This is a genomic window from Prevotella herbatica, from assembly GCF_017347605.1.
Lineage (GTDB): Bacteria > Bacteroidota > Bacteroidia > Bacteroidales > Bacteroidaceae > Prevotella > Prevotella herbatica.
On sequence record NZ_AP024484.1, the window covers coordinates 1,841,888 to 1,899,558 of the forward strand.

Annotated in this window: 35 protein-coding genes and 1 tRNA gene (1 of these 36 cut by a window edge); 28 read left to right on the forward strand and 8 right to left on the reverse strand. The window is 37.0% G+C overall.

Annotated features, from left to right (window positions below; all coding sequences use genetic code 11):
• The first annotated feature begins 30 nt into the window (after positions 1-30).
• A complete protein-coding gene (nudC, locus tag prwr041_RS06805; RefSeq protein WP_207153085.1) occupies positions 31-864 on the forward strand; it encodes an NAD(+) diphosphatase in 834 nt (277 codons plus the stop codon).
• The gene (locus prwr041_RS06810) at positions 854-1,468 is read left to right on the forward strand and encodes a type 1 glutamine amidotransferase family protein (RefSeq protein WP_207153086.1); all 615 of its coding nucleotides are present in this window, start codon (positions 854-856) and stop codon (positions 1,466-1,468) included. The genes nudC and prwr041_RS06810 overlap by 11 nt, the downstream gene beginning before the upstream one ends.
• Before the next feature lie 1,882 nt (positions 1,469-3,350).
• Here the strand turns inward: prwr041_RS06810 and prwr041_RS06815 are convergent.
• Both prwr041_RS06815 and prwr041_RS06820 read right to left on the reverse strand, forming a co-directional pair.
• Positions 3,351-3,695, reverse strand: coding sequence for a DsrE family protein (locus tag prwr041_RS06815; RefSeq protein ID WP_207153087.1), 345 nt, complete (start codon positions 3,693-3,695; stop codon positions 3,351-3,353).
• A gap of 310 nt (positions 3,696-4,005) precedes the next feature.
• Positions 4,006-4,079: transfer RNA gene (locus prwr041_RS06820), tRNA-Asn, on the reverse strand.
• A gap of 159 nt (positions 4,080-4,238) precedes the next feature.
• Here prwr041_RS06820 and prwr041_RS06825 point away from each other — a divergent pair.
• The 8 genes from prwr041_RS06825 to prwr041_RS06860 all read left to right on the forward strand — a co-directional run bounded on the left by prwr041_RS06825 (position 4,239) and on the right by prwr041_RS06860 (position 15,922).
• On the forward strand, positions 4,239-5,894 hold the full coding sequence (locus prwr041_RS06825) for a S41 family peptidase (protein WP_207153088.1): 1,656 nt from the start codon (positions 4,239-4,241) through the stop codon (positions 5,892-5,894).
• Between the two features lie 110 nt (positions 5,895-6,004).
• Positions 6,005-6,472: a ribosome assembly cofactor RimP gene (gene rimP / locus prwr041_RS06830; RefSeq protein ID WP_207153089.1), complete on the forward strand. Its 468-nt coding sequence runs from the start codon at positions 6,005-6,007 to the stop codon at positions 6,470-6,472.
• Between the two features lie 3 nt (positions 6,473-6,475).
• The gene (gene nusA / locus prwr041_RS06835; RefSeq protein WP_207153090.1) at positions 6,476-7,741 is read left to right on the forward strand and encodes a transcription termination factor NusA; all 1,266 of its coding nucleotides are present in this window, start codon (positions 6,476-6,478) and stop codon (positions 7,739-7,741) included.
• Positions 7,742-7,861: 120 nt separating this feature from the next.
• Positions 7,862-10,747 (forward strand): translation initiation factor IF-2, encoded by a 2,886-nt coding sequence (gene infB, locus prwr041_RS06840; protein ID WP_207153091.1) that lies wholly within the window; start codon positions 7,862-7,864, stop codon positions 10,745-10,747.
• A 174-nt stretch (positions 10,748-10,921) separates the two neighbouring features.
• Positions 10,922-12,367: a Fe-S cluster assembly protein SufB gene (gene sufB / locus prwr041_RS06845; RefSeq protein ID WP_207153092.1), complete on the forward strand. Its 1,446-nt coding sequence runs from the start codon at positions 10,922-10,924 to the stop codon at positions 12,365-12,367.
• 30 nt (positions 12,368-12,397) lie between these two features.
• Entirely contained in the window at positions 12,398-13,165 is a 768-nt protein-coding gene (gene sufC, locus prwr041_RS06850) for a Fe-S cluster assembly ATPase SufC (RefSeq protein WP_207153093.1), read from the forward strand.
• Positions 13,166-13,214: 49 nt separating this feature from the next.
• Complete coding sequence (sufD, locus tag prwr041_RS06855; RefSeq protein WP_237072169.1) at positions 13,215-14,612, forward strand: Fe-S cluster assembly protein SufD; 1,398 nt, start codon at positions 13,215-13,217, stop codon at positions 14,610-14,612.
• A gap of 35 nt (positions 14,613-14,647) precedes the next feature.
• The gene (locus prwr041_RS06860; RefSeq protein ID WP_207153094.1) at positions 14,648-15,922 is read left to right on the forward strand and encodes an aminotransferase class V-fold PLP-dependent enzyme; all 1,275 of its coding nucleotides are present in this window, start codon (positions 14,648-14,650) and stop codon (positions 15,920-15,922) included.
• Here prwr041_RS06860 and prwr041_RS06865 read toward each other — a convergent pair.
• Positions 15,888-16,172 (reverse strand): ATP-binding protein, encoded by a 285-nt coding sequence (locus prwr041_RS06865; RefSeq protein WP_207153095.1) that lies wholly within the window; start codon positions 16,170-16,172, stop codon positions 15,888-15,890. The two genes, prwr041_RS06860 and prwr041_RS06865, sit on opposite strands and share 35 nt — an antisense overlap.
• Positions 16,173-16,297: 125 nt before the next feature.
• Between prwr041_RS06865 and prwr041_RS06870 the strand changes: the two genes are divergently transcribed.
• Both prwr041_RS06870 and prwr041_RS06875 read left to right on the forward strand, forming a co-directional pair.
• Positions 16,298-16,927 carry a ribonuclease HII gene (locus tag prwr041_RS06870; protein ID WP_207153096.1) on the forward strand — a complete coding sequence of 210 codons (630 nt, stop codon included), beginning with the start codon at positions 16,298-16,300 and terminating at the stop codon, positions 16,925-16,927.
• A 4-nt stretch (positions 16,928-16,931) separates the two neighbouring features.
• Complete coding sequence (locus prwr041_RS06875) at positions 16,932-17,822, forward strand: helix-turn-helix transcriptional regulator (RefSeq protein WP_207153097.1); 891 nt, start codon at positions 16,932-16,934, stop codon at positions 17,820-17,822.
• Between the two features lie 34 nt (positions 17,823-17,856).
• Here the strand turns inward: prwr041_RS06875 and prwr041_RS06880 are convergent, their stop codons facing one another.
• The gene (locus prwr041_RS06880; RefSeq protein WP_207153098.1) at positions 17,857-19,536 is read right to left on the reverse strand and encodes a C10 family peptidase; all 1,680 of its coding nucleotides are present in this window, start codon (positions 19,534-19,536) and stop codon (positions 17,857-17,859) included.
• A 625-nt stretch (positions 19,537-20,161) separates the two neighbouring features.
• Here prwr041_RS06880 and prwr041_RS06885 point away from each other — a divergent pair.
• From prwr041_RS06885 to prwr041_RS06930, 10 genes are all read left to right on the forward strand, one after another.
• Positions 20,162-23,200: a SusC/RagA family TonB-linked outer membrane protein gene (locus tag prwr041_RS06885; protein ID WP_207153099.1), complete on the forward strand. Its 3,039-nt coding sequence runs from the start codon at positions 20,162-20,164 to the stop codon at positions 23,198-23,200.
• 17 nt (positions 23,201-23,217) lie between these two features.
• The gene (locus tag prwr041_RS06890; protein WP_207153100.1) at positions 23,218-24,747 is read left to right on the forward strand and encodes a RagB/SusD family nutrient uptake outer membrane protein; all 1,530 of its coding nucleotides are present in this window, start codon (positions 23,218-23,220) and stop codon (positions 24,745-24,747) included.
• A gap of 1,330 nt (positions 24,748-26,077) precedes the next feature.
• Entirely contained in the window at positions 26,078-29,398 is a 3,321-nt protein-coding gene (locus prwr041_RS06895) for a SusC/RagA family TonB-linked outer membrane protein (RefSeq protein ID WP_207153101.1), read from the forward strand.
• A gap of 10 nt (positions 29,399-29,408) precedes the next feature.
• Positions 29,409-30,998, forward strand: coding sequence for a RagB/SusD family nutrient uptake outer membrane protein (locus tag prwr041_RS06900; RefSeq protein ID WP_207153102.1), 1,590 nt, complete (start codon positions 29,409-29,411; stop codon positions 30,996-30,998).
• An 18-nt stretch (positions 30,999-31,016) separates the two neighbouring features.
• Positions 31,017-31,940 (forward strand): zinc-binding metallopeptidase, encoded by a 924-nt coding sequence (locus prwr041_RS06905; protein ID WP_207153103.1) that lies wholly within the window; start codon positions 31,017-31,019, stop codon positions 31,938-31,940.
• 15 nt (positions 31,941-31,955) lie between these two features.
• Positions 31,956-33,266 carry a DUF4302 domain-containing protein gene (locus prwr041_RS06910; protein ID WP_207153104.1) on the forward strand — a complete coding sequence of 437 codons (1,311 nt, stop codon included), beginning with the start codon at positions 31,956-31,958 and terminating at the stop codon, positions 33,264-33,266.
• A 6-nt stretch (positions 33,267-33,272) separates the two neighbouring features.
• Positions 33,273-34,376, forward strand: a complete 1,104-nt coding sequence (locus tag prwr041_RS06915) for a BACON domain-containing protein (protein ID WP_207153105.1) — start codon at positions 33,273-33,275, stop codon at positions 34,374-34,376.
• A 512-nt stretch (positions 34,377-34,888) separates the two neighbouring features.
• Positions 34,889-38,110: a SusC/RagA family TonB-linked outer membrane protein gene (locus tag prwr041_RS06920; RefSeq protein WP_207153106.1), complete on the forward strand. Its 3,222-nt coding sequence runs from the start codon at positions 34,889-34,891 to the stop codon at positions 38,108-38,110.
• 20 nt (positions 38,111-38,130) lie between these two features.
• Positions 38,131-39,711: a SusD/RagB family nutrient-binding outer membrane lipoprotein gene (locus tag prwr041_RS06925; protein ID WP_207153107.1), complete on the forward strand. Its 1,581-nt coding sequence runs from the start codon at positions 38,131-38,133 to the stop codon at positions 39,709-39,711.
• Between the two features lie 201 nt (positions 39,712-39,912).
• Positions 39,913-41,112: a GDSL-type esterase/lipase family protein gene (locus prwr041_RS06930; RefSeq protein WP_207153108.1), complete on the forward strand. Its 1,200-nt coding sequence runs from the start codon at positions 39,913-39,915 to the stop codon at positions 41,110-41,112.
• Positions 41,113-41,117: 5 nt separating this feature from the next.
• On the opposite strand, the gene prwr041_RS06935 is transcribed toward prwr041_RS06930, so the two are convergent.
• From prwr041_RS06935 to prwr041_RS06945, 3 genes are read right to left on the reverse strand one after another with little or no spacing between them, the layout of a single operon-like run.
• Entirely contained in the window at positions 41,118-42,695 is a 1,578-nt protein-coding gene (locus prwr041_RS06935; protein WP_207153109.1) for a DUF5597 domain-containing protein, read from the reverse strand.
• 7 nt (positions 42,696-42,702) lie between these two features.
• Positions 42,703-44,643, reverse strand: coding sequence for an alpha-glucuronidase (locus prwr041_RS06940; RefSeq protein ID WP_207153110.1), 1,941 nt, complete (start codon positions 44,641-44,643; stop codon positions 42,703-42,705).
• A 48-nt stretch (positions 44,644-44,691) separates the two neighbouring features.
• Positions 44,692-48,573: a hybrid sensor histidine kinase/response regulator transcription factor gene (locus tag prwr041_RS06945; RefSeq protein ID WP_207153111.1), complete on the reverse strand. Its 3,882-nt coding sequence runs from the start codon at positions 48,571-48,573 to the stop codon at positions 44,692-44,694.
• Between the two features lie 179 nt (positions 48,574-48,752).
• On the opposite strand from prwr041_RS06945, the gene prwr041_RS06950 reads away from it, so the two are divergent.
• From prwr041_RS06950 to prwr041_RS06975, 6 genes are all read left to right on the forward strand, one after another.
• Positions 48,753-49,940, forward strand: coding sequence for an SGNH/GDSL hydrolase family protein (locus prwr041_RS06950; RefSeq protein WP_207153112.1), 1,188 nt, complete (start codon positions 48,753-48,755; stop codon positions 49,938-49,940).
• A gap of 12 nt (positions 49,941-49,952) precedes the next feature.
• On the forward strand, positions 49,953-51,368 hold the full coding sequence (locus prwr041_RS06955) for an MFS transporter (protein WP_207153113.1): 1,416 nt from the start codon (positions 49,953-49,955) through the stop codon (positions 51,366-51,368).
• A gap of 5 nt (positions 51,369-51,373) precedes the next feature.
• Positions 51,374-52,471, forward strand: coding sequence for an endo-1,4-beta-xylanase (locus prwr041_RS06960; RefSeq protein WP_207153114.1), 1,098 nt, complete (start codon positions 51,374-51,376; stop codon positions 52,469-52,471).
• Entirely contained in the window at positions 52,471-53,436 is a 966-nt protein-coding gene (locus prwr041_RS06965) for a glycoside hydrolase family 43 protein (RefSeq protein WP_207153115.1), read from the forward strand. Before prwr041_RS06960 ends, prwr041_RS06965 begins: the two co-directional genes overlap by 1 nt.
• Before the next feature lie 105 nt (positions 53,437-53,541).
• Positions 53,542-54,933 carry a DUF5687 family protein gene (locus prwr041_RS06970; protein WP_207153116.1) on the forward strand — a complete coding sequence of 464 codons (1,392 nt, stop codon included), beginning with the start codon at positions 53,542-53,544 and terminating at the stop codon, positions 54,931-54,933.
• 26 nt (positions 54,934-54,959) lie between these two features.
• On the forward strand, positions 54,960-55,661 hold the full coding sequence (locus tag prwr041_RS06975; protein ID WP_207153117.1) for an ABC transporter ATP-binding protein: 702 nt from the start codon (positions 54,960-54,962) through the stop codon (positions 55,659-55,661).
• Positions 55,662-55,686: 25 nt separating this feature from the next.
• Here prwr041_RS06975 and prwr041_RS06980 read toward each other — a convergent pair whose 3' ends face one another.
• Positions 55,687-57,671, reverse strand: the 3' portion of a protein-coding gene (locus tag prwr041_RS06980; protein WP_207153118.1) for a glycoside hydrolase family 3 C-terminal domain-containing protein. The gene runs 355 nt beyond the window's last position; only the last 1,985 of its 2,340 coding nucleotides appear in the window; its start codon lies beyond the right edge, outside the window; the stop codon is at positions 55,687-55,689.

Below are 57,671 nucleotides of genomic sequence, written 5' to 3' on the forward strand. Positions count from 1 at the left end.
AAGTATAATTAGCAAATAAACTGTAAATATATGTTTCAAGAAATAGACCCACATAAAATTTCGTTCAACGAAACTCGAGAACCTGCTAGCAACGATTATGTCGTTTCTGTTAAGTATGGTAAAGTCCTATTTAAAAAGACAAATGATGAAATTGATATACCATTGATTTCTGATTTTGAAGGTATAGATCTTAAGGACTTGAAGTATATTATGACTGTAGAGAAATCTAACTTCTATATATCTGTAGAGCATATATCTTTACCGGATATGGAATATGGCAAACTCCTTGGCTTACTTCATCTTGACAGCATTCCACAGGAAATAAGATTTGCTGCATCTACATGTGCCCATTTGGCAACTTGGTATGAAGACAATAAGCTATGTGGAAGGTGTGGAACTTTAACTCAGTATGGCAAGGAAAGAAATGAATTGGTATGCCCCAATTGTGGCAGACATATCTTTCCAACAATAGCCCCTGTGGTAATTGTCGGAATTACTAATGGTGATAAACTAATGCTGACTCGTTATGCTGCAAAGGGGGCATATGCTCATCATTCGCTGGTAGCAGGATTTGTTGAAGTAGGCGAGACCTTGGAAGACGCTATACGCCGTGAAGCCTGCGAAGAAACAGGATTGAAAGTAAAGAATATCAGATATTTTGCTAGTCAGCCATGGGCTTTCTCTTCGGCATTGCTTATGGGCTTTTGGGCAGAAGCAGATGGCACCGAAGTTCATATCAATGCCGATGGTAAAGGAGAACTTGCCACAGCTGAGTGGATTTCTAGAGATGATATAAAAATGGAGAGTGATGAAAGTTCTCTCACTTGGACAATGATTAAAAGATTTAAAGATAATGAAAAATGAAGTTTTATTCGTTCTGTTGAACGATTATGCAGATTATGAACCTGCTTATATTTCTGGTTCTATCAATTGTGATAAGTTTGGAATGAAACAAAATCCAAAATATGCAACAAAGGTTGTTGCACCAACGATGGATCTAGTCCGTTCTTGTGGCGGCTTTCATACGATGCCAGACTATTCTTTCGATAACATGCCTGAAGATTATGCAGCCCTTATTCTTATAGGAGGATTTAGTTGGATGACGGATGAGGCAAAGCAAGTTGCACCTATTGTGAAAGACGCTATTTCAAAAGGCATAATAGTAGGTGGTATCTGCAATGGTGCTTCATTCTTGGCACAGAATGGTTTCCTTAACAATGTCAAGCATACAGGAAATGGACCTGACGAATTGAAACGTTGGGGTGGTGATAACTATACAAACGCTGCTGGATATCAGAATGTTCAGGCTGTAAGTGATAACGGTATTGTTACTGCTAATGGAACAGCATCACTGGAGTTTGCTGTTGAGTTAATGAAGATATTGGAAATCGATACAGAAGAAAATATTGCTGCATATTACCAGTTTATGCATCTAGGCTTTTGCGACTTCATGAAGACGCTGGCATAAACTATCCAAATTCAATGGCATAAAAAATAAATTCAAGTAACATAATGAAAGAATAATTTTTGTGTCATTGAATATTACTATCTAATCATGCTTTTTTGTGTTATTTAGCTACGAAGCTACGGTATCTCTCACAAAGCCTATAAACAGAGGGGTTGACCAAACGTAGCTCGGAGGATTTAGCTACGATAAGCTACGTTCTAGCTACGTAAACTTGTGTCTTTTTAGGATCGAAAGTTATTCTATGAGTGAATTTGTCAAAGAACCGTTGACTGTATCTGAGGAATAGATTTAGTAAACGAGAGCAGAATTTTTCAAGCTTGTTTAAATGTTCTGCCGAATTCCACTGAATTCTCGGCAAAGATACTGCAAAAATTTTGTCCATGCAATTGGATTTAGGTTAGCCTGTTAGCCAAAGTTTTAATTACTGGATGCTACACATCGTAATACACGTGCGTGCGCATGCGCACACTCTGAGTTTTTCGTAAAAACAAATGTCGAAGTGTCTATTTGTTGAGCATCAAATAGTTATGAAACTTTTCATGTGGCATTAAGTGTCGGTTATTTGTCGGTAAAATCTGGGAGATATTTTTCTTCATTTCGCATTGCGTTTTACGAAGAATTACGATGCGTTTTACGATGTTTTGCAATCCGTTTTACGAAGAAATGCATTGCGTTTTACGATGCTTTAGGAGGTAAAACATCGTAGAAACGTTTCCGTTTCTATATGAAAACAGTTGCATTTCTATATGGAAACGCATGGAAAACTCAATATTTTACCGTCAATTCACCGTCACTTTATGACATCTCGTTTGTCGATAAAATACTGATATTCATTAAGTTGACACTTCGACACTTATATTTTGCAAAACCCTAAGTGCGCGTGCCTGCACGTACATTATATAAGCAAAAATAGATAACGTAGCTAAAACGTAGCTTACCGAAGCTAAATAGACCTAGCTATGTGTCGTCAACCCCTCTGTTTATAGGCTTTGCGAGAGGTACCGTAGCTTCGTAGCTAAAAAACGCGAAAAATGCAGGGAAGATAGTCTAAATGTACAAAAATCAAATTGTCACTGAGAAATCTAGGCTCCAAACAGTTAATTTATCGTTATCAATGGCCCCTTTTTCAACTGTTATTTACACATTTTATGCGGTACTAGTTTCAACGAAAATGTAGAATATTAATATTTTAGTTATATCTAGCAATAATAAAGTATCTATATTTTGCTATCCCACTTAAATTAACGAAGAACCATTTGTTTTAAAAAATATAATTACTATATTTGTGGCAATAAATCCTATGTCATAAATATTAAAAAGGAGGATTTCGCTTTTTTACTATAAATGACAGATTCAGGAGAATTACAAATGATATAATAGTTTAATTAAAATAAGACAACATGAAAAAATCATTGCTAGTGTTTATTTTTCTGTCAATGGCTATTTTTGCTATTGCTCAGACTGTTTATATCACTAAAACAGGTTCAAAGTACCATTCTGATGGTTGCCGTTATTTAAGTCGTAGTTGTATTCCAATAAATCTTTCTGAAGCTAAATTCGAAGGGTATGACCCATGCAGTGTATGTGATCCTCCAACATATGTATACAAGAGGCATGTGACTCACAGCAAGAAGCGGCATGAAGTTTATAAGAGACATCACCATAAATCAGTTAAAAAGAAGTTTTAACTGATTTGTTTTTACACGTAAATAGGGCAAAAGTGAAGATGTGACAATTATTTTATCAAAAAAACATTTTTCTGATAGATTTGTTTTGCTACGCCTGTTTTTATTTCCTTAAATGTTTGTACAGATATAATCATTGTAATACATTGTATGATTATTTTCTGCCTGATTTGAGGGAAGGATACAAATTTCTTAGATTAAATAGAGAGAACTTTTTCTCCATTCTTTAAATATTCAGTAAATGGCTCTCCCATGTACTTAACATCAATCCCTAATTTTTCTATAATAGGTGTTACGCCAAAGTTTTCACAACAATTCTTACAAGCTTCAACGGAAACGTTTGAATGTATCATTTCTAATATTTCAGTCTGAACTTGTGTGTCCTCTGCTACTAATTTCACAGATGCGCCCCAAAGAATAAGATTCACTTGTTTCCACCAACTACGTTTCATAGATGTTATTGCATACATAGACAACATGTTGAAAAAGGTATCTTTGTTGTTCGTTGTCCACAAAATGTTTAATTTTTCATTTGTATCCATATTTATAGTATTTAAAATCCTTGCTTTCTAAAATGTTGCAATTTTATTGTAAGCATCCCTCTTTTTGGTGAGTACAAAGTTACACAATAAATTCTTTTTTATTTCTTTTTTTCGAGTTTTTAAAAAAAATATTAGGAGTGTGTGTTTCAAGAGGTAAATGCCTTTATTATCATTATAATTACCCCAACTTTATAAACAGCCCCCATTCTGCCTATATAAATCCCCAAAATATTAGCTGACCATCAAATATCGGTTTAAGATAATAAAAACAAAAAGGAGTTACATTTCTGTAACTCCTTGTAAACTAATGCGCTTCAAGATGGGCTTGAACCAACGACCCCCTGATTAACAGTCAGGTGCTCTAACCAACTGAGCTATTGAAGCATTGCATTATCATTTCTGATTTGCGGTTGCAAAGGTAAAACGTTTTTTTTAAACCGCCAAACTTTTTTGAGAAAAAAATCACATTAAAGCTATTTTTTTGAAATTTATCACTTGTTGTGTTGCTTTTTACATCTTTATATATTACTTTTGTCAATCAATATGAGAAAGATAATAATATACATCCTAGCTCTGTTGGCTGTGCCTGCCGCAGCCCAGACCGGAAAAGATCATAATTTTGAAGTAGCTAAGAATCTTGAAGTATTTAATTCAATATACAAGAATCTAGACTTGCTTTATGTTGATACACTGTCTGCTGACACTGTTGTAGGTAATGCTATTGACGCAATGTTGGGATCTCTTGACCCTTACACTGAGTATTTTCCTGACGCAAAAGTAAAGGACTTGAAAACTATGCTTACTGGTAAGTATGCTGGTGTGGGTTCACTTATACGCTTTAGCCAGAAATATAATAATTCGTTTATCGATGAACCTTATGAAAATATGCCAGCAGCAGAAGCTGGACTGAAAAAGGGTGATCTTATTTTGGCAGTAGATGACTTGTCGATGGTTGGTAAGAGTAGTCAATATGTTAGCGATCATTTGCGTGGTGATGCTGGAACGACTTTTATGATAAAGGTGAAGCGTCTTTCAACAGGAAAGATTTTAAAGATGAAAATTACACGACGTGCTATAAAGATGCCGTCAGTGCCATATTATGGATTACAGCCTAATAACACTGGATATATAGATCTTAATCAGTTTACTGAAGATTGTTCAAAAGATTTTCGTCGCGCTTTTCTTGAAATGAAAAAACAGGGTATGAAGAGCCTTGTTATTGATCTTCGTGGAAATGGTGGTGGTCTTGAAAGTGAAGCTGTAAACATCGTGAATATGTTTGTTCCAAAAGATGTGCTCGTTGTTTCAAATCGCGGAAAGTTAAAACGTATGAATCATGATTACAAAACAACTGTTGAACCGATTGATACTGTTATGCCGATTGTCGTGCTTGTTAACGGCGGAACAGCCAGCGCAAGTGAAATCACAAGTGGTGCTTTGCAGGACTTTGACCGTGCTGTTGTAATGGGTACACGTACGTATGGCAAAGGACTTGTGCAGATGACGGTAGATCTTCCATATAATGGAAATCTGAAACTAACTACAAATAAATATTACATTCCAAGTGGTCGCTGCATTCAGGCTATAAATTATAAACATGGACGTGGAGGATACATTGAGCATGTGCCGGATTCTCTTACAAAAGTGTTCCGTACATTGCATGGACGTGAAGTTCGTGATGGTGGTGGAATAAAACCGGATGTGGAAATTAAACCGGATACGGCTTCAAACATACAAACCTATCTTACGAGTATTATAGATTCGACTGAGACAGTACTTGATTATGTTGTTGATTATGTGGCTAAGCATCCTACCATCGCATCTCCAGATAAGTTTGAACTTTCGGATGCTGATTTCGAGGACTTTAAACAGCACGTTATAAAAAGCGGTTTTAAGTATGATGGCGTAAGTGAGAAAATCTTACAGGAACTAGTCAAGTCTGCAAAGTTTGAAGGCTATTATAATGATGCCAAAAATGAGTTTGCAGCTATTGAAAAAAAGCTTAAACATAATATCGGAAAGGATCTTGACTACAACAAGGAAGATATAAGGGAAGCCCTCGCAAGTGACATAATATCAGTATATTACTATCAACAAGGCAGTATCGAATATAGTCTTAAACATGACCGTCAGATGGCTGAAGCTATTAAACTTTTGTCAAAACCGGTTGAATATAAGAAGATTCTATTGCCAAAATGAGAAAATATTGCAAAATATTTGCATGCTAACGAAATTATTCGTAATTTTGCAGCATTCAGTGGAATGGGGGGCTCCGAGAGAGTTCCTCATTTTATTTTAATATAGCATATATGATTGACAAAAACGTCGTAAAAAAACTAGTAGATGAGTGGTTGAAAGATAAGGAATATTTCCTTGTTGGTATTGATATCAGCCAAAACGACAAGATTGTAGTTGAGATTGATCACGCTGATGGCGTTTGGATCGAGGATTGTGTTGAATTAAGTAAGTATATAGAGGATCATCTCAGTAGAGATGAAGAAGACTATGAACTTGAAGTTGGTTCGGCAGGTCTTGGACAACCATTCAAGGTTGCTCAGCAATACGTAAACTTCATTGATAAAGAAGTTGAAGTCCTTGATGCGGATGGTAAAAAGTATCAGGGTGTTTTGAAAAGCGTTGACGGTGACAGTTTTGTGGTTACAGTTAACGAAAAAGTTATGGTTGAAGGTAAAAAACGTCCTCAGAAAATGGATGTCGACCATACTTTTGATATGAATAATGTAAAATATACTAAATATTTAATAAGTTTCAAATAAGCTATGGCAGCAAAAAAGAATGATGAAGAGCAGATCAGTATGATCGACACATTCCGTGAATTTAAGGATACGAAGAATATCGATCGTACAACTCTGGTAAGTGTATTGGAGGAAAGTTTCCGTAATGTGCTTGCTAAAATCTTTGGTAGCGATGAGAATTTCGATGTTATTGTAAACCCTGATAAAGGAGATTTCGAAATTTATCGTAACCGTGTTGTAGTTGCAAACGGTGAGGTTGAGGACGAAAATAAGCAGATCGCACTTAAGGATGCACTTAAAATAGAACCAGACTACGAAGTTGGTGAGGATGTTTCTGAACCTGTTAACTTCGCTAAGTTCGGTCGTCGCGCGATATTGAACCTGCGCCAAACTCTTGCTTCTAAAATTCTTGAGCTGGAGCATGACTCTTTATATAATAAGTATAAGGATAGAGTAGGACAGATTATCTCTGGTGAAGTATATCAGATTTGGAAACGTGAAGTTCTTATTGTTGATGATGAGAATAATGAGCTTATACTTCCTAAGACGGAGCAGATTCCTGCTGATGTATACCATAAGGGTGAAACTGTTCGTGCGGTAATACTTCGTGTTGACAATGAAAATAATAATCCTAAGATTATCCTTTCTCGTACAAGTCCATTATTCCTTGAGCGTCTTCTTGAAGCAGAGGTTCCTGAAATTGGCGATGGTCTTATCACTATTCGTAAGATTGCTCGTATGCCAGGTGAACGTGCCAAGATTGCCGTTGAAAGTTTCGATGAGCGTATTGACCCAGTTGGAGCTTGCGTCGGTGTGAAAGGTAGTCGTGTTCATGGTATCGTTCGCGAATTGTGCAATGAAAACCTTGATGTTGTAAATTATACTTCAAATATCAAACTGTTTATCCAGCGTTCACTTAGTCCTGCACGTGTGAGCAGTATTAATATTGACGAGGAAAATCATAAGGCAGAAGTTTTCTTGCAGCCAGAAGAAGTCAGCTTGGCTATTGGTCGTGGTGGACTAAATATCAAACTAGCTTCTATGCTTACAGAATTCACAATTGATGTATTCCGTGAAGTTCCAGAGGATGAGGCAGACGAAGATATCTACTTGGATGAATTCTCAGATGAGATTGATCAGTGGGTTATTGACGCAGTTAAGGCTGTTGGTCTTGATACAGCTAAAGCTGTAATTAATGCTCCACGAGAGATGCTTATTGAGAAGGCTGATCTTGAGGAAGAAACTGTTGACCATGTTCTTAAGGTGCTTCGTGCAGAGTTTGAACAATAATTAAAAATAAAAAGGAAAGAAAGTATTTAATGAAAATGAGGAAATAAATATAATTAAGGTAATAGAATGAGTGGTTTTCCCTTTTTGCCGATTTCATTCACTACCTTCAAATAGATAAATATGAGCATCAGATTAAATAAAGCATTACGTGAATTAAACATAGGACTTCAAACGGCAGTTGAATTCCTTGAAAAGAAAAGTGAACTGGGAGAGGTGAAGTCTGACTTGAGCTACAAACTCTCAGAGGGGCAGTACAATGCTCTTGTTGAGGCATTCAAACAGGATGCAGAAGTTCGTAGTGAGGCAGAAAAACTTTTCCAGAAGAAACCAAAGGAAAAGAAGCGTACGCCTGAGGCAAAGGAAAATCGTGCCGAAAATCTTCTTGAATCTTCTAATCAACAGCGTTTCAAACCTGTTGGAAAGATTGATCTTGATAGTATAGGTAAGAAACCAGCGGCTCAGAAGTCTGTTGCTCCTGAAGTAAAGGCTGCTGCCGTCAGCCACGAGCCTGTAAATAAACATGTTGATAAACCAGTGGAAAAACCAGTAGTAAAAGCTACTGCGGCACCTAAACCAGTTGCTGCAAAGGTAGAAACTCCGAAGCCTGCTAAACCGGTTGAACAGCCTAAGGCTGCAGCTCCAAAAGTTGTTGAGGCTCCAAAACCTACAGTGTCTGAAAAACCTGCAGAGAAAGCCGATGATGGAATCTTTACATTGAAAAGTGAAAAGAAAATCCTTAATGCTCCTAAGATGAATGTTGTTGGTAAGATTGACCTTGATTCTTTGAATCAGAGTACTCGACCAAAGAAAAAGTCAAAGGAAGAAAAGCGCAAAGAGCGTGAGGAAAAGACTGCGCAGCAGCACGCTGGTGTAGAAAGAAAGAAGCGCGTACGTATAAACAAGACACGCGTGGATATTAATGCTGCTGCTAATCAGGGCGGTAATAATAACCATAATAACACCAACCGAAATAATAATAATCGCAATAACAATAATAGAAATAATAATAACCAGAACGGTGCTAATAGAGGTCCTAATAACGCTGCTGGGAACAACAATAATAATAATAGAAACCGCAAGCGTGGTCAGAAGCCTTTAGAGGTTGATGATAATGCAGTAGCACGTCAGGTAAAGGAGACTCTAGCACGATTAACTAGCAAGAGCCAGAACAAGAAAGGCGCTAAATACCGTAAGGATAAGCGTGACGCTGTTCAGGTAAAACTCCAGAAAGTTGCTAATGCAGAGCAGAAAGATGCTAGAATTCTTAAGCTTACCGAATTTGTAACTGTAAGTGAACTTGCCACCATGATGAATATTGGTGTGACTCAGGTTATCTCTACTCTTATGAGTGTCGGTATTATGGTTTCAATAAACCAGCGTCTTGATGCAGAGACAATCAACATGGTAGCTGATGAATTCGGTTTCAAGACAGAATATGTAAGTGCTGAGGTTCAGGAGGCTGTAAGTGAAGAGATTGATGAAGAAACCGATTTATACTCTCGCGCTCCTATCGTTACAGTCATGGGACATGTTGACCATGGTAAGACATCTTTGCTAGACCACATCCGCAATACGAATGTGATTGCCGGTGAGGCTGGTGGTATTACACAGCATATCGGTGCTTACGGTGTTACTCTTAAGAATGGCCAGAAGGTTACATTCCTTGATACTCCAGGTCATGAAGCATTTACTGCTATGCGTGCACGTGGTGCTCAGGTTACAGATATCGCAATCATTATCATCGCAGCTGATGACTCTGTGATGCCTACTACAAAAGAGGCTATTGCACATGCTCAGGCTGCAGGTGTTCCAATGGTATTCGCAATAAATAAGATCGATAAGCCAGGAGCAAATCCTGATAAGATTCGTGAAGACTTGTCACAGATGAACTTGCTCGTTGAAGAGTGGGGTGGTAAATATCAGTGCCAAGAGATAAGCGCAAAGAAGGGCGTTGGAGTTGAAGAACTTCTTGACAAGGTGCTTCTTGAGGCTGAAATGCTTGACCTGAAGGCTAATCCAAATCGTAAAGCTACTGGTACGATCATAGAGTCTTCTCTTGATAAGGGACGTGGATATGTAAGTACTGTACTTGTAAGTAATGGTACTCTTAAAATAGGTGATGTTGTAATCGCCGGAACAAGTTGGGGACGTATTAAGGCTATGTTCAATGAACGTAATCAGCGCATAGATGAAGCTGCTCCTGCTGAGCCAGCTATTATCCTTGGTCTGAATGGTGCTCCTACAGCTGGTGATCAGTTCCACGTTTTGGAGTCAGAACAGGAAGTTCGCGAGATTGCAAACAAGCGTGAGCAGTTGCAGCGTGAACAGGGCTTGAGAACTCAGAAACGTCTTACACTTGGTGATATTTCACATCGTATTGCACGTGGAGAGTTCCATGAACTTAATATCATCGTTAAGGGTGATACCGATGGTTCTATTGAGGCTTTGAGCGATTCGTTCATTAAGCTTTCTACAGAGAAGGTTTTGGTAAATGTTATCAGTAAGGCTGTAGGTCAGATTAGTGAGAATGATGTAATGCTAGCCAGTGCATCAGATGCTGTCATCGTTGGTTTCCAGGTTCGCCCGTCTTCTGAAGCTCGCAAGCTTGCCGATCGTGAAGGTGTTGAAATAAATACCTATTCAATCATATACGATGCAATTGATGACATTAAGAGCGCAATGGTTGGTATGCTTGATAAGGTTACGAAAGAAATCATTACTGGTCAGGTTGAAGTTAAACAGGTATTCAAAGTGTCTAAGGTTGGTACTATTGCCGGTGGTCTAGTTACCGAGGGTAAGGTACATGCTAAGGATAAGGCTCGTCTTGTACGTGACGGTATCGTTATACGTACAGCCGATATAAACGCATTGAAGCGTTATAAGGATGATGTCAAGGAAGTTCCAATGGGAATGGAGTGCGGTATCAGTCTTGTCAACTTTAATGACATTCTTGGAGGTGATATCATTGAGACATTCACCGAAATAGAAGTTGAACAGAAACTATAAGGTTTTCTTTACTCTCTACTATAAAGAGAGTTGGAATACTTTATGCAATAAAGTAGTGACATCCTTATATTCTATTACAGGGATGTCACTGCTGTAATTAATAACAAATGTTACCAGTTTTGTTTGTGGTACACTATTTGTATGTATCATATATAAAATAGGTATTTTGGCAAAATGGAAGAAAAAGGAAAAAACGAGTTTGTTAGTCAGGTAGCTGAAAAGAAATATGAATTCGGTTTTACTACTGATGTACAAACAGAAATAATAGATAAGGGCTTAAACGAAGACGTTGTGCGCCTTATCTCTCAGAAGAAAGGTGAGCCCGATTGGATGCTTGACTTTCGTCTGAAAGCTTATAATTATTGGAAGACTCTTACTCAGCCTACTTGGGCACATGTGCATGTACCAGAAATAGACTATCAGGCAATTTCTTATTATGCTGACCCTTTGGTTAAGAAGCCAAAGAACAATGAGATTGATCCAGAACTAGAAAAGACATTCGACAAATTGGGTATACCTTTGGAAGAACGTCTGGCATTAAGCGGTACAGCTGTTGATGCGATTATGGATTCAGTTTCAGTGAAGACTACTTTTAAGGAAAAATTGCGTGAGAAGGGGGTTATCTTCTGTAGTATTGGTGAAGCTGTAAAAGAACATCCAGAACTTGTAAAAGAATATCTCGGAAGTGTTGTCCCTTATCGTGACAACTTTTTTGCAGCTCTCAACAGTGCCGTGTTCAGTGACGGTTCGTTTGTCTATATCCCGAAAGGGGTTAGATGTCCGATGGAACTAAGTAGTTATTTCCGTATAAACGCACGTAATACAGGACAGTTTGAACGTACCCTTATCATTGCAGAAGATGATGCCTATGTTAGCTATCTTGAAGGCTGCACGGCTCCTATGCGTGATGAGAATCAGTTACACGCTGCTATTGTCGAGATTATAATCAAGAATAATGCAGAAGTAAAATACTCTACAGTTCAAAACTGGTATCCTGGCGATGAGAATGGAAAGGGCGGAGTGCTTAATCTTGTTACAAAGCGTGGTGATCTTCGTGGCGTTAATTCAAAACTTAGTTGGACTCAGGTTGAGACAGGGTCAGCTATAACATGGAAATATCCTTCATGCATTCTTCGTGGTGACAATTCTGTAGCTGAATTTTACAGTGTTGCTGTAACAAATCATTATCAGGAAGCAGACACTGGAACGAAGATGATTCATATGGGTAAGAATACGAAGTCGACTATAATATCTAAAGGTATATCTGCCGGTCATAGTCAGAATAGCTACCGTGGTTTAGTAAGAGCTACAAGTAATGCAGACAATGCTAGAAATTACAGTTCATGTGATTCCTTGTTATTGGGAAGCGATTGCGGTGCACATACTTTCCCATATATGGATTCACATAATAACTCAGCTGTGTTTGAACATGAGGCTACTACTTCAAAAATTAGTGAAGATCAACTTTTCTATTGCAACCAGCGAGGAATACCTACTGAACAGGCTGTTGGACTTATCGTAAATGGATATGCTAAAGAAGTGCTCAATAAACTTCCTATGGAATTTGCTGTTGAGGCACAGAAACTTCTTAGCGTAAGTCTTGAGGGAACGGTAGGATAATAGTTAAATAAGGAATAAAATACAAGAGATATGTTAGAAGTTAAAAATCTGCATGCTACAATTGCAGGCAAAGAGATATTAAAAGGCATAGATCTTACTGTAAATGACGGTGAGATTCATGCCATCATGGGACCTAATGGATCTGGAAAGTCTACTCTTAGTGCTGTACTTACAGGTAATCCATTATATACTGTTACAGAGGGCGAGGTCATTTTCAGCGGTAATGACCTTTTGGAAATGAAACCAGAAGATCGTGCACGTTCAGGTTTGTTTCTTTCTTTTCAGTATCCAGTTGAAATTCCTGGAGTTTCAATGACAAACTTCATGCGTGCCGCTATAAACGCAAAACGTGAGTATGAGGGGATGGAACCTCTTAATGCTGGAGATTTCATGAAACTGATGCGTGAAAAGCGTAAACTCGTTGAACTAGATTCAAAACTATCACATCGTTCTGTAAACGAAGGATTTTCTGGTGGTGAGAAAAAACGCAATGAGATATTCCAGATGGCTATGCTTGAACCAAAGTTGAGTATCCTTGATGAAACTGATTCTGGTCTTGACGTAGACGCGATGAGAGTTGTAGCTGATGGTGTGAACAAAATGCATACAAGCGAGACTTCAGCTATCGTGATTACTCACTATGAACGACTCCTTGATATGATTAAACCTAACTTTGTTCATGTTCTTTATAATGGTCGTATCGTTAAGACTGCCGGACCTGAACTGGCAAAGGATATTGAGGCTCGTGGATACGACTGGATTAAGGAAGAGGCTGATGCAAAGTTTGGACAGGATTAATATGTTCCCTCTATAAGGGAAATATAGCTTTTTTATTTGGATTTTTATTATGCAAGAAGATATTAATAATAATAAGGCTCAAAACCCTTTAGGTTCTTTACAACCTAAAGTTGAGACTCAGTATGTGGAGTTGTATGAAAGTACATCAGCCACACTTAAGAGTCATTCAGCCGAAGTCATGAATAAAGTGCGTGATAAGGCTTTTGAAGATTTCAAGAAGTTGGGATTCCCGTCTCGAAAAGTTGAGCGTTATAAATATACCGATATGGCTAAGTTGTTTGAACCTAATTATGGTTTGAATATTAACCGATTGGATATTCCAGTGAACCCTTATGATGCCTTTAAGTGTGATGTGCCTAACCTAAGTACATCATTATATTTTGTTGTCAACGATAGTTTTTATACTAAAGTTCTTCCGCAGGCACATCTTCCAGAGGGTGTAATCGTTGATTCTTTGAGTAGTGTTGCTTCAAAAAAGCCTGATTTTATCGCTAGATATTATTCTAAAATTGCATCTACAGATGAAGATGCAATTACAGCTCTTAATACGATGCTAGCTCAGGACGGACTGTTTGTTTATATTCCGAAGAATGTAAAGGTGGACCGTGCCATACAAGTGATTAATATACTTCGCTCTGATGTTGACCTAATGGTTAATCGTCGTGTGCTTATTGTCCTTGATGAAGGTGCAGAGGCTAAGTTTCTGTTTTGTGATCACTCTGCCGATGATCGTAATTTCCTATCTACTCAAGTTATAGAGGCGTATGTAGGAGAAAATGCAAACTTAGAACTGAATTGTCTCGAAGAGACACATCTTAAAAATACGCGAGTAAGCAACGTATATATTCAGCAGCTAGCTAATAGTCGTGTAAATCATAATGTTATCACATTGCATAATGGCATAACACGCAATCTGCTAGATTTAGTATTTGAAGGCGAAGGAGCTGAATGTCAGTGTAACGGTTGTGTGATAGCTGACAAGAATCAGCATGTAGATAACAATACTCTTATAGATCATAAAGTAGGTCATTGCACAAGTAATGAACTTTATAAATATGTTCTTGACGATGAAGCTACTGGTGCTTTTGCCGGAAGAGTTCTTGTACGTCATGGAGCTCAGAAAACTGTAAGTCAGGAAACAAACCGAAATCTTTGCGCCACGAAGAAAGCAAGAATGTACACTCAGCCAATGCTTGAGATTTATGCAGATGATGTGAAGTGTGCTCATGGTTCAACAGTTGGTCAACTTAATGATGCTGCGATGTTCTATATGAGACAACGTGGTATCGGTGAAAAAGAAGCCAAACTGCTTCTCGAATTTGCATTTATCAACGAAGTAATTGATAAAATGGAACTTGAGCCGTTGCGTGATCGTTTGCATCATCTTGTAGAAAAACGTTTCCGTGGTGAGCTGAATAAATGTGAAGGTTGTAAACTCTGCAAGTGATTTCAGGTTGGTGAAAAAGATTAATTTGTAATGATATGTATGATATAAATAAGATTCGTGAGGATTTCCCAATATTGTCAAGAACAATTTATGATAAGCCGTTGGTATATTTTGACAATGCCGCAACGACTCAGAAACCTTTGTGTGTTCTTGATGCAATGCGTGATGAATATCTGAATGTCAATGCCAATGTGCATCGTGGTGTACATTGGTTGAGCCAACAGGCTACGGAATTGCATGAGGGAGCTCGTGAAACTGTAAGAAAGTTTATCAATGCTAAGTCTACCACAGAAATCGTTTTTACTCGTGGCACTACTGAAGGACTTAATCTCGTAGCTTCTTCATTCTCCGATGAGTTCATGAAAGAGGGTGACGAGGTTATTGTTTCAGCTGTAGAGCATCATTCAAATATTGTACCTTGGCAGTTACAGACACATAAGAAAGGTATAGTTCTTAAAGTCATTCCAATGGATGATTTTGGTAAGCTGGATATCGATGAATTCAGTAAAATGATAACATCACGCACCAAAATTGTAAGCGTAAGCCATGTAAGTAATGTTCTAGGAACGATTAATCCCGTAAAGGATATTATTCGTATCGCGCATGAACATGATATTCCTGTAATGGTAGATGGTGCGCAAAGCACTCCACACTTTGCTGTGGATATGCAGGATTTGGATTGTGATTTCTTCGTGTTTAGTGGACATAAAATATATGGTCCTACGGGTGTTGGTGTGTTGTATGGAAAAGAAGCATGGTTGGATAAATTGCCTCCTTATCAGGGTGGTGGCGAAATGATTGAGAACGTTAGTTTTGAAAAGACTACTTTTGAACGCCCACCATTGAAGTTTGAGGCAGGAACTCCTGATTACATCGCTACAACAGGACTAGCAAAGGCTTTGGATTATGTTACAGATTTAGGTCTTGACAACATCGTCAGTCATGAGAAAAAACTTACAGCCTATGCAATTAACAAGATGTTGCAGTTTGATGGCATGAAGATATTCGGAATTGATGACAGTAAACCTGTTACTGAAGAAACTCTATGCAATCATGATGCAGTGATAAGTTTTCAGTTACGTGATATTCACCACATGGATATGGGCATGATTCTTGACCGTCAGGGAATAGCTATCCGTACAGGTCATCATTGTGCACAACCGCTTATGCAGCGTCTTGGGGTGCTTGGTACTTCACGCGCCAGCTTTGCTCTATATAATACAATAGAAGAAATTGATGCTTTTATTGCTGGTATTGATAAAGCGTCTAATATGTTTAAAGGTTCTTCTTGCACGCCAAAACAGCTTTAACGAACCATGCACAGCATATAGCACGAGCAATAAAGCCGATGTTTACGGGGAAAACTGCAAATACGAATGCTATTTGTGCATTGAGAAGTAGCAGTGTTTGCTTAATGCTAATCTTGCGTTCCAATACTGCTGAGTAGTATTTGGCTAGCGCAGTGATTGGTGACTTTACTTTGTTTGCAATACTGTTCAGAATGTTTATCTGACTGTTAGATGTAGAAACTTCTCTTTTGATATAGATATTCTTTTCCATATTGTAATTGTTTTAACTTGTTTATCTTTTACAACTGCAAAATTACTCGCATTTGTGGAAATATCTTTTCATACCAAATAATCAAACGTTAATTTAGTTAACTAGTAACATTTATTAACAACAATATGTTAGAACCACATTATTATAAGGAACTTATTGAGGCCGGATGTGATGAGGCGGGACGTGGATGTCTTGCTGGAAGTGTTTATGCAGCAGCAGTGATATTACCGCCTGACTATGATAATCCCGAATTAAATGATAGCAAGAAGTTGAGTGAAAAGAAGCGTTATGCATTGCGTGAACAGATTAAGCATGATGCTGTAGCTTGGGCTGTAGGTATAGTTACGCCTGAGGAGATAGATAAGATTAATATCCTTCATGCTAGTTTCTTGGCAATGCACCGTGCAATAGCCCAACTGAAAGTGCGTCCGCAGGGTCTTATCATTGATGGAAACCACTTTGATCCTTATGTATATTCTGAAGGTGAAGAAAAGAAACAACTTCCTTACACTTGTATAGTGAAGGGAGATGGAAAATATCAGAGTATAGCCGCTGCTAGTATACTTGCTAAGACATATCGTGATGACTATATGCAGCAGCAGGCGCTTATTTATCCACATTATGACTGGGAAAATAATAAGGGGTACCCAACAAAAAAACATAGAATAGGAATACTTAACTACGGAATTACCCCAATTCATCGTAAAAGTTATAATCTGCTTGGCGGTGAATTGAGTCTGAATTTTAAAGAATGAAACCATGAAGAAGCTTGGTAATGAACTCACGTTGATTCAACTAATGACGGACGGTAATGATTATACCGCAGAGGATCTTTGCAATCATTTGGGATGTACACGCCGTAATCTTTATTATTACCTTCAGTTTCTTCGAGAATATGGTTTTGGCGTAATCCGTAATGAGAATTATTATAGTCTTGATGTGAATTCTCCTTTCTTCTCTAATATAGCTTCTTCGGTGAACTTTACATTGCAAGAAGCAGTACTCATACATAATCTTGCTGATAGTGCTGAACAGAAAAATCCAGCGGTTTTATCGGTAAAAAAGAAGCTTGAACGATATTATGATCTTCGCTTTTTCTCTGATTCAAAATATCAGAAAAAGCAATTACGCAACTTAAAGGATATTAGTGACGCTATTGCTTCCAGACGTATAGTATGCCTGCAAAAGTATTCTTCTCCGCATAGTCATACATTTACTGATCGAGTTGTGGAACCTTTTTTGTTATTCAATGACAATCAGGACGTGCGTTGTTATGAACTGGCTTCTGGAAAAAATAAAACATTTAAACTATCAAGAATAACAAATGTAGAAGTTTATGATGCTCCTTGGATACATGCTGCCGAGCATAGGAAGGTTTTTACAGATGTGTTTTCTTTTAGTGGTGAAGAGTTGTATCCTGTAAAACTCCTTGTTGGTCAGCTTTCTTATAATTTGATGATGGAAGAATTCCCCATTTCATCGGCATCATTCTCTCAGAAAGATGAAAATCATTGGATAGTGTCTCTTGACGTAGTAAGTTATCTAGGTATTGGTAGATTCGTACTTGGACTTTACGATGATATAGAAATCCTTGAAGGTGATGGCTTCAAGGATTACATAAAGTCCAAGATAGAAAAAATGCTACCATAGATAACTTTTGCTTATTTTATGTTGTTCAGTGGTATTACGGTTTCATTACCTTCTTTGTTTCATTGCCTTGTTTAATAATGAAGATGCCTTTACCAGAGATAGTATTTCCATCTGTAGTAACATTTAATAATTTGCCGCTAATGTCGTAAATCCTTATGTTCTTATCGTTGTTTTCTTTCTCGTTTTTAACTTTGTCAATACCTGTCAGAGTAAGTGCACCATCATTAGTCTTTGTGAGCGTGTATGATATTACATCGTGAGTGATAAAACTTCTAACAGGACTCCAACTAGTCTCATTTGTGGCTTTACTAGCTATGTAAACTTTGTAAGTGCCAGGAGAAAGATTTGAAATATCTAAATTTCCTTGAACTTCTTTACCATAAGTAAATCCACTTAAAGACTCATAGCTATGTTCTTGAAAGAAGTTGTATATTGGTGTTAATACAGAAGTAGATGTGTTTTCACAAATAATAGCGAAGTCACCAGTGAAAGTTTTATACGCAAAGTTATAGAAAGCTGTCATTGTAATGCTAAGTTTGTTGTCTGGACTAATTGAGAAACTGCAATTTTTGTCAGTTCCCCATATAGAAAAGTCACTTCCTGTCGCATCAGGATGTGGATCAAAACCTATAATCATATCGTTACCTTCAGAAAATGTTGTTCCAGAACTGAATTCCTCACCTAAACCAGAAGGAGTCAGATCGAAAATATCATACCATCCGTCGCATGCGCCGCCCCATCCCCAGTTTACGTCTACGTTGCCTTCTGTGTTTATTCCGTCAAAAACAAAGGCATGGCCTTCTTTTGTTTTTGTAGATCCACCATATAGAATAGGACGCAGTTGCTTAATTTCATTGTAAATCATTTGTGCCCATTCATCATCTGTATATAATTCTTTTTGCAAGAATTTTAATGAATATGGATTATATGAGAAGTTATTCACGAAAGATATTGCAGCATCATAATCAGTGGTTCCACTTCCGTCGATACCATATTCCATATTTGCTCCACAGCCAGCATCTCGCATTAGTGTAGCAACGGCTATATTCGCGGGAGTGATGGCATTGCTAGTTAAATATGTATTTGACATATTGTTCCAGTCGTATGTCGTATTGATTGTTGCCGATCTTATTACAGTATCTTTATCCACAACTATGGAAAACCCTCCGCTGCCTTTACCTGTTTTTGGATAATTGTAATACTTTAAAATCTGCGACATAGCCGTTGCTACACATCCGGTATAGCCATGCGTAAGTGAGCCAACCTTAGGACATAATAAATTATATGGCGTTCCTTGGTTCCATTTTGTTGTTATAAGAGGATCTATTGTTGTAGAAACAGATATAGAAGTTCGCCCCATATTATTGGCATCTCTGTAGGCCATAGATTTAGATATATTTTCCATCCACCATTTAAATCCCGGGGCTACATTAGTAGAATCGTAGTCATGCTCAGATTCACCTATAACGGCAGGGAATGTATTACTGCGGCTTATTACAACGAATCCTGCACCTTTTGCACCATAGATAGCAAATTGGTCTGTGTCCTTCATAACTTTTACTTCGTTGTCTATTATTGAAGAACCCTTTGCCATGCTTTTGCTGGCAAGCTTCTCTTGTGCAATTTTTATCATTTCGCTGCGATTGCGGTTATCTGCAAATGTATTAAGGCTTGAAGCGAAAACAGCAATCGAAAGGACTAATAATCTTATCATAATTGATAAATGTATAATGTGAATATTGGGGATCTTATGTTATATATTCTGCAAATATAACTTCTTTTTTGTAATGTACAAAATAATTTTAACAATCCATCTCTTTTATGCTTAGTAATGTGCGCAAACTAATTTATAACGAAGAAATTTTAACTTGCTTTACAATAATGATAAATAATGTATGCATACTAATAACTTTTTGAATTAAAAAGTAGGATTGTCAATTAGTAAATACTCAGCATGCTATGTCTATATTAAATATTTAATGAAACGTTATGATTAACAATATTTTGTTATGTTCATATTTGTACACTTTGTCCATTTGTTTTAAAATTAGCTTTTAAACTGTAACAAAATCATTATAAAAATCGCATATCTATGGCATTTTTGATAATAATAGTAACTTTTTGCATAAAAAATTTGGTTATATTCTAAACATTCTTTAAATTTGTGCCCGTATACAACAATAGTGTTTTAGATATTTTTATTGAAGTACGAGAAAAGAATGTTAATGCGTTCTTGATTTATAATAAAATAATGTCCGCCTTGTGATTAAGGTTCGGACAAATCTGTTGGCAAAATATATTAGATGACAATACAATTTTTAATTAAGAGAGAGATTTTTATGGAAAAAAGACTAACAATGATTTTAGCAGGTCTATTCCTTTGTTTAGGAATGGCATTTGCTCAGACACAAGTCTCTGGTACTGTAACTTCCTCAGAAGACGGACAACCTATTGTAGGTGCTTCCGTTAGAGTGGTTGGTACAAGTACAGGTACAGTTACTGATGTTGATGGAAATTTTTCGCTGGTTGCTCCGGCAAATGCGAAATTGAATTTCTCGTATATTGGTATGATGCCAAAAACACTTAAGGCTTCAAGCAATATGAAGATTAAGCTTGAACCTGATAACAAAACTATTGATGAAGTTATTGTTACTGGTTATGGTAACTTTAAGAAATCTTCGTTTACAGGTTCTGCTAGTACTATGGATGCAACGAAACTTGAAGATGTTCCAGTTGTTTCTGTTGAAGACAAATTAGCCGGAAGTGTATCTGGTGTTACTGTAACTTCTTCTTCAAGTGCTCCTGGTGCAATTAGTAATATACGAATCCGTGGTATGGGTTCTGTCAATGCAGGAAATAATCCTCTCTATGTAATAGATGGAACTCCTGTTGCTTCATCAAATTTAAGTGAGTTTAATACTTCTGATGGTAATGGTTATAATGATGCTGGTACAAGTGTGTTAGCAACATTAAACCCTAATGACATCGAGTCTATTACTGTAATTAAGGATGCAGCAGCTGCATCTCTTTATGGTTCTCGCGCTGCTAATGGTGTGATTGTTATCACGACCAAGAGTGGTAAAAAGGGTAAGACTAAGATTGATTTTAGAAGTGATTTAGGTTTTTCTAATACAGCAATCAATTATCGTCCACAGTTGAGTGGTGATGATCGTCGTCAGTTACTTTGGACTGGATTGAATAATTATTCAATAACAAATGGTAGCACAGCTGCTGCAGCTGCTACTTTTGCCGATAATAATATTGACAAATATGCTTCTGTTCCTGCAAATGGTTATACAGATTGGAAAGATCTTCTTTTTAAGACAGGTAGTCATCAAAACTATCAGGTAAGTTTGTCTGGTGGTAGCGAAAGTACAAAGTTCTATGCATCAATGGCTTATATGAAGCAGGACGGTATTCTTCACAATCAGGGATTGGAACGTTTTACAGGTAATGCAAGTATAACTCATGATTGGAATAGATTCTCTTTACGTGTAACAACATTGATTTCTAAAATGAATCAAAGTCTTGTTGATGAGGGGACTGCTTACGATGGAGCTTTGGCAAACTATTGTTTCTTCCAGTCACCATCAAGTACACCTTATAATACTGATGGCTCTCTAAATACTGGATGTGGTATGAACGGTGTCAATCCGCTTTATGAGCTACAGCATACTTCAGATAAGAATATAGTAAAAAGATCATTCTCAACTGCACAACTTACATATAACATCTGGGATAACTTGAAGTTGAGTGAGAAATTAGCTTATGATTATACTGATGGTAGAGAGAATGTGCTTTGGGATAGATATTCTAATAATGGTGCTCCTGGTGCGGTAATGCAGCGTATTATAAATGAATATGAAAAATTAAATACTCAAACTCAACTTTCTTATATCAAGAGCTTTGGTCAGCATAATGTGGATGCATTATTGGGCTTTGAAACAGAAGATTATACTTACAGATATGATTATTCGCATGGAAGTGATTATCCTGGAGCTTTATATGAGTTAGAAAATGCTGGTACAACTTCTGCACAATCTGATAAGAAAGGCTATAGAATGACCTCTTTCTTGGGTCGTGTAAATTATAACTTTGCCAACAAATATTATTTGGGCGCAAGTTATCGCCGTGATGGAAGTTCACGTTTAGCACGTCAAAACCGTTGGGGTGATTTCTGGTCATTGTCTGGTTCTTGGAGATTTACTGAAGAGAAATTCATGAACCCAGTTAAGAGTATAATTACTGATGGTAAAGTACGCCTTTCTTATGGTGTGAACGGTACACAGCCTTATGATTATTATTCTTATATGAATTTGTATCGATATGGTATCTATTATAATGGTATGTCTGGTATAGGAGTAACTACTATTGGAAATAGTGACCTTAAGTGGGAGAAGAATAAGACTTTAAATATAGGTCTTGATTTAACTTTGTTGGATAGATTTACCGTTACATTTGATTATTATAACCGTAAAACAAGTGATTTGATTTTTGATAAGCCTGTTTCTGCTGTTACAGGTTTGTATTCTAATTCAGGAACACCTTCTGCACCAATTAATGTTGGTTCTTTAGTTAATAAGGGATTTGAGTTGTCATTGACTTCTGTTAATATCAATAAAAAGGATTTCAATTGGACCACAACTTTGAATATGTCACATAATAGCAATAAGGTGGAAAAACTTACTGGTGATGAAAACGAGATTATTAGTGGAGTCCTAATACATAGAATTGGTAAACCTTATTATTCTTATTATATGTATGAGTATGCTGGAGTTGATAAAGCAACAGGTAAGGAATCTTATTATATCAACGATGGAACAGACAATGCACGTAATACTACTACTGATGTCTCTAAGGCAAAGCAGGCGATTGTTGGCCAACATCAGGCTTCAATTGAAGGTGGACTTACAAATAATATTAAATGGAAGTTTATTGATTTAGGATTTACATTTACATATTCTCTTGGCGGTGATGCTTATGATTATGCATCTTGGCAACATTCTAATGGCGGTAGTTATTTATACAATGGTGCAGTCCCTTCATATTATAAACTTTCTGATATATGGTCTCCGGATAACACTGATGCAACGTTGCCGAAATTTGAATATGGTGGTGTGAGGGTAAATTCTTCTCGTTGGTTGATGCCTACAGACTATTTGCGTTTGAAGAATCTCTCTTTAGGATTCACTGTGCCTAGAAACTATATTGCAAATCTTGGCATAGACAGAGTTCGTGTTTATTTCTCTGCAGCAAATCTCTTGACTTGGAAATCAAAGAATTTGATTGTTGATCCAGAAATGCCTGTTGATGGACTTTGTACTTTTGAAACACCGGCATTGAGAACTTATACCTTTGGTATAGAACTTGGTTTTTAATTTAAAATAAGAAGGAAATGAAAATATTTAAGATATGCAATTTGACATTGCTGGCAATGATGATGCTTGGGCTTTCGTCATGTGTTAACGACTGGTTAGATGAGTCTCCTTCAGATGGAGTTGATGCAGATAAGGCGATAACATCAAGCGAAAGTTTGGGAAGTGCGCGTACAGGTCTTTATGCAGCGTTGAAGGGAGATCATACTAATACTGATTATTATGCTGCTAATTTCTTTGCTTATGCAGAGGCTCATGGTGAGGATATTCAGTATAATAATATATCAGGAAGTAATCGTGGTAGTTTCTATTATTATATGAATTATGCTGGAGCAAATGAATTTTCTAGCACAGCAGCTGTTTGGAAATCTCCTTATATTGTTATAAGTAGAGCTTCTCGCATGATTGAGGCTGCTGAGTCTGGTAAATTGACAGATCAAAGTGAAGCTGCAAGTACTATTTCTCAGTATGAGAATGAGGCTAAGGCTTTACGTGGATTAGCTCTTTTTGATTTGGTAAGAATTTATGGAAAGCCATATACTGAAGATCAGGGCGCATCGTTAGGTGTACCTGTCGTTACTACATCTTTGCAGAGCACAGATAAACTAGCGAGAAATAAAGTTAGTGAATGCTATACTCAGATTCTCAAAGATTTGAATGACGCTATTAACTCAAAGACTCTTTCTACAGATAATACGCCAGGTTATATTGATGTATGGAGTGCAAAGGCTATTTTGTCAAGAGTCTATATGACAATGGGCAACTTCGGCGATGCACTTACTGTTTCAGAAGACATTATCAATAACTCTCCTTATAAACTATGGACGAAGGATCAATATGTTTCTGCTTGGAATAAGAAGGATGCAAACCATACAAATGAAATTATGTTTGAAATGACTATAACAAACTCTACAGATTGGACAGACCGTCCAGGTGTAGCTTATTTGTATGCTGAATCTGGAGGCGTAAATCCTGGTTATGGTGATTTGATAGCAACTAAGAGCTTCGTAGATATGCTTTCTTCAGATCCAAACGATATTCGTAATGGTGTCTTCCTCAGTCCTACAGCAGCTGCAGATGCAGCCTTTGGTAAAAATAAGATATTCTTGAATAAGATGCCTGCTGTAAATGGAGATGTTAGATACAGTAATATACCTCTTGTTCGTCTGTCTGAAATTTATCTGAATGCCGCCGAAGCTGCTTTTAACGCAGGAAATAAGGATAAGGCTGCAACATATTTGAATGATATTATTTCAAATAGAACATCTGATGCTACAAAGTTGGTTTCAGCATCAACAATTACTGCAGATCGTATTTATATTGAGCGTAGAAAGGAACTTGTAGGTGAGGGACATCGCTTCTTTGATGCTCTGCGCCGCAACGAAACTATAACTCGATATACAAATGATGCAGATAGAGGTTGGCATGATGTGCTACCTACTGCAAGTAAAAGTTATAATAGAGATTATTTCAAAGCACTTTCTGCAATACCACAGTATGAGATGAATGCAAATAGCAATATGGTACAGAATCCTGGATATGGAAACTAAACATATTAAATAATATAAAAAAACAGTTATCATATATATTGATAACTGTTTTTTTTGTAATAGATTCGTGTCTCAAGGTCTTTTTGTTGTCTAAGATATTTATAGCAGCTTGAATATAGCTTTGTATACGCTTTTATAAATTTGTCAAAGAACCGTTGGCTGCATCTGAGGATTAGAGGATATTTACATAGATTCAGTAAACGAGAGCAGAATATTCAAGATTGTTTAAATGTTCCGCTGAATTCTCGGCAAAGATACTGCAAAATTTTTGTCCATGCAATGGGATTTATATTAGACTGTTAGCCAAAGTTTTAATTACGAATGCTATATATTGGCACGAGTGTGCGCACGCGCACTCTGACTTTTTCGTAAAAATAAGCGTCGAACTGTCTATCCATTGAGCCTCAATTTATTAGAATACTTTTCAAGTGGTATTAAGCGCCGGCTATTTGTCGGTAAAATATGAGGGATATTTTTCTTCATTTTGCATTGCGTTTTGCTAAGTTTTGCAATACGTTCTACGAAGAAATGCATTGCGTTTTATGAAGTAATGGGAGGCGAAATATCGTAGGAACGTTTGCATTTCTATATGGAACTAGTTGTGTTTCTATATAGAAACGCATATAAAATCCGATATCTGACCGTCAAATTACCGTCACTTTATTTAGTCAAATTCGTCGATAAAATATTGATATTCATTATGTTAAAACTTCGACACTTATATTTTTCAAAACCCTAAGTGCGCGCGTGTGTACGTACATTATATATGCACAGAAATAGTAACGTAGCTAAGACGTAGCTCATCGAAGCTAAATTGACCCAGTTGCGTATCGTTAACTTTTCTGTTTATAAGTATTCCCTAAGATTCCGTAACTCCATAGCTAAGCAACAGCAAAATGCAGGAAAATAGTCTAATATGAACAAAATCAAATCGTTACCAATAAATATAGGCGTTAAACAGTCGACTTATAATAAGTTACACTAAATAGTAATTCGTTTAACTTATTATCAGTAATCTATTTGTCTATAAAATGTTTTTTTGATAAATATATGTTAAGCGCTGTTTACTGTGAATAGAGTTTACTGTCTCTTATTCTGTTTTTAATGCAAAAGCTTACTTAACTAGTTGCTATGATTGAAACGGTAAGATCGGTAAATGTGTAAATTTTGATCATATTGTTCTTCGTAATGGCTTTTTTGTTACTAAATAGACGTAATTTGGCTATAAATTCAAAATAATTGCAATCTTGCTTGCTTGTTATGTGATTTTTACTTATTTTTGCGAGAGGATAATAAAATTAAGTTATTAATTATTAATAGAGACTTTTTTATGGAGAAAAAACTAACAATGATTTTGGTATGTCTATTCATGTCTTTAGGAATGACTTTTGCGCAAACTAAAATCACCGGTACTGTTGTATCCCAGGATGATGGAGAACCTGTTATAGGTGCATCCATATTTATTCAAGGAACAAAAACAGGAACCGTTACTGATGGAGATGGAACTTTCTCATTGAATGTTCCTGCAAACAAGAAACTAACGATTAGTTATGTTGGAATGGAAACACAGAGTGTTCTAGCAAAACCAGGAATGAAGGTCGCATTGAAACCTTCAACTTCGCTTCAGGAAGTTGTCGTTACTGGTATGCAGAAGATGGATAGACGAATGTTTACCGGCTCAACGACAAAGATTAATGCTCAGGATGCTAAGATTGACGGTCTGCCAGATATCAGCCGTTCTCTTGAAGGTCGTGCCGCAGGCGTTTCTGTTCAGAATGTATCGGGAACATTCGGTACAGCTCCTAAGATTCGTGTACGTGGTGCCACTTCAATTTATGGTAGTTCAAAACCGTTATGGGTTGTTGATGGTGTTATAATGGAAGACGTTGTTGATGTAAGTGCTGATCAGCTTTCTTCTGGGAATGCTAATACGCTTATCAGTTCAGCTATAGCAGGTCTTAACTCTGATGATATTGAGAGTTTTCAGATTTTGAAAGATGGATCTGCTACATCAATTTACGGTGCTCGTGCTATGGCTGGTGTCATTGTTGTTACAACAAAGAAAGGAAAAGCTGGTCAGAGTCACATTAGTTACACAGGCGAATATACCATGCGTTTGATACCTAGCTATTCTACTTTTAATATAATGAACTCACAGGACCAGATGTCAATATATCAGGAGCTACAGCAAAAAGGTTATCTTAATTATGCCGAAACATCGACTGCAGCAAATAGTGGTATTTATGGTAAGATGTATGAACTGCTGAATGCGTATGATTCTACAACAGGAATGTTCGGCCTAGCAAATACAACTGAAGCGAAGGCTGCTTATTTGCGTTCTGCTGAGTATCGTAATACAAATTGGTTTAAGGAACTTTTTACAAATTCTATCCAGAGTAACCATTCTGTAAGTATTACTGCAGGAACAGACAAAGCACAATATTATGCATCAATTAGTGCCATGTATGATCCAGGATGGACAAAGAGTAGTCAAGTGCAGCGCTATACTGCAAATTTTAATGCAAATTACAATGTATCTTCTAGAGTTACTTTTGGACTTATTGGTAATGCTTCATATCGTAAACAGAAAGCACCTGGAACGATCAGTGCTACTACAGATCCTGTATCAGGAAAAGTAAACCGTGCTTTTGATATAAATCCTTATTCTTTTGCTTTGAATACATCTAGAGCATTGTCAACTACAGATTATTACACTCGTAATTATGCTCCATTTAATATTTTCAATGAGCTAGAACAAAATTATATTGACGTAAATGTTTCTGATTTCCGCATGCAGGCTAAATTGGCTTATAAACCATTACGCCAGTTGGAACTTTCTGTATTGGGGGCTATGAAATACAGTGCAACGAGTCAGGAACACAATATTAAAGATGACTCTAATCAAGCAATGGCTTATAGAGCCATGGGAACATCAACGATACGTAAGAATAATACTTATCTTTATACAGACCCAGACGATATTTATGCGTTGCCTGTCTCTGTGCTGCCTTATGGAGGTATAGTGGATCGTACTGATAACAATATGTTTGGTTATGATTTCCGTGCAACCGCACAATATAATGATTCTTTCAATAATGATACACATATAGTAAACCTGTATGGTGGTATGGAAACCAATAGCGTAGACCGTCACAATACTTGGTTTCGTGGTTGGGGTATGCAGTATAATATGGGTGAAACTCCTTCTTATGCTTATCAGGTATTTAAGAAAGGTGCTGAGCAGAATGCTGATTACTATACAATGGGAAATACGAGTGAGCGTAGTGTTGCTTTCTTTGGTAATGGAACATATTCTTACAAGGGACGATATACCTTAAACGGAACAATTCGTTATGAAGGAACCAACCGACTAGGAAAGAGTCGTTCTGCACGCTGGTTGCCTACATGGAACTTGTCTGGTGCATGGAACGTTCATGAAGAATCTTTTTTCAAGAGTTTGGAACCAGTAATGTCACATTTGACATTCCGTCTTTCATATTCATTGACAGCTGACCGTGGTCCTTCAAATGTAACTAACTCACGCGTGATTATAAAGTCTCAAAATCCTTGGCGCCCATTTGCAGATGTAAAGGAAAGTCAGTTATACATATCTGATTTGGAAAATAGTGATTTGACTTATGAGAAAAAACATGAGTTTAACTTTGGTATGGATATGGGATTTCTTAATAACCGTATCAATTTTGGAATGGATGTCTATTCTCGCCGTAATTATGATCTTATTGGTCTTGCAACAACAGAAGGTGTTGGTGGCAAGGTAATGAAATATGGTAACATAGCGTCGATGAAGTCAAGTGGTGTTGAGCTTTCTCTTTCTACCACTAATATCAAGGCGAAGGATTTTACCTGGACATCAAGTTTTATCTATAGTCATACACATAATAAGGTTACCGACCTACGCACTACATCAAGTATAATGGATTTGGTTTCAGGAAGTGGATTTGCTCAGGAGGGATATCCTGTAAGAAGCTTATTCTCAATACCTTTCAAGGGACTGAATAGTGAAGGTCTACCAACATTCCTAGATCAGGACGGTAAGATCACAACAACTGGTATCTATTTCCAAGAAAGTGATCCCGCAAAACTTAAGTTCCTTAAGTATGAAGGAAGTATTGATCCAACAGATGTTGGTAGCTTCGGAAATATCTTCACATACAAAGGGCTTTCACTTAATGTGTTTATAACATATTCTTTCGGTAATGTAGTTCGTCTTGATCCTGTATTCTCTAACGAATATGATGACCTTGCATCAATGCCAAAAGAGTTTAATAACAGATGGACTGTTCCTGGAGACGAAGCTCGCACAAATGTGCCTGTTATAGCAAGTGCAATTCAAAATAAGAATGATGCGAATTTGTCTTATGCATATAATGCTTACAACTATTCTACTGAGCGTATAGCCAAAGGAGACTTTGTCCGAATGAAGGAAATATCATTAGGTTATGATTTTCCAAAAACTTGGGTGTCATCATTGAAATTGAGTAATCTTTCATTGAAGTTTCAGGCTACAAATCTTTTCTTAATTTATGCTGACAAGAAACTGAATGGACAGGATCCGGAATTCTTTAATACCGGTGGTGTCGCAGTACCAGTTCCAAAGCAGTTTACACTTACATTAAAATTAGGTATCTAAAAAGAAAATTATGAAAAAGAATAATATATTATACTCTATAGTATTACTAGCTTGTGCTAGTATATCACTTGCTTCTTGTGATAGCTATCTAGACAAAATGCCTGATAATCGTGCAGAGGTTAATTCTGAAGATAAAATTGCAAGTCTTACCACATCTGCTTATCCTACTAGCGATTATATTCTTTTGAATGAATATATGTCTGATAATGTTGATGACATGGGCCCAACATTTGCAAACTACACATCACGTTTTCTAGATAAGGTCTATTCTTGGGATGACGCTACTGATGAAAATAATGAATCTTCAGAGAATCTTTGGGAGAGTTGTTATAAAGCTATTGCGTCTGCCAATCAGTCATTGAAGTCAATAGAAGAAGTTGGTGGACCGACAACAACAAAACTTAAAGAGACCAAGGCTGAAGCTCTACTTTGTCGTGCATATTCTCACTTTATATTGACAAATGAGTTTTGTATGAATTACAATTCTAAGACAAGTATAAATGATCTTGGCATTCCTTATATTACAGAATCTGAGACAACGCTGAATCCAAAATATGAACGTGGAACTGTTGCTCACGACTATGAAATGATAGATAAGGATATACAGGAAGCATTACCGCTTGTTGGCGATACACATTATACAGTGCCAAAGTATCATTTCAACAGTCAAGCTGCTTATGCATTTGCTGCACGTTTTTATTTGTTTTATGAAAAATGGGATAAGGCTGCCGAATATGCATCTGTATGTCTTGGCGCTTCACCCAAGACTATGTTGCAGAATTGGGATAAAATGCAATCTTATGGCGTAACAAACAGTTTGACTCCACGTTGTAATGTATATATTGATGCAAGTTCTAATTCAAACTTTTTGTTGCTAACGTCTATTTCTGCAGCAGGATTGTTTGGAGGTAACTATTCATATCTGTCAAAATATTCTCATAACACATATCTAGCTTCGACAGAGGATTTGCTTGCAAATAATATATATGGCGATAGTCACGATATGCGTTGTGCTCCTATGACTTTCACAGGAAGTGGAATTAACCGCGTTATTGTGGCTAAGTTGCCTTATATGTTTGAAGAAACAGATCCTGTAGCAAAAACAGGTTACTACCGTACGGTATATCCAGCATTTAAGGCAGATCTTACTTTGTTGGAACGTGCAGAGGCTTATATCATGTTGAAAGAATATACAAAAGCTTGTGATGACCTTAATACATGGATGCACAATTATACAAACTCCAATGTTGTGCTTACCCCTCAGAATATTGAGACATATTACAAGGCTCTTAACTATGCTACATGGAATGCACCTACAATAAAGAAACATCTATATCCTGCTTTTGCAATTGATGCAGAAGGTAGTATTCAGGAATGCATGTTGCAATGTGCCTTGAGTTTCAAGCGAATCGAGACAAGTTATGAAGGTTTTAGATGGTTTGATATTAAACGCTATGGAATAAATATCGTTAGAAGGACAATCAATGCTGCAGGAAAGCCAGAAGCGATTACTGATTCTTTGACAACAAATGATTTACGTCGTGCTATCCAAATACCTTTCAAGGTTAGAGAAGCAGGACTTCAAGCAAATCCTAGGTAAAATTTAATAAGCAACAAAATGAAAAAGAATATATTTTATTCATTATTACTAGCATGTGTCGCCATGTCATTCTCTGCATGTTCAGAGGATAACCTGAGCTCGGAGAGTGTCATCACATCGGATAGTGGTAATAATTCAACAAAGACGAACTTTGATGAATGGTTGACAGTAAATTATGTGCAGCCATATAATATAGAATTCAAGTATCGTTACGAGTATAATGAGACCGATAAGACTTTTTATACAGTTCCTGCTGACTATAATCAGTCTGTGGAATTGGCTCATATCGTTAAATACACTTGTGTTGAGGCTTACAACGAGGTCGGGGGTGTTGAATTCACTCGTCGTTATTTTCCGAAGATGTTTTTCCTTATTGGAGAATTTGAGTATAAAAACAACGGAACAATGATTTTAGGTACTGCTGAAAGTGGAAAGAAAATCTTACTTACCGGAGTAAATAATCTTGATCAATATAAGAACAATCTTAATTATCTTAATGAATTGTATCTTAAGACAATCCATCATGAGTTTACTCATATTCTTAATCAGACAAAGGATTATTCATCAGCCTTTCAGCTTGTTACATCTACTGGCTATGTAGCCGATAGTTGGAGTGTTCCAGAATATTCCTCAGGTTATTTACAGAGAGGTTTTATAAGTGCTTATTCTCAGCATTCACATGGTGAGGATTTTGCAGAGATGCTTTCTATGTATATAACCAACACACCTGAGCAATGGGAGGCTTGGATGGAAGAAGCTGCCGGAACTCCTGATGATCCAAAGAATGGACGTGAGCTTATTGAGGCAAAACTTAATATGGTAAGGTCTTACATGAAGAATTCTTGGAATATTGATATTGATAAGTTAAGGACTTCTGTATTGCGCCGTGAATATGACGTTGTTGCTGATAAGATAAACTTAAGTGATTTAACAATAAAATAACGAAAGCATACAATTATGAAAAATAATATATTTAAATTATTACTATTGCTCCTTCCTTTGCTTGTCTTTCAGTCTTGTATGAAAGATCAGGAAGATCTTTTTGACGAGCCTTCGTCATTGCGTATGCAGAATGCTCTAGATAAAACAAGAAAGGTGCTTGAAGGATCAAAAAAGGGTTGGCTAATAGATTATTATGTAGGTGACAATCAACAATATGGAGGTTATGCTTTTACGGTGAAGTTTGATTCACTTACATGTACTGCGGCCTCTGAGCTGTCTGCTGATAGTGCAACTTCATATTATAAACTCACTACTGACGATGGACCTGTATTGACTTTTGATACCTACAACACGGTGTTGCATGCTCTTGCTACACCTAGTGCCGATAATTATGAAGGTTTTCATGCCGATTATGAATTCATAATACTTAGTGCTGATGCTAACGAAGTTGTGTTGAAAGGAAAGAAGACGGGTTCAATAATGAAGATGTATCCTTTAACAGAAACGCCATCAGCTTATCTTAGCAATGTTAAATCTACTATTGATAATTTCGTTATTAATGGGGCTTCTGGTTCTGTAGATAAAACTAGTCTTGACATATCAGTTGATATTGATAATAGGCAGATAGAGTACTATATTAAAAATGATTCTACCGTTTTGGGTTCAACAGCTTTTACAATGACAGATAAAGGGGTGCGCTTGTATGACCCAATAATAGTTGATGGAAAGAAATTGCAAAATTTTATATTTGATGCAGATAAGACAACTTTAACTTGTACTGATGCTTCTAACGTGACTTTGAAAGGAACTTTGCCAGCTGGTTATTTTAAATATTCTGATTATGCAGGTGATTATTCGTTTACATATAGTGCACCCGTTTCAGGAAAGCTGACTAAACTAACAATGGATGTCAAGCTGACTCCGTCAGGTGATGGCACAACGTATAAATTAGATGGTTTAAACTCTAATTTTAGTCCTATACTTAAGTATAATAAGTCAAAAGGTATATTAGAACTGAATAGTCAGGTTATTGGTGAATATCAAGGTTATAATATCTGGCTTTGTGCATGGGGAATAGCCGCTGGTGGAAATCTAACATGGAATACGGGCGCAGGTATGGTGTTGAAGTATAATTCAAGTTTAGGTGCCCCAGGAAAACTTGGTTTTAAATGGGCTTCAAATGGATATTCTGGATTAACTTCTGATTCATTTATTATGTGGCTTATAGACTCTAATGGTAAAAGTGCAGGAGGCTTTGTAAATCCAGCTTGGGCAGTGAATGGCTCTAATCGTTTCTATTATTTGGACTCATTAATTAAAAAGTAAATTAGTATGAAGAAGATTATAAATTTATTTATTGTATTATTGGGTATACTAGTATTTGCCGCTTGTAGCGATAATATTGATAATCCTTATGCAAGAGAATCCACAATTAGTGTTGTGAAAAGTAATCTTGTATTTCCAGCTCGTGCTTCTAATGGGGTAGTAGAGTTCCGTTCTCAAGGCACAGTAAGCGCATCTTCAAACGCTACATGGTGCAAGATCAGTGTCGTAGGAGATACAGTAAAGGTTGATGTTGAACAGAATAATAATAATGAAGGTCGTTCAACGGTCGTTACATTACATAATGGAACTGATTCCGTAAATGTTCCTTTGGTACAAGGAGGTCTTGTTTTCCAACTGTCGGTTTCATCTGTTAATAATAGCTCTGATTTAGCAACCTCGTTTACTTATGCAATGTCTGCCAATCTTGACTTCAATGTTTTATCAGCTCCTGATTGGATAACGGTTTCAAATACAGAAGATAGTTTGAAAATTAGTATGACTGCTAATACAACTGGGCATTTGCGTTCTGGTTATATTAAATATAACGTAGGTAGTTATAAAGATTCAATAAAGGTTGCCCAATGTGACTTTGATACAGACTTAGCTGGTGATTATTATCTTGTCTCAGAAGATGGTGCCGGCAAATTACAGGCTTTCAATGCAGTAGTTTCGAGAGATACGATATCCTTACCTGATTTAGATTTAAAGATACCCGTAGCTTTTGATGGTACAAGCATTGCTATTTCAACTAAATGCGGACAATATGTAGGAACATTTAATATTGCGGGTACAATATATTATGTTTATACTGTTTTTGCCGATGCAACTGTTGATTATTGGACAGGATATAATATCGGTGGGGCAGCCTATACTGCAGCTTTTGATTATGATATTAATGATGGTACATATGCAGAATTTAGTGGAACGTTTGGTACCAATGAAATCGGCACATTATTGTTCGCTGGCTGCACCTCAAAACAGCTTAATGCAAATTCTTTAAAGAAGATTTTGTTAGAGCAACATTCTCCGTATTTATTAAAAAAAACTGATTCTAAAGCCAAAATCGCCAGTTTAGAAAAGCAAAATCAATTAAAATTTGTATTGCGTTAGGTTATCAACTAAATATTTTATATTAAAGGTGTGCTTTTTGTAAAGCACACCTTTTATGTTTTAAGCATATTAGGTTCTTTCCCTTCACTTTTTTTTGCTATATAGCTAATTAAGCGAAAATTGAAGAGTGGGGGAACTTATTTGAATGCTTAAACAATACAGCTAAAAGTATCCATATAACTAATTGCTATCTTAATTCTTTGATGGATTCTATTTTTATTCTATTTTTCAATATATTAAATATTTGATGGACTGTCAATTTTATATTGAATATTGTCTTTTAATTGACATTGTGTTGTAAAATATTTAATAAATATGCGTAAATGTAATCGAAATACGGCTTTTTTGCTTCAAAACGAAATTTTTAGCATTAAATATTTGGAGGTTGGTTATACATTCATTAACTTTGTGCACGATAACATTAATAAAATTAATTAAGCGAGAAAAGAAACAGCTTTTATCGAGTTTAAGTAGAGATTTTGTAATTTTTGAGCTTTAAAGAGAGAGACTTTATGGAAAAGAGACTTTTAGTGTTTCTAGCCTGCTTGTTCCTAAATTTAGGAATAGCACTGGCGCAGATTAGAGTGTCTGGTACTGTAACATCAAGTGATGACGGTGAGCCAATCACTGGTGCTTCAATTCTTGTACAGGGTACTAAAACTGGTACAGTAACAGACGTGGATGGTAATTTCCAATTAACAGCACCTGAGGGGAGCGTGTTAAGAGTAAGTTATCTTGGAATGAAGACAAAAGATGTTAAGGCTGCTACAAACCTTAAAATCGTTCTTCAGTCAGACAACAGAACACTTGATGATGTCGTAGTTACGGCACTCGGTGTATCACGTGAGAAGAAAGCTCTGGGATATGCTGTTAGTGAAGTTCAGGGTTCTGATTTGATTAAATCACGTGGTGGCGTTAGCAATCCTGTTAATGCATTACAAGGTAAAGTTGCGGGTTTGCAGATTTCTTCAAGTTCTGGTTCTATGGGTGGTTCTTCAAAGATTATCATTCGTGGCGCTAGTTCTCTTTCAGGAAATAACCAACCTTTGTTTGTTGTAGATGGTGTGCCTATTGAAGGTACAGACTATAACGCAACAGAAGTAGGCTCTTCTGATGTTAATTCAACAGCACGTGGTGCTGGTGGTTACGACTATGGTAACCTTGTACAGGATATAAACCCTGATGATATTGAAAACATATCAGTGTTGAAAGGTGCAGCTGCATCTGCTCTGTATGGTTCTCGTGCATCAAATGGTGTAATAATGATCACCACAAAACGTGGACAGAAAGATCAGGGACTTGGTGTTGAATATAGTTCAACGGTTGGTTTCGAAACTGTAACAAAGTTACCAAAACTTCAGAGTCAGTATGGTGGTGGCTATGGATATGCTGGTAGTTATAAGGCTAGCGGTAGCGAAGCTGATGACTTCAAGACAACAACTGTAAATGGAACTACATATACTATACCTGATTATGGTATGGATGAAAGTTGGGGCCCTAAGCTTGACGGACGTCAGGTTGTTTCTTGGGCTGATTTGCAGAAATGGGAAGCTGGTGGTAAGGTAGGTAATCCTACAACATCTCCATGGAGTCCTGCTACTTCGGATTATCGTGACTTCTTTAAAACAGGAGTTTCGTATACAAATAACGTAGCTATATCAAAAGCTTATGATAACAGTGCATTCCGTATTTCATATACAAATACAGCTATGACAGGTTACCTTCCAAACAGTTCACAATATAAAAATACTGTAAGTGTTAATGGTAACATCATGAGCAAGGATAAGAAGTTGAATGTGTTCACAAGTGTAAACTTCTTCAATAGCCGCACAAAAGGCCGTCAAGATACTGGTTATGGCGACAATAATATCATGGTGAAGTTTACTCAGTGGGGACAGCGTCAGCTCAATATGGATGAACTTAAAGCTTTGTACCTCAAAGATGATGGAACACAAGGCTCTTGGAATAGAGGTGGCTTTGATGACCCTACAATCCAATATCATAATAATGTTTATTGGAGCCGTTATATGAACTATGAAAACGATTCACGTAATCGTATTTATGGTAATGTAGGTGTAAGCTATCAAATTCTTCCACAGTTGAAGGCACAGTATAAGGCAAATCTTGATTTCTATGCAGACAAGCAATATGAACGCAATGCGGTTTATTCTCAGGAGCTTTCTGCATACAAGGAAAGTTCACGTCAGCAATACGAATTAAACCACGAGTTCTTGTTGATGTACAATCAGGCATTTGGTGATTACTCTGTTACAGCTAATGTCGGTGCAAATATTATGCAGCGTCATTATGAACTTATTTATGGTGAGACTAAGGGTGGACTCGCAATTCCTCTCTATTATAATCTTGCTAACTCAATTACAACTCCTCAAGCGTATAACTACAAATTAGAAAAAGGAATTAATTCTTTATTTGGTGATGTTACTATAGGTTGGAAGAATATGTTGTATTTGGAGGCAACACTACGTGGAGATAAGTCTTCTACATTGCCAAAGAGTAATAATACTTATGTGTATCCTTCTGTTACAGCCAGTTGGTTGTTCTCTGAACTCTTGAAAGATAAAGCGCCATGGTTGTCTTATGGTAAATTGCGTGCAGGTTATGCTCGTGTAGGTAATGATACAGATCCATATCAGGTGATGCAGACTTATACACAATATACTAATATTGATAGTTCTACTCCTGGATACCGTCTTTCAAATACATTGTCAAACTCAAACCTGAAGCCTGAGTCTACAAAGTCTTGGGAATTTGGACTTGAGACATCATTCCTTAATAACCGTTTAGGATTTGACTTGACATATTATACCACTAAAACAAGTAATGAAATATTACCATTGTCTGTTTCTGGTTCAACAGGTTACATCTATAAAATGATTAACTCTGGAACAATCGAGAATAAAGGTGTAGAATTTGCTTTTCATGCAACTCCTGTAAAAACTCGCAATTTTGAATGGACAACTAATATAACATTGGCTTCAAACAAAAATACAGTTAAGTCGCTTGCAGAAGGTGTAGACTATTATCGTATTGCTAATGCTCCTTTCAAGGTAGAGATTGGTGCTGTTGTTGGTAAACCTTATGGTGTAATCATGGGTACTAACTATGTATATGATAAAAATGGTAACAAGTGTGTAGATTCTAACGGATTATACATGTCAACAAGCGGCAATGAGGATATAGGTCATATCTATCCTGATTTCACAGGTGGTTGGTCTAACTCATTTAAGTGGGGTAATTTTGACGCAAGCTTCCAGTTTGACTTTTCAAAGGGTGGTCATTTCTTCTCAACAACTCAGATGTGGGGATACTACTGTGGTATGTTTGCAGAAACAGCCGCAAACGGTGTACGTGAAAAAGGTATAATCTCTGATGGTGTTGTTTATGGAACAGGTGAAAAGAATACAGTAAGAGTAAGTGCCCGCGATTATTATGAAAACTATTATAATGGTCCTGCTGCACAAAATATTTTGAGATCTGATTATATCAAACTTCGTGAGGTAACAGTAGGTTATACATTTAAACTAAATCCAGTTTGGTTTATAAAGTCTCTTCGCCTTTCAGCTTACGGACGTAATCTTGGCGTATGGGGACCTGACTGTAAGAACTTTGATCCAGAAATGATTGTTACAAGTTCTGGTAATATACAGGGTATCGAAGGCGGTGCTACTCCTATGGTTGCCAATTATGGTCTTACTGTAAATCTCAAATTCTAAAATAAGGGAGGATATACAATATGAATAATTTTCTAAAATATATATTTTTAGGTTCATTGTGCCTTACCGCTGTATCATGCAGTGATTTGGATCAAATGAATGTAAGTCCAAATAGTACATCTGATGTTCCGTCAAATATGTTGATGGAAGGTGCCGAGAAATGGGCAATGGATAATATCTATGATGTTTGGTTCAGTGGTCGTCAGTGTCTTCCATATTCACAGCAGTGGTCACAGCGTAATTATACAGAAGAGGATAGATATCAGGTTCGTGAGTCAACTAATAATAGCTATTTCAACTACCTTTATATGGGTATGGCTAATTTTGATAAGGTTGTCAAATTGAATTCTGATGATGCAACAAAGGTTAAGAATGCAACTTTTGGTGCAAATGAAAATCAGATTGCTGCAGCTATGATTATGAAAGTTTGGCTGATGGATGTAATTACTGATACATGGGGAAATGTTCCATATTCTGATATTTCAAAATTAGAAAGTGATAACATCATGTATTGTAAGTATGATGACCAGAAAGATATCTATGCTGGTATGATAAAAGATCTTACAACAGCTGTTAATATGATCGATGCTTCACAGAGTGCATTTACTTCTGGCGATATAATATTTGGCGGTGACGCAAGCAAGTGGAAGAAGTTTGGTAATTCTTTGAAGTGCCGCCTTGCAATCCATCTTTCTAAAGTTGATCCTAATTGGAAGTCTTATATTGCTGATGCTTTGAAGAGTGGAGTAATGGAAAGTAATGATGACGCAGCTAAGTTTACTTATGTTGCTTCTGGTTCTGATTATTGCCAGTTCTATAAAGGTTTCTTTACTGATGGTCGTAATGACTTTACGATAGCACGTCCTTTGGTTGATATAATGAAAGGTCAGCGTGATTCTTTGAACAATAAGCAACATCCTTGGGAGGGAACTTTAGATCCACGTCTAAGTGTTTACACTACTCCAAATGCTGATGGAGTATATCAGGGTATTCCTTATGCTGCACCAACAGGAACTCAGGATAAATTCCGTGCTAGTTCGCCAAACTGGTATAGCACTAAGCCTATGGTTGTTCAAAAGACTTATGCAGTTCCTTTGATGACTTATGCTGAGTTGAAGTTCATCCTTTGTGAATATAATGGTTATGATGTTGCTGATTATAAAGATGGTATTAAAGCCTCACTTCAATATTGGTATGATTTGGCTGGTAAGTCAATCTCAAATACGACAATTGATGCATACGTAAATGCTGTTTCTGGAAATGTAAACGCAGAAAGCTGTGCTCTTCAGAAATATATCGATCTTTATACCAATGGTACTGAAGCTTGGACTGAAATCCGTCGTACAGGTTATCCTGAACAGTTGATTCGCCCAGGTGAAATTACATGTATCTATGATGGCTCTAAAGTTGCATTTACTCCATTGAGTGAAACTAAAGGTGATATTATTGAACGTGTTAAATATCCAACTAATGAAAGTACGCTTAATGGTGATAATTGGAAAGCTGCAGTAGCTAAACTTACTGATGGAACAAACAATTATTACAGTAAGATGTATTGGGATGTACGCGTATCTAAGTATAATCATCCAGCAAATAAATAATCTGTAGATAAGATGATTGGTCGCGAGACCAGTCTTATCTCTCTCTCTCTCTGATCTTGGGGCTGACTTTTTTGTCAGCCCCTTTTGTTGTTCAGAAAATTGTGTTATCTTTGCATCACGTTTATTACAATCAGAAGAAAAATATGATATTTAGGTGACGATGTCCTGATTCATATTATAAAAAGGATAAAAGGTAAAAAGATGAAAAAGATATTATTTGTATTGATGCTGTTTGCTTCTCTATTCGCAAATGCTCAAGCTAAGGACGTTATAGGGGAGCATTGGGTTGGTACTTGGGCTACGGCACAACAACCTGTTGTAAAGACTTTTATGCCTTACAATAATAACATGTCAAACCGTTCAGTCAGACAAATTGTTAAGGTGTCGATTGGAGGGAAGCTAATTAGATTGCAAATTAGTAATGAACTTTCCTCTGAGCCTTTAGTGATCCGCTCTGTATATATAGCTCATGCCGGTGATTCTTCGGCTGTTGATGCAAAAACGGCAAAATATTTGAAGTTTGGTAATAAGTATAATATAACAATTCCTGCAGGAAAGACAAAATTCTGTGATGCGTTAGTTTATGATTTAAAGCCTTTGCAACGGTTAGCCATAACAATTAATTATACTTCGGCACCTGCAAATCCTACGGTTCATATGGGTTCTCGGACAACAAGCTATATTATGCGTGGAGTGACGAATGCAACTAGTAACTTCTCGAATGCATTCCGTGAGAATCATTGGTTTAATATTGCTGCAATAGATGTCTTTGATGCAACAGGAAAGAGTATTGCTATCATCGGTAATTCTATTACTGATGGAAAGAATAGCACTGATAATGCTCAAAATCGTTGGCCTGATATCATGTCAGAGACATTACACTATAAACATCATATAACTAATATAGGAGTATTGAATCTTGGTATAGGTAACAACAGGGTTGTTGTTCCTGGAGGATTCGGGGCTTTGGCAAAATATCGTTTTGACCATGATATTTTAGAGCAACGTGGATTAAACTCAGTCGTAATCTTTGAGGGCGTAAATGATATCGGTGCTGCTACAAAGGGAAATAGCGAGGCTGTTGCAATGCAACTTATTGAGTCTTATGATGCAATGATAAAAAAAGCAAAGGAAAGGAAACTTAAAGTATTTCTTGGTACTATAACTCCGTTTAAGGGTGCTGGATATTATTCAATTTTTCATGATGCAGCTCGCGAAACTGTTAACCAATGGATAAGATCTCAAAAAGAGAAAGTTGATGGTATTTTAGACTTTGATGAACTCCTTCGTGATCCTGAAGATCATAGTCGAATGCAAAAGAATTTGCAAAGTGATTGGTTGCATCCTAATATAGAAGGGTATAGGCTGATGGGCGAATATGCTGCCAATATTATAAAATGAAAGATTCAATACTCGTATAGTTTTACGTGTAGAATCTTCCTTTCCCCAACAGATATTCTTACGTGTCGTCCTTGATGATCTTCATCACCGTTCAGTCTGCGAAGATATTCAATTTTGCCGTCTGCTTTTATTGTAACTTCGTCAACGTATCCAATCCCCGTACGTTTTCCTTTAAATTGTGATGAGTTCTTTCTACTAGAATCATCATTGCGTCCGTTAATGATGAATCCATCTTCGCCAAGTTTTTCTTCTTTGTTTTGCAGAATCTCATTGTTGTTTAGAAATGACACGACAATTCCATTCCCTGCAATCAAATAATCATTTTTAGCCAGTTTAATTATTATTCCGCCGCCTTCTTGCCATTCTTGACCATTTGTTGCACGTTTATCCCAAGGTAAAGTGAAATAGTGTCTGCATGTTATTGTGATGTTGTCATCTTTAATTATTCGCTGATTGTCAGTCTTATCAAAAAGAACGCCGTGTATATCTTTTTTGTTATTATGCGTCATAATAGGATAAAGCTGACGAAGTAGCGAAAAACTACCTTGTAAGTTTTCTATTGCTTCTTTTTCTGCAGTGTCAATAGAGAAAGTGCTATATCCCAAAGCATGGTGTTCACCAAAAACATATAGAGCTCTTACTCCGCTATTTGCGCAACATTTACTTTCTGGAATAAATAGACGGTTGTTCTTGAAATCGTATTTTTTTGCCCATTCTTTAAAGCCTGCATCGTAGATGTCTGGTGACATCATGTCAATACTTGGTGCATAAGCCTTCCATATCTTACTAAGGTGTGCCAAAGGTCCCGCTGATGGATATTCTCCAGGCTTTCGTCCACGGCTATTCATGGCTGCATTTACATATAAAGGTATGTTGTGGATTTGTTTTGCATTTTTGGCTAGTCGTTCAACATATTTCGCATAATAAATTGCTTGAAATGCTTCGTCCTCATAAAGTTTGCCTTCTGTATGAAATCCGATTTGATTTAACTCTTTCCGCCATATACCTTTGCTGTATTCCTTGTTTGCTATTTCTGAATAGTCTCTAGCACTTTCAAGCATACCGATCTCATTTTCCACTTGGATCATTATGACAGTCTCCTTCTGTGGATCTATTTTTTTAATATGCCTTATGAGAGAAGTAAATGCTGTGTTATCAGCTTGGAATACATTCTCAGAAAATGCTGATGCAATTTCCATCTTTCTGCCCTTGTCTGTAATTGCCCTTGGAAAGCGTTTTGTGTCTTCCTTAAACCACATCGGTGCATAGCAACTCATAGAATTCTTCCATGCTCCAAACCATAAAAATATAACCTTAATATTGTTTTTTCGTGCAATATTAATGGTTTCATCGATTAGTGAAAAATCAAATGTCCCCTCTGTAGGTTCAATTAAGTCCCATTGTGCAGGTACTAGTACAGTATTAATACCTGTCTTGGCAGCCTTAGAAATCGAACTATCAATGTCTGCAATATTCGTTGCTGCAGAATTACTTAGTTCACCACCTAAAATCATTTCCTGTCCAATGCATTGTGCTGTAAAACACGTTAGCATTGTAACCATAATAAATATTATTCTTTTCATAATGGTATTATTGTCTTAACTTGCTGCTAACTGATATTGGCATAAAGCTAACACCGGTGAAATCGTACTTTATTGGTTGTTTTGAGAAAGTTTGAAAGTATCCCAATGTGTAGTTACGCCATTCCTTAGCATTGTCTAATTGCACTTGGAGCAACACGTTTACTTTTGACCAACGTTCTTCATCAACATACGGTTGAGCATCTTGCCAAATCTTTTGAAACGACACAACTTGTTCTATACCTCTATAATAGAGTCCACATAGTTCATCCCATAATGTGTCTCCATTTCTTAATTTGTAATCCCATGGAACATGATGAAACCATAGTAAGTATTCATCTGGACAAGTCTGTAGATTGTCGAACATACTTCGGTATGGTTCTCTGTATTGTGATACAGCATTAGTGCCTTTTGAGGATCTATCAAATCCTATACCATTTTTGTCTGCCTTATGATAATACACTGGGCACCATTCTATTGGATATTCTGCTTTGTATCCGTCTGGCTGTGGTCCGTAATGGTGGTCGAATGCAAATAAATGGTGGAGACCTAGTGGCATCATATAGTCAACGCATGCTTCACGGCTTGTTAGCATCATGTCTCCTATAGCATACTCATTAATATTCTGCCCAAATGTTTGTTGAATCCATTCATGAGCGATTAAATCGGCAGAAAGAGATGGATCCCATGCAAGTCTACCAAAGGCATACCAGTTAGCTTGTGAAAAAGGATGTCCACACCAATTAGTATCATCCCCTATATTACTCACACCTGCTATACCAACAAGGCAGTCTGGAGATACAAAGCTGAAAAATTCTTTCCACATTGTTGCGAGATATACCAGATGCTTGCTTTGTCCTGTATATTCTTGTGTAATCTGGAACTCTGCCATTTGTTTTGTATGCTTCATGTTGTCGAAGATCGGAGCATAGGGTTCACGTGGTTGAAAATCAAGTGGTCCGTTCTTGCTTTGGAGTATTACATTGTTACGGAATTTGCCGTCAAGATCTTTGAATTCATTAAGAGCTTGTTTCACTCGGTCTTCGCCTTTGTGCTTTGCGCCATATACAAAACTTCGCCACATGACGATTCCTTTGTGAGGGGCCAGTGCATCAGCAAGCATATTCGCACCGTCAGCATGAGTACGTCCGTAATCAAATGGTCCTGGTTGTCCTTCTGAATTTGCTTTTACAAGAAATCCACCGAAGTCTGGAATTAAAGAATATATCTCGTTTACTTTATTTATCCACCAATTTCTAACGGTTACATCGAGTGGATCTGCTGTTTTTGTATATCCCAAGGCCATTGGTGAACCGAAATTCACAGATAGATAAACTTTTATCCCGTAAGGTCTTATTATATCAGCTATATTTTTTATACTATCAAGATATTCTTTTGTCAAAATCTTGGGAGAAGCATTCACGTTGTTTAGCACACTACCGTTTATTCCAATAGAAGCATTTGCTCGTGCATATTCCATAATACGTTTCTCCCAGTCATAGCCTTTTAGTTTTGAAGAGAAGAAAATACTTTTTCCGGCATAACCACGCTCTATACTTCCGTCAAGATTATCCCAATGATTGAGAATCCGTCGTGAATATTTTGGAGCAGAATATCCTCCAGCGTTACTGTTTGTGCTAAGTTGTTGTGTCCTTAGAGCTTCGTAAACACCATATAGCAGTCCGATTTCAGAATGAGAACAAATGGAATCTGCATCATAAATGAATCCGTCATCATTTTTTAAACGTTTGTCAATTACGAGTTTTATGTCTTTGCCATTCCAATATTTCTTTAATTCCTCAATGGCAATCTGCATAGTTTTTCCACCTTGCGGTGCAATTACATGAGCTTTGTTTAGAGTCTCGTATCTCAACCATAGATTATGCCCGTCTTCTGCGGTTATCGTGGAGCAAATCGCAAAGAATATAAATAACAGTATAGTTTTCTTCATGTTGCAAAATTAATCAATATTTTTATATTATAGTTTGTTTATAATATCCTATTCTTTATGTTTCGTCTCAAAATATTCAGATGGGGCTACCCCAAAGTGTTTTTTAAATACAGTTGAAAAATGGGTCTGATTATTGAAACCTACGGCATAAGCTACCTGGGATATGTTGATTTCTCCTTGAATAATCAGTTGAGCAGCTTGCTCTAATCGTAGATTTCTTATGAATTCACCGGTGCTTACACCTGTAATTTCTTTCAGTTTACGATGTAGCTGCGCTCTACTCATACCCACACTTTCGACGAGCTTTTCTACATTAAAGTCTGGATCGCTGATATTTTCGTTGATACATTTCATCACCTTGTCCATAAGTATGGCGTTGTTACCTTTTACTTCTATTTTTGCCATTTTATCTTCTTGCTCCAATGCACCTGAGAATTTACCCTTAAGCCTTCTGACGTTATCGACCAGATTGTCAATTAGGATATGTAGCTCTTCCATGCTGAATGGTTTGGCAAGAAAAGCATCAGCGCCACGTTTTAATCCTTCAAGACGATTGTCAACATTACTCTTCGAGGTAAGAAGTATTACAGGGATGTCACTAATCTTACTGTTCCCTTTTATTTTTTTAAGCATGGTTATGCCATCCATTTCAGGCATCATCACATCACTTATAACCAAATTAAATTCAGAAGAAAGTAGTTTGCTTAATCCTTCCCTTCCATTTGACGCATAATCGAACTTATACCATCCGCCCAGTTCGTTTATAATATATGTCGCAATTTCGTGGTCGTCGTCAACGATTAAGATTCTGAAATCTTTATTGGCGCTTTTCTTATGTGTTTGTGATGCGATTTCATTTATATTATCTTTACCAGTTGGTTCTATTTCTTCTGGTTTAAGATGAGCATTTCCAAGTGGAATATTTATTTCCATACATGTGCCCTTTTGGCCGTCACATCTATTATATGCCTTTATGTTTCCTCCGTGCATGTTTACCAATGCTTTGCATAAGTTCAAGCCAATACCTGTACCGGCAATATGAAATCCTTTCGTATTTTTTCCTTGATAGAAACGATCAAATAGTTTTCCTGCGTCTTCATTTTTTATTCCGATCCCAGAATCTGTTATTTTGAGCGTCGCCTTTGAGCTGTCACAAGTTATTAACACATCTATGGTTCCATTGTCAAAAGTGTATTTTATAGCATTTGACATCAAATTATTAATAATCTTGTCAAAGTTAATGCGATCAATCCATACATTTATCTTTTTCTGTGATGCCTCCAAAGAAATATTTATGTTCCTTTCTTTTGCGTTATATGAATATAAAGCAATAATACTGCGAGTGAATTCTACTAGGTCAGTCTCATCACAGTGTAGTTGCATTTGATTTTTGTCGATTTTCCGTTCGTCAAGAATTTGATTTACCAACAGTAACAGTCTTTGAGCATTACGGTCAATGATATTTATTTCTCCCAGACTGTCAATATCAGTAATCTTACGCTTTAGTTTTTCCAATGGGCTCATTATCAATGTTAACGGAGAGCGTATATCATGAGTAGCATCAATGAGAAATCTCATTTTCTGCTCTTCAAGATCAGCGATCCTACGTCTTTCATAATATCTGAATATGAAATATATAAGTATGATTATCAGTGCGGCATATATTATATATGCCAATGTTGTTGCATACCATGGTGATTCTACCGTAATATCTATTACTTTTGTACCCTTGGAGACAATGCCATTGCAGCTAGCCCTTACCTCAATCTGATAATTTCCAGGGTTGAGCTTGTTAAAAGGAATGGAGTTTATTCCTTCGTCTGTAGAATACCATTCACCTCGGTTTATTCGATATTGATAGGAGACATCTTCTGCATTTTTATAGTTTAATAGCGAGAATTCAAGAGTAAAAGTGTTTTCTGAATATGGAACTGTATACTCGTTCTTGGTATAGTCCATATGTTTGCCATAAATGATGAAATTTGTAAGATGTACATCTCCCATTTCTGTAATGTCACTAATTACGTTATCTGGATAAAAAGTTGTGATTCCATCGGTGTTTCCAAATCCAATGCGTCCATCTTTAGATTGCATTACAGCACCTAATGTATATTCACGAGAGCGAAGGCCGTTTCCATTGATATGTGCAATGAAAGTCTCTGTATGGTGGTCATATTGCCATATACCCATTGTTGTGCTTACCCAAATATTATTGTGCGAATCTTTTACTATACCGCATATTTGTTTGTTTCTAAGTACTGATGAATGTGGAAATGGTGCTAGTTTCTTTAAACCACGATAATATATGTATAATCCTTCATCGGTTCCTATTATCATATTGCCCCAATCGTCTTCGCATAAACAGTTAGCTTGCGAATTGCGCAATATGCAATTCCAACCGTAATTGTCGAAGGTGTATGATTGGGTGTTAAGGCACGCTACGCCATTTGAAGTGCCAATCCACAGAAGCCCTTGACGATCGAATCTTAAGGATCTAATCCAGTCGTTGCATAACATCCCGTGAGGAGACGTCATACTCATGTCAAGAATCTTAACTTTATGTGTCTTGCTATCATAAATGTATAGCCCCTTACTATATACAGATATGTATAATTTGCCCATTCCATCGTCTGTAATGCAGTATATTCCTGCACTGGCAAATTTCATTTCTTGTTTATAGTTTCCTGTTTCTGGATTATAACTATATAGTGCGTTTCCTGTACCAACCCAGTATCGTCCCCATTTGTCCTGATAGATTATGCTTGTTCCTGCTGGAGATTTGGGGTGACTGACAATCTTGCCTGCATTATCAAATTTATAAACTCCGCTGTTTTGAACCGTACACAGAATACTTCCGTCGTTTCCGGGAGCGAGTGAAGAAACACTGCTTCCAATTGAATAATTTTGATCAGAGAAACTCCAACTATTAAAAGCCATTTTCTGATTGTTAATTAGAAATAATCCTTTTTTATAACAACCAATCCATATATTTTGGCTCTTGTCTTCATAAATGGCATTCACCCATGACGTGCTAAGGTCGAACTTACTGCTGTTATTGTTTTCAAATGCTTTAAATGTTCTACTTCCTGCAGGAGCCATTAGTACTCCACATTCTGATGTTCCAATATAAAGATTGCCGTTTTTATCGAATTTTGAACAGTTTATAGTGATGTTTCCCTTATAAGGTCCGAAATTATATCCAGCATCTGTTATCTTGCCAGTTGTGTAGTCATAGTTTACAATTCCAAACATGCATACAATCATCATAGAGTTCTTCCAGTCTTGGTAGAAATTTACAGGAGCCCCACATGGTGAATCAAAATTAGTGACTTTTATTTTTCCTTTATATTTACTGAAACGTGTAAATCGACTTAAATGACTTCCTTGCCAAATATATCCGTGGCTGTCTTCAAATATGTGTGTGTAGAACATATTAGAATCTCTTGTGGAATATTGCTTCTCATATTTTATCTTGTCAGTACCTCTTTTAATAGAGTATAGTCCGAATCCTGCAGTACCCATAAGAATGTCACCGTTTCTACTTTCTATCATGTCGTAAATTCTCGGTTTCCTTCCATCTGGGAAATGGTACTGTATAAAGTTATCGTTAGTAGAATTATAGCGCATAAGCCCCTTTGCACATCCAATCCACAACCTTCCTTTTTTGTCTACGAGGAAAGATGATATAATGTTATCTGCTATTGATGTGGTATCTTTGCTGTTATGCAGATAATTAGTGAATTTGTAACCGTCAAACTTGCTTAGTCCATATTCGGTACCAATCCACATAAAACCGTATTTGTCTTGGGTCACACAGTTTATGAGACTACTTGACAATTTTTCTGATGTATAGAGTCTGCTGCTATCTGCCATAACGATTATCGTTATCAACAGACCAAAGAATGTAATAATGTAGTGTATGCGTTTCATGTAGTTATTTGTTGGTGTATGTTGCAAATTTAGTGAAAACCAGTTAAAATCAAAAATGTTTCATTCTTAAAATGTGTTTATATGGGAAAAATGATACAAATCAAAATGTTCTCGTTACATTAAACTACTTTGTTTTTTAATGTATTTATTAATTTTGCAAAAATAAAAGTTATAATGGCATGAAAAAAATATTTGGTTTATTGTTGTTGATGTTTTCTCTTGTGAATATTCAGCAATCTAATGCACAAGAAAATAAATGGACAGGCTCTTGGGCAACAGCGCCTGAGTTTACAGGAAAGGGTGATATGCCTGCAAACAGTCTTTCGGGGTGTTCTGTCCGAAATATTATACACATATCTTTTGCAGGTTCGCCAATAAGACTAAAACTGTCTAATGAGTTCAGTTCACAACCTGTTGAGATAAATTCTGTATTTATAGCTAATGCTCTTGGCGATAGTTGGCAAACTGATGTTAAAACGTCTCGTTGCTTAAACTTCTCTGGAAAGAAGAAAGTTACTATTCCTGCAGGAAAAACAGTCTGGTCTGATCCTATAAAATATAATCTAAAATCAGGACAGCGTTTAGCTATAACTGTATGTTATGGTGCCCAAACACCAGAAAATGCTACGTCGCATCGCGGTTCACGTACAACATCTTATATTATAAAAGGAATGGCTAATGCAAAGTCTGATTTCGATAATTCTGAAAAAGTAGAACATTGGTATAATATTTCTGCAATAGATGTCATGGCTGATAATGTTCCTGTTGTCGCTGTTTTGGGCAATTCAATTACTGATGGTCGTGGGACAACAACAAACAAGCAGAACAGATGGACGGATTTTATGTCGAATTCCTTGAATGCCGAAAATCCTTATGGAGTTCTTAATCTTGGCATCGGGGGTAACTGCGTACTGCGTGGTGGCATAAGCCAGCCTGCATTGCAGAGATTCGACAGGGATATACTTTCTCAGAATGGTGTCACTAAACTTATAATCTTTGAGGGAACTAATGATATCGGATGCAGTAACGGAAATAGTGAACAAATTGCGGTAGAACTTATTGAGGCTTATAAGACACTCGCAGCAAAAGCAAAGGCGAAAGGTATAAAAGTATATGGTGGAACGATAACACCGTTCAAGGGAAATGGATGGTATAGCCTTTTTCACGAAGCGGCTAGACAGACGGTTAATGAATGGATAAGAAAGAGTAAAGACTTCGATGGAATCGTTGATTTTGATCAATTGGTGCGTGATCCATCAGACGTTCACAAGCTGCGCTCAGAATATTCTTCAGACTGGTTGCATCTTAATCCTTCAGGGTATGAGGTCATGGGGCGTTATGCTGCTGAAATAATAAAAGGAAAATAAATAATATAATAAATGGATACAAATTTGACAAAACAGGAATCTAAAGGATTCTATAAATTAAGCTGGTTGCAGCGTATAGGCTTTGGTTCCGGAGATTTGGCTCAGAATCTTATATACCAGACTATTGGTATGTATTTATTGCTGTTCTATACTAATGTGTTTGGACTAGATCCTGCAACTGTAGCGGTAATGTTCTTGATTGTAAGACTTGTTGATGTTCTGTGGGACCCTTTAGTTGGAACATTTGTAGATAAGCATAGTCCTAAATTGGGCAAATATCGTTCTTATCTTGTATTGGGAGGAATACCACTCTCTGGTTTTGCCATATTATGTTTCTGGAATGGATTTTCTGGTTCATTGATGTATGCTTATATCACTTATGTAGGTATGTCAATGTGCTATACGTTGGTTAATGTACCTTATGGTGCTCTTAATGCGAGTCTAACCCGTGATACAGATGAGATTACAATACTTACTTCTGTCAGAATGTTTATGGCAAATCTCGGTGGGCTTGCCGTGTCTCTTGGCATTCCAATCATTGTGGCCTTTCTTTCTCCTGATGGTCTTACTAATACAAAGAAAGATGGTGGTGCATGGTTTATTACCATGGCTATTTATGCATTGATTGGTATGGTGCTCCTTGTTTTTTGTTTTACTCAGTCACATGAACGTGTCGTTATGGACAAAAAGGAAACAGCGAGTGTAAAGGTTAGTGATCTCTGGGTTGAGTTTGTGCGTAATCGTCCTTTACGAATATTGGCTTTTTTCTATATCACTGCTTTTGCCATGATGGCGATTGGCAACTCTGCAGGAAGTTATTATATGATATATAATGTACAGGGTACACCTACTGAAATGGCTATATTTATGGGATTGGGCTCTGCTCCAGCATTTATATTTATGCCATTGGTTCCTGCCATAAAGCGAGCTATCGGAAAAAGACAGATGTTTTATGTCTTTTTAGGTATCGCAATTTTCGGAATGGGATTGTTGTATGTGGTTTCTGTTATTCCAGCATTGCGCAGTCAAATATGGATCGTATATGTTGCTCAGTTTATCAAGTCTACCGGTGTCATCGTTGCCACAGGCTATATGTGGGCTTTGGTTCCAGAGGTTATTTCTTATGGAGAGTATACAACAGGTCGCCGTATAAGTGGAATTGTTAATGCACTTACTGGTATATTTTATAAAGCAGGTATGGCGCTTGGTGGAGTAGTTCCTGGACTTATTTTGAGCTTTGTTGGTTTTGATAAGTCAAATGCAGTCAGTCAGAGTGCTTTTGCACAGCATGGAATATTGTGGCTTGTATGCATTATACCTGCTATCCTTTTGTTGTTAGCAATCTTTATAATCTCGAAATACGAACTTACAGATGAGGTTATAGACAATATAAATATGGAAATTGAAAAACGTAATAACAAAGACTAGACATCATGAACAAAATTATTCTGGGAGTAGCATTCTTTGCCTTGACTGTTAACGTTTCGGCACAGACAATGAAAGAGACAATAGGAAAACATTTCCTTATTGGTGCTGCTGTGAGCACAAGAAATATCTATAGTCAGGACCCAAAGGTAAAGAGTGCTATAGTTGATAACTTTAACGCTATAGTTGCAGAGAATTGCATGAAAGGTGAGGCTATTCATCCTGAAGAGAACCGTTATTCATGGGGTGATGCTGATGCTACGGTGAAGTTCGCTGAAGATAATAATATGGTCGTTACTGGTCATTGCCTTGTTTGGCATTCTCAAGCCCCTAGGTGGATGTTTAAGGATAACGATGGTAAAACAGTAACTCGTGAAGTATTGATAGATAGACTCTATCATCATATTACAAATGTTGTGAGCCGCTATAAGGGGCGCATAAAAGGGTGGGATGTTGTAAACGAGGCTTTTGAGGATGACGGTAGTTACCGTAAAACTCCATATTATAATATAATAGGTCCGGAGTATTTTGAGTTGGCGTTCAAGTTTGCGCATGAAGCTGATCCTAATGCTGAGCTTTATTATAATGATTATTCAATGTCTAAGCCTGCTAAGCGTGATGCTGTTTGTAGACTTGTACGTGATTTAAAGGCAAAAGGTTGTCGCATCGACGCTGTAGGTATGCAGAGCCATAATGGTATTGATTATCCAAATCTAAATGATTATGAAGCTTCTATAGATTCACTTGCTGCTTGTGGTGTAAAAGTTATGATGACAGAACTTGATATAAACATGCTTCCAAGTCCACAACATTTCGGAGGTGCTGATATAAGTCAGAGATTTAAATACGATAAGACTCTTAATCCTTATGTTAATGGACTTACTAAGAGTGCTCAAAAGCTTTTCAACGAGCGTTATCTAGCTTTTTTCAATATTTACGCTAAGCATAAAGATCAGATAAGTCGTGTTACCCTATGGGGTGTTAGCGATGCTGATAGCTGGCTTAATGGTTGGCCTGTTCCTGGACGTACAAACTATAGCCTACTTATAGACAGGAAATATAAAGTGAAGCCTGTAGTAAAAGATATAATAAAACTTTTTAAATAATGAAATCAAGATATTTATTTCCAAAGGATTATATGGCAGATCCTTCTGCCAATGTTTTCAACGGTCGCCTATATATCTACCCGTCTCATGACTGGGATAGTGGTGAGTGTTTTGATGATGACGGCGGACATTTCCAAATGCAAGACTATCATGTTCTGTCACTTGGTGATGATCCTATGACAGCACCTGTTACAGATCATGGTGTTATACTTGATGTGAAAGACGTGCCTTGGGCTGAAAAGCAGATGTGGGATAATGATGTTGTAGAGAAGAATGGTAAGTATTATCTTATATTCTCCGCTAAGGACTATAACGGAGTCTTTCATTTAGGTGTTGCTGTTTCAGAAACTCCAGAAGGACCGTTTGTGCCTAAAGCTGATCCTATACGTGGTTCATATAGCATAGACCCTTGCGTGTTCAAGGATGAAGACGGTAGTGTATATTGTTATTTTGGTGGTATTTGGGGTGGACAACTTCAATGGTATAAGGATAATAAGGCATTGAAGTGTGAACATCTCCCTGAAGGGAATGAAACTCCATTGCCAAGCCGTGTTGCAAAGATGACAGATGATGTTTTGCAGTTTAGCGAGGCTTCACGACCAGTCCTTATTGTTGATGAAAATGGCAAGCCACTTACAGCAGATAATCCTCATCGTTTCTTTGAGGCTAGTTGGATGCATAAGTATAATGGCAAGTATTATTTTAGTTACAGTACTGGTGATACTCATTATTTATGTTATGCCGTTGGTGATAATCCTTATGGTCCATTTACCTATAAGGGCGTGATACTTGAGCCTGTTGTTGGTTGGACCACACATCATAGTATAGCTGAGTTCAAGGGAAAATGGTATCTGTTTCATCACGATTGTGTTCCTAGCAAAGATACAACATGGTTACGAAGCTTGAAAGTTATTCCGCTTAGTTATGATAAAGATGGAAATATTATCAAAATGAAAAGTGAATAATCAAAATAATTTAAAAATCGGCAATATTCTTGTCGATTTTTTTTATATTTGCAATCAATTATTATTTGTGACAAAACGAATAGTCACTAAAAAGATGCACATTTTATGTTGAAAACACTTTTAAATCTTTGGTGGATACAAAAAAGAAGAACCTTCGACTGGAAGAGAATGGGGTGGTTCTTGTATATCCTGTTAATCATTATTTCTGGTATTATCGGGGCTTACATACAAATACGTAAGGACGGTAATTTTAATATCCACAATGATATAACTCAGAAAATTGCAATTCCGTTGGTCATGACTTTTTCTGTGATGGGCATTCTAATGAAGTTGCTAATGAAGCAGGAAGCTGCTGGAATGGATGATTACCTGAAGTCACGTCCCGTTTTGGAAAGTTCTTGGAATAAGTTCCTTATCATTATGAACCTTGCTGACTATTGGAATTGGGTAAATCCTGTGCTGCTTTTCGGTATTTCGTGTTTCATTATGCCAATAGGATATGCATTTCTTACCTTTTTGCTTGCTTTCTGTGTCAGTATAACAGATGGACTCATGCTTACATGTCTGCGTAAAGCTCAGGGATGGGAGTATAAATTGCCTCTGTTCATAGGACTTCTTGTATATTATATTGTCGCTTCAGTCTTTTATGCTGTGTCTGTTGGACTCAATATTGATATAGCCGCAATTTTCGGCATGATTATTATAACGCTGCTCTTCTTATTCGTCCTGTATAAGTATATGTGTAGCATAAAACACTATAATGAGCAGAAAACTCATACTTCGAAAGTGCGTAGTCTAGGTGATATATCGCTATTCAGTATGGAATATATAAGTGTGTTTCGTTCAAAGCGTCTTCGTCAGGCGATGATATTTATTCCTATAGTATTCTTATTTCAGGTATATACTCAGGCACTGTCACTTCACAGCCATGAAGGTATTGGTGTTGGTGGATTATCTATAATTGTGATGTTCGCTATGGCATTCCCATCAATGTTGCTTGGACAGTGGGTATTTGGTGTTGAGGGTAATTTCTTCCATGGTATCATGACAAAGCCTATGTCTATTTATGAGATGTTATGTACAAAGTATTATTTTCTTATGCTTATCAATCTTGTGATGATTATACCTTATATTCCAGGCCTTTTCTTGGGTTATTGGGGAATAGACCTTCTCGTAGCAACGTTTTTCTTCTGTGCTATCGTTAACATTATCATGATGCCAACGTGTCTTTTCTCAAAACGTATAGATCTGTTTTCTTCGGCGTTCTTCAACTATCAGGGTGCTAATATGGCAATAAATCTCTATGGTTTTGTAATATTGATACCTATGGGCATTTATGGCGCGCTTATGCTTTGTATTGATAATACTTATATAGCTGAGTCTATCGTGGCCTCACTTGGAATAATAGCTCTGCTTTTGCATAGAATAGTTCTCAAGTCGCTAGCCAATCGCTTCATGAGTATAAGATATAAGAGAATGGAGACATTCTGCAAATAACGAATATAATTTAAATCAAAACGAATATGGAAATAAAGATCGAAAATCTTATAAAGATATATGGTGATAAGACAGTAGTGGATATACCTCAACTTTCTCTTGGTTCAGGTGAACTAATTGGATTGGTGGGAAATAATGGTGCAGGAAAAACTACTTTGATGCGCCTTATTCTGGATCTTATCAAGGCAGACGAAGGCTGTGTTTATAGTAATGGTTTGAAGGTTAATGAAACAGAGGAGTGGAAACAATATACAGGTTCGTTTATTGACGGGCGTTTTTTGATAGATTTCTATACCCCAGAGGAATATTTCACATTCATAGGAAAAGTTTACAATATTCCTACTGAAACAATTAATCAACGACTTGAAAATTATTCATCACTGATGCATGATGAAATCTTAGGCACAAAGAAGTATATTCGTGATTTTTCAGAGGGTAATCGTCAGAAGATAGGTATTATTGGTGCCATGATCATTAATCCCGAGGTGCTTCTTCTTGACGAACCATTTAATTATCTAGACCCTTCTTCACAGATAAATATTGCAAAGATGATACAGACTGCATGTCATCAATTTGGCATGACCGTTATATTGTCTAGTCACAATCTTAATTTCGTGTCTGATATATCAACAAGAATATTGTTGCTGGAAAAAGGACAAGTAATTAAGGATTTGAAGAATGAAGAGGGTAGTGCAATGAAAGAATTAGAAGAGTATTTCGGAGCATAATGTGCCCCGAAATACCTTTCCAAATTTATTGATGTAGTAGATTAAGCTTATGTTGAGGTTTCAACACATCGCTTACTTTCTCGGTATATCCTTTTATGTTAAGTGTAGCCTGTCCTTTGATATCTTCAACGTTAGCGCCTACTTTAAACGTATAAACTCCTGTATCAACTTTCCATTGACTTTCCGCTTCATCAAAGCTAGCAAGGTCACGTTTGTTGATAGTCATCTTCAAAGTTTGGCTTTGTCCAGCTTTAAGCATGTCGGTTTTAGCATAAGCTTTTAACTCTTTTGCTGGTTTTTCATAGCTACCTTTTGCTGCTGTGACATAAACCTGAGCAACTTCCTTACCGGCAACCTTTCCGGTGTTCTTTATGCTTACAGACACTTCAATCTTGTCTCCATGTTCCTTTACTGTAGGTTTGCCATATTCAAAAGTTGTATAGCTAAGTCCGTAACCGAAAGGATAAGCCACCTGCTTGCCAAATGTGTCGAAATATCTGTAACCTACGTATATATCCTCTTCGTGGTTTGTATAGTCAACTCCCTTCATTTGTCCGCTTGCAATTTTGTCTGTAAGGTTATAATAGTCTGGATTCTGCGGAAAATTCTTTGTTGAAGGTACGTCAGCTACGCTTATCGGCCATGTCATCGTTAAGTGTCCAGAAGGATTAGCCTTACCTGTCAGAACATCAGCTACGCTGTTTCCTCCTTCTTCTCCAGGTTGCCAAGCTACAAGAATAGCATCAGCACGATCACGCCAAGAAGTCGTTTCCATCACACTTCCCGAGTTAATGATAACGATAACAGGTTTTCCTGCTGCGTGAAAAGCATCACTTACTCTAGAAATCATACTCTTTTCGTTATCCGTAAGATTGAATTCACCTTCAATCTGTCTGTCAATGCCTTCGCCTGCTTGTCTGGCAATGGTAATAATAGCAGCGTCGGCACCTTTTATTTCGTGCTCAATGCATCGTTTTGTAATTTCAATCTCGTCAAGTTTAGGCTGCCCCTGATCAAGGAACCACATTTCTGGGTTTTTGTCAGCTTTCAGTTTTGCTGTCGCATATTTCACGTAGTTCTGATAAATCTCAGTAAGTTGTGGTGTTGTACCTATTCCTGCATTTTTAAGCCCGTTAAGCATATCCACAACATAAGGTACGTTGACGCATCCTGAACCAAGACCACCGCTGAAAAAATCATAAGAGTTTACACCGAAAAGAGCAACGTTCTTGATATTTTTAAGAGGCAATGTGTGCCCATCATTCTTCAGCAATACCATTCCTTCTGTTGAGGCTTGGCGAGTAATCTGTGCATGAGCTTCAAGATCGGGCTTGTTAGAGTATTTATAGCCATTGAATCTAGGTGTCTTGACAATATATTCCAGCATGTTTTTCACACATAGGTCTACATCATTGATGTCAAGTTTGCCAGCTTTAACAGCATTTACAATATCTTCCACCTGTGCAGGATAACCAGGCATCATAAGGTCGTTGCCAGCAGCTACCTCACTTTCTATTGGCAGGTCTTTGCGCTTTCCAATCCAATCAGTCATAACAATGCCTTTAAATCCCCAGTCATTGCGCAGAACATTGGTAAGTAATCCCTTGTTTCCTTGTGCGTATAAACCGTTAATCTTGTTGTATGACGACATAACTGTCCATGGATTGCTATTGCGCACCATTATTTCAAAGCCTTTTAGATAAAGTTCACGCAGCGCACGTTGAGAAACTCTTTCATCAACACGCGTACGATCACTCTCTTGGGAGTTGACAGCGAAGTGTTTTGCGCTCACGCCTATGCCTTGACTCTGTATTCCATTAACCATAGCAGTACCAATAGTACCAGTCACGATAGGATCTTCACTATAGTATTCAAAGTTACGTCCACAGAGAGGACTTCTTTGTAAGTTCATTCCTGGACCAAGAATAACGTCTACTCCATATTCCAGAGCCTCGTTACCCATGGCTCTACCAACATTATATACAAGTGAAGTATTCCAAGTTGAAGCTA

Coding starts and splice junctions, on each gene's coding strand:
- prwr041_RS06815 (WP_207153087.1), bottom strand. CDS start 3,695: ATGGATACAAATGAAAAATTAAACATTTTGTGGACAACGAACAACAAA.
- prwr041_RS06915 (WP_207153105.1), top strand. CDS start 33,273: ATGAAGAAGATTATAAATTTATTTATTGTATTATTGGGTATACTAGTA.
- sufC (WP_207153093.1), top strand. CDS start 12,398: ATGTTAGAAGTTAAAAATCTGCATGCTACAATTGCAGGCAAAGAGATA.
- prwr041_RS06955 (WP_207153113.1), top strand. CDS start 49,953: ATGGATACAAATTTGACAAAACAGGAATCTAAAGGATTCTATAAATTA.
- prwr041_RS06940 (WP_207153110.1), bottom strand. CDS start 44,643: ATGAAGAAAACTATACTGTTATTTATATTCTTTGCGATTTGCTCCACG.
- prwr041_RS06970 (WP_207153116.1), top strand. CDS start 53,542: ATGTTGAAAACACTTTTAAATCTTTGGTGGATACAAAAAAGAAGAACC.
- prwr041_RS06960 (WP_207153114.1), top strand. CDS start 51,374: ATGAACAAAATTATTCTGGGAGTAGCATTCTTTGCCTTGACTGTTAAC.
- nudC (WP_207153085.1), top strand. CDS start 31: ATGTTTCAAGAAATAGACCCACATAAAATTTCGTTCAACGAAACTCGA.
- prwr041_RS06875 (WP_207153097.1), top strand. CDS start 16,932: ATGAAGAAGCTTGGTAATGAACTCACGTTGATTCAACTAATGACGGAC.
- prwr041_RS06810 (WP_207153086.1), top strand. CDS start 854: ATGAAAAATGAAGTTTTATTCGTTCTGTTGAACGATTATGCAGATTAT.
- prwr041_RS06920 (WP_207153106.1), top strand. CDS start 34,889: ATGGAAAAGAGACTTTTAGTGTTTCTAGCCTGCTTGTTCCTAAATTTA.
- prwr041_RS06905 (WP_207153103.1), top strand. CDS start 31,017: ATGAAAAAGAATATATTTTATTCATTATTACTAGCATGTGTCGCCATG.
- prwr041_RS06950 (WP_207153112.1), top strand. CDS start 48,753: ATGAAAAAAATATTTGGTTTATTGTTGTTGATGTTTTCTCTTGTGAAT.
- prwr041_RS06910 (WP_207153104.1), top strand. CDS start 31,956: ATGAAAAATAATATATTTAAATTATTACTATTGCTCCTTCCTTTGCTT.
- prwr041_RS06880 (WP_207153098.1), bottom strand. CDS start 19,536: ATGATAAGATTATTAGTCCTTTCGATTGCTGTTTTCGCTTCAAGCCTT.
- prwr041_RS06975 (WP_207153117.1), top strand. CDS start 54,960: ATGGAAATAAAGATCGAAAATCTTATAAAGATATATGGTGATAAGACA.
- prwr041_RS06935 (WP_207153109.1), bottom strand. CDS start 42,695: ATGAAAAGAATAATATTTATTATGGTTACAATGCTAACGTGTTTTACA.
- prwr041_RS06930 (WP_207153108.1), top strand. CDS start 39,913: ATGAAAAAGATATTATTTGTATTGATGCTGTTTGCTTCTCTATTCGCA.
- prwr041_RS06890 (WP_207153100.1), top strand. CDS start 23,218: ATGAAAATATTTAAGATATGCAATTTGACATTGCTGGCAATGATGATG.
- prwr041_RS06825 (WP_207153088.1), top strand. CDS start 4,239: ATGAGAAAGATAATAATATACATCCTAGCTCTGTTGGCTGTGCCTGCC.
- prwr041_RS06965 (WP_207153115.1), top strand. CDS start 52,471: ATGAAATCAAGATATTTATTTCCAAAGGATTATATGGCAGATCCTTCT.
- infB (WP_207153091.1), top strand. CDS start 7,862: ATGAGCATCAGATTAAATAAAGCATTACGTGAATTAAACATAGGACTT.
- prwr041_RS06925 (WP_207153107.1), top strand. CDS start 38,131: ATGAATAATTTTCTAAAATATATATTTTTAGGTTCATTGTGCCTTACC.
- prwr041_RS06870 (WP_207153096.1), top strand. CDS start 16,298: ATGTTAGAACCACATTATTATAAGGAACTTATTGAGGCCGGATGTGAT.
- sufD (WP_237072169.1), top strand. CDS start 13,215: ATGCAAGAAGATATTAATAATAATAAGGCTCAAAACCCTTTAGGTTCT.
- prwr041_RS06945 (WP_207153111.1), bottom strand. CDS start 48,573: ATGAAACGCATACACTACATTATTACATTCTTTGGTCTGTTGATAACG.
- sufB (WP_207153092.1), top strand. CDS start 10,922: ATGGAAGAAAAAGGAAAAAACGAGTTTGTTAGTCAGGTAGCTGAAAAG.
- prwr041_RS06865 (WP_207153095.1), bottom strand. CDS start 16,172: ATGGAAAAGAATATCTATATCAAAAGAGAAGTTTCTACATCTAACAGT.
- prwr041_RS06885 (WP_207153099.1), top strand. CDS start 20,162: ATGGAAAAAAGACTAACAATGATTTTAGCAGGTCTATTCCTTTGTTTA.
- nusA (WP_207153090.1), top strand. CDS start 6,476: ATGGCAGCAAAAAAGAATGATGAAGAGCAGATCAGTATGATCGACACA.
- rimP (WP_207153089.1), top strand. CDS start 6,005: ATGATTGACAAAAACGTCGTAAAAAAACTAGTAGATGAGTGGTTGAAA.
- prwr041_RS06900 (WP_207153102.1), top strand. CDS start 29,409: ATGAAAAAGAATAATATATTATACTCTATAGTATTACTAGCTTGTGCT.
- prwr041_RS06860 (WP_207153094.1), top strand. CDS start 14,648: ATGTATGATATAAATAAGATTCGTGAGGATTTCCCAATATTGTCAAGA.
- prwr041_RS06895 (WP_207153101.1), top strand. CDS start 26,078: ATGGAGAAAAAACTAACAATGATTTTGGTATGTCTATTCATGTCTTTA.